Origin of the sequence: Alkalimarinus coralli (assembly GCF_023650515.1) — a bacterium.
GTDB classification, from domain to species: Bacteria; Pseudomonadota; Gammaproteobacteria; order Pseudomonadales; family Oleiphilaceae; genus Alkalimarinus; species Alkalimarinus coralli.
The window spans coordinates 4,727,844-4,785,514 of the sequence record NZ_CP096016.1 but is presented as its reverse complement, the minus strand read 5'-3'; the positions used below and the strand labels follow the sequence as shown (position 1 = coordinate 4,785,514).

At 46.3% G+C, this 57,671-nt stretch carries 56 protein-coding genes and 1 riboswitch (2 of these 57 cut by a window edge); of the genes, 23 read left to right on the top strand and 33 right to left on the bottom strand.

The window, feature by feature from the left end; genetic code table 11:
* Positions 1 to 467 carry the 5' portion of a thiol:disulfide interchange protein DsbA/DsbL gene (locus tag MY523_RS21610; protein ID WP_250656736.1) on the bottom strand. Its footprint begins 193 nt before the window's first position, so only the first 467 of its 660 coding nucleotides appear in the window; the start codon lies at positions 465 to 467; the stop codon falls past the left edge of the window.
* Positions 468 to 629: 162 nt separating this feature from the next.
* The gene (locus tag MY523_RS21605) at positions 630 to 1,235 is read right to left on the bottom strand and encodes a c-type cytochrome (protein WP_250656735.1); all 606 of its coding nucleotides are present in this window, start codon (positions 1,233 to 1,235) and stop codon (positions 630 to 632) included.
* Between the two features lie 425 nt (positions 1,236 to 1,660).
* Between MY523_RS21605 and yihA the strand changes: the two genes are divergently transcribed.
* On the top strand, positions 1,661 to 2,317 hold the full coding sequence (gene yihA, locus MY523_RS21600) for a ribosome biogenesis GTP-binding protein YihA/YsxC (protein ID WP_250656734.1): 657 nt from the start codon (positions 1,661 to 1,663) through the stop codon (positions 2,315 to 2,317).
* A 208-nt stretch (positions 2,318 to 2,525) separates the two neighbouring features.
* Here the strand turns inward: yihA and MY523_RS21595 are convergent, their stop codons facing one another.
* Positions 2,526 to 3,182, bottom strand: a complete 657-nt coding sequence (locus tag MY523_RS21595; RefSeq protein ID WP_250656733.1) for a TetR/AcrR family transcriptional regulator — start codon at positions 3,180 to 3,182, stop codon at positions 2,526 to 2,528.
* A gap of 338 nt (positions 3,183 to 3,520) precedes the next feature.
* Between MY523_RS21595 and MY523_RS21590 the strand changes: the two genes are divergently transcribed.
* The 5 genes from MY523_RS21590 (at position 3,521) to MY523_RS21570 (ending at position 8,160) form a co-directional block, all read left to right on the top strand.
* A complete protein-coding gene (locus tag MY523_RS21590; RefSeq protein WP_250656732.1) occupies positions 3,521 to 4,966 on the top strand; it encodes a coniferyl aldehyde dehydrogenase in 1,446 nt (481 codons plus the stop codon).
* A 164-nt stretch (positions 4,967 to 5,130) separates the two neighbouring features.
* Entirely contained in the window at positions 5,131 to 5,610 is a 480-nt protein-coding gene (coaD, locus tag MY523_RS21585; protein ID WP_250656731.1) for a pantetheine-phosphate adenylyltransferase, read from the top strand.
* Positions 5,611 to 5,695: 85 nt separating this feature from the next.
* Positions 5,696 to 5,941 (top strand): YfhL family 4Fe-4S dicluster ferredoxin, encoded by a 246-nt coding sequence (locus MY523_RS21580; protein ID WP_250656730.1) that lies wholly within the window; start codon positions 5,696 to 5,698, stop codon positions 5,939 to 5,941.
* Between the two features lie 38 nt (positions 5,942 to 5,979).
* Positions 5,980 to 7,446, top strand: coding sequence for a gamma-glutamyltransferase (locus MY523_RS21575; protein WP_250656729.1), 1,467 nt, complete (start codon positions 5,980 to 5,982; stop codon positions 7,444 to 7,446).
* Between the two features lie 165 nt (positions 7,447 to 7,611).
* The gene (locus tag MY523_RS21570) at positions 7,612 to 8,160 is read left to right on the top strand and encodes a hypothetical protein (RefSeq protein ID WP_250656728.1); all 549 of its coding nucleotides are present in this window, start codon (positions 7,612 to 7,614) and stop codon (positions 8,158 to 8,160) included.
* 108 nt (positions 8,161 to 8,268) lie between these two features.
* On the opposite strand, the gene MY523_RS21565 is transcribed toward MY523_RS21570, so the two are convergent.
* From MY523_RS21565 to MY523_RS21500, 14 genes are all read right to left on the bottom strand, one after another.
* Positions 8,269 to 9,564: a DUF945 family protein gene (locus tag MY523_RS21565; protein ID WP_250656727.1), complete on the bottom strand. Its 1,296-nt coding sequence runs from the start codon at positions 9,562 to 9,564 to the stop codon at positions 8,269 to 8,271.
* 107 nt (positions 9,565 to 9,671) lie between these two features.
* Positions 9,672 to 10,028 carry a hypothetical protein gene (locus tag MY523_RS21560; protein WP_250656726.1) on the bottom strand — a complete coding sequence of 119 codons (357 nt, stop codon included), beginning with the start codon at positions 10,026 to 10,028 and terminating at the stop codon, positions 9,672 to 9,674.
* Between the two features lie 24 nt (positions 10,029 to 10,052).
* The gene (locus tag MY523_RS21555; protein WP_250656725.1) at positions 10,053 to 11,117 is read right to left on the bottom strand and encodes an AI-2E family transporter; all 1,065 of its coding nucleotides are present in this window, start codon (positions 11,115 to 11,117) and stop codon (positions 10,053 to 10,055) included.
* Between the two features lie 54 nt (positions 11,118 to 11,171).
* Positions 11,172 to 13,319, bottom strand: a complete 2,148-nt coding sequence (ppk1, locus tag MY523_RS21550; RefSeq protein ID WP_250656724.1) for a polyphosphate kinase 1 — start codon at positions 13,317 to 13,319, stop codon at positions 11,172 to 11,174.
* A 72-nt stretch (positions 13,320 to 13,391) separates the two neighbouring features.
* Positions 13,392 to 14,366 carry a porphobilinogen synthase gene (gene hemB, locus MY523_RS21545; RefSeq protein ID WP_250658863.1) on the bottom strand — a complete coding sequence of 325 codons (975 nt, stop codon included), beginning with the start codon at positions 14,364 to 14,366 and terminating at the stop codon, positions 13,392 to 13,394.
* Between the two features lie 254 nt (positions 14,367 to 14,620).
* The gene (locus MY523_RS21540; RefSeq protein WP_250656723.1) at positions 14,621 to 15,430 is read right to left on the bottom strand and encodes a DUF3592 domain-containing protein; all 810 of its coding nucleotides are present in this window, start codon (positions 15,428 to 15,430) and stop codon (positions 14,621 to 14,623) included.
* A gap of 139 nt (positions 15,431 to 15,569) precedes the next feature.
* Positions 15,570 to 16,652: a lipase secretion chaperone gene (locus MY523_RS21535; RefSeq protein ID WP_250656722.1), complete on the bottom strand. Its 1,083-nt coding sequence runs from the start codon at positions 16,650 to 16,652 to the stop codon at positions 15,570 to 15,572.
* Between the two features lie 208 nt (positions 16,653 to 16,860).
* Positions 16,861 to 17,076: a hypothetical protein gene (locus MY523_RS21530; protein ID WP_250656721.1), complete on the bottom strand. Its 216-nt coding sequence runs from the start codon at positions 17,074 to 17,076 to the stop codon at positions 16,861 to 16,863.
* A gap of 308 nt (positions 17,077 to 17,384) precedes the next feature.
* Positions 17,385 to 17,882, bottom strand: a complete 498-nt coding sequence (locus MY523_RS21525; RefSeq protein WP_250656720.1) for a DUF2059 domain-containing protein — start codon at positions 17,880 to 17,882, stop codon at positions 17,385 to 17,387.
* 219 nt (positions 17,883 to 18,101) lie between these two features.
* Positions 18,102 to 18,704 carry a DUF1415 domain-containing protein gene (locus tag MY523_RS21520; protein WP_250656719.1) on the bottom strand — a complete coding sequence of 201 codons (603 nt, stop codon included), beginning with the start codon at positions 18,702 to 18,704 and terminating at the stop codon, positions 18,102 to 18,104.
* A gap of 27 nt (positions 18,705 to 18,731) precedes the next feature.
* On the bottom strand, positions 18,732 to 19,049 hold the full coding sequence (locus MY523_RS21515) for a hypothetical protein (protein ID WP_250656718.1): 318 nt from the start codon (positions 19,047 to 19,049) through the stop codon (positions 18,732 to 18,734).
* Between the two features lie 128 nt (positions 19,050 to 19,177).
* Positions 19,178 to 21,379, bottom strand: coding sequence for a tRNA(Met) cytidine acetyltransferase TmcA (locus tag MY523_RS21510; protein ID WP_250656717.1), 2,202 nt, complete (start codon positions 21,377 to 21,379; stop codon positions 19,178 to 19,180).
* 84 nt (positions 21,380 to 21,463) lie between these two features.
* Positions 21,464 to 22,324, bottom strand: a complete 861-nt coding sequence (locus MY523_RS21505; RefSeq protein WP_250656716.1) for a peroxiredoxin family protein — start codon at positions 22,322 to 22,324, stop codon at positions 21,464 to 21,466.
* Positions 22,325 to 22,361: 37 nt separating this feature from the next.
* Positions 22,362 to 22,937, bottom strand: coding sequence for a TetR/AcrR family transcriptional regulator (locus tag MY523_RS21500; RefSeq protein ID WP_250656715.1), 576 nt, complete (start codon positions 22,935 to 22,937; stop codon positions 22,362 to 22,364).
* Positions 22,938 to 23,080: 143 nt separating this feature from the next.
* On the opposite strand from MY523_RS21500, the gene MY523_RS21495 reads away from it, so the two are divergent.
* The 3 genes from MY523_RS21495 (at position 23,081) to MY523_RS21485 (ending at position 26,762) form a co-directional block, all read left to right on the top strand.
* Positions 23,081 to 23,833: a TetR/AcrR family transcriptional regulator gene (locus MY523_RS21495; RefSeq protein ID WP_250656714.1), complete on the top strand. Its 753-nt coding sequence runs from the start codon at positions 23,081 to 23,083 to the stop codon at positions 23,831 to 23,833.
* A complete protein-coding gene (locus MY523_RS21490) occupies positions 23,830 to 25,509 on the top strand; it encodes an acyl-CoA dehydrogenase family protein (protein ID WP_250656713.1) in 1,680 nt (559 codons plus the stop codon). Before MY523_RS21495 ends, MY523_RS21490 begins: the two co-directional genes overlap by 4 nt.
* Before the next feature lie 212 nt (positions 25,510 to 25,721).
* On the top strand, positions 25,722 to 26,762 hold the full coding sequence (locus MY523_RS21485; protein ID WP_250656712.1) for a DsbA family protein: 1,041 nt from the start codon (positions 25,722 to 25,724) through the stop codon (positions 26,760 to 26,762).
* Positions 26,763 to 26,893: 131 nt separating this feature from the next.
* Here MY523_RS21485 and MY523_RS21480 read toward each other — a convergent pair whose 3' ends face one another.
* The 5 genes from MY523_RS21480 to MY523_RS21460 form a co-directional block, all read right to left on the bottom strand.
* Entirely contained in the window at positions 26,894 to 28,144 is a 1,251-nt protein-coding gene (locus tag MY523_RS21480; RefSeq protein WP_250656711.1) for a CsgG/HfaB family protein, read from the bottom strand.
* A gap of 1 nt (position 28,145) precedes the next feature.
* Positions 28,146 to 29,609: a DUF6844 domain-containing protein gene (locus tag MY523_RS21475; RefSeq protein WP_250656710.1), complete on the bottom strand. Its 1,464-nt coding sequence runs from the start codon at positions 29,607 to 29,609 to the stop codon at positions 28,146 to 28,148.
* Between the two features lie 144 nt (positions 29,610 to 29,753).
* Complete coding sequence (gene lpoB / locus MY523_RS21470) at positions 29,754 to 30,353, bottom strand: penicillin-binding protein activator LpoB (RefSeq protein ID WP_250656709.1); 600 nt, start codon at positions 30,351 to 30,353, stop codon at positions 29,754 to 29,756.
* 27 nt (positions 30,354 to 30,380) lie between these two features.
* On the bottom strand, positions 30,381 to 30,782 hold the full coding sequence (locus MY523_RS21465; protein ID WP_250656708.1) for a YcfL family putative periplasmic lipoprotein: 402 nt from the start codon (positions 30,780 to 30,782) through the stop codon (positions 30,381 to 30,383).
* Between the two features lie 38 nt (positions 30,783 to 30,820).
* Positions 30,821 to 32,218 (bottom strand): COG3014 family protein, encoded by a 1,398-nt coding sequence (locus MY523_RS21460; RefSeq protein WP_250656707.1) that lies wholly within the window; start codon positions 32,216 to 32,218, stop codon positions 30,821 to 30,823.
* 391 nt (positions 32,219 to 32,609) lie between these two features.
* On the opposite strand from MY523_RS21460, the gene panP reads away from it, so the two are divergent.
* Together panP and MY523_RS21450 are read left to right on the top strand one after the other, a co-directional pair.
* Positions 32,610 to 34,274: a pyridoxal-dependent aspartate 1-decarboxylase PanP gene (panP, locus tag MY523_RS21455; protein WP_250656706.1), complete on the top strand. Its 1,665-nt coding sequence runs from the start codon at positions 32,610 to 32,612 to the stop codon at positions 34,272 to 34,274.
* Between the two features lie 5 nt (positions 34,275 to 34,279).
* Positions 34,280 to 34,771, top strand: coding sequence for a cupin domain-containing protein (locus MY523_RS21450; RefSeq protein WP_250656705.1), 492 nt, complete (start codon positions 34,280 to 34,282; stop codon positions 34,769 to 34,771).
* 11 nt (positions 34,772 to 34,782) lie between these two features.
* On the opposite strand, the gene MY523_RS21445 is transcribed toward MY523_RS21450, so the two are convergent.
* The 3 genes from MY523_RS21445 to MY523_RS21435 all read right to left on the bottom strand — a co-directional run bounded on the left by MY523_RS21445 (position 34,783) and on the right by MY523_RS21435 (position 37,816).
* Positions 34,783 to 35,049 carry a hypothetical protein gene (locus tag MY523_RS21445; RefSeq protein ID WP_250656704.1) on the bottom strand — a complete coding sequence of 89 codons (267 nt, stop codon included), beginning with the start codon at positions 35,047 to 35,049 and terminating at the stop codon, positions 34,783 to 34,785.
* A gap of 125 nt (positions 35,050 to 35,174) precedes the next feature.
* A complete protein-coding gene (locus tag MY523_RS21440; RefSeq protein WP_250656703.1) occupies positions 35,175 to 36,080 on the bottom strand; it encodes a GGDEF domain-containing response regulator in 906 nt (301 codons plus the stop codon).
* A gap of 167 nt (positions 36,081 to 36,247) precedes the next feature.
* Entirely contained in the window at positions 36,248 to 37,816 is a 1,569-nt protein-coding gene (locus tag MY523_RS21435) for an inorganic phosphate transporter (RefSeq protein WP_250656702.1), read from the bottom strand.
* 282 nt (positions 37,817 to 38,098) lie between these two features.
* Positions 38,099 to 38,231: riboswitch (SAM-I-IV-variant riboswitch) on the top strand.
* 49 nt (positions 38,232 to 38,280) lie between these two features.
* Between MY523_RS21435 and MY523_RS21430 the strand changes: the two genes are divergently transcribed.
* From MY523_RS21430 to MY523_RS21420, 3 genes are all read left to right on the top strand, one after another.
* Entirely contained in the window at positions 38,281 to 38,631 is a 351-nt protein-coding gene (locus tag MY523_RS21430) for a hypothetical protein (RefSeq protein WP_250656701.1), read from the top strand.
* A 229-nt stretch (positions 38,632 to 38,860) separates the two neighbouring features.
* Positions 38,861 to 39,985 carry a GGDEF domain-containing protein gene (locus MY523_RS21425; RefSeq protein ID WP_250656700.1) on the top strand — a complete coding sequence of 375 codons (1,125 nt, stop codon included), beginning with the start codon at positions 38,861 to 38,863 and terminating at the stop codon, positions 39,983 to 39,985.
* Positions 39,986 to 40,352: 367 nt separating this feature from the next.
* Positions 40,353 to 42,893, top strand: coding sequence for an EAL domain-containing protein (locus tag MY523_RS21420; RefSeq protein ID WP_250656699.1), 2,541 nt, complete (start codon positions 40,353 to 40,355; stop codon positions 42,891 to 42,893).
* Here the strand turns inward: MY523_RS21420 and MY523_RS21415 are convergent.
* Positions 42,890 to 43,900, bottom strand: a complete 1,011-nt coding sequence (locus MY523_RS21415; protein WP_250656698.1) for an MBL fold metallo-hydrolase — start codon at positions 43,898 to 43,900, stop codon at positions 42,890 to 42,892. The genes MY523_RS21420 and MY523_RS21415 overlap by 4 nt on opposite strands.
* A gap of 59 nt (positions 43,901 to 43,959) precedes the next feature.
* Complete coding sequence (locus MY523_RS21410; RefSeq protein ID WP_250656697.1) at positions 43,960 to 44,817, bottom strand: acyl-CoA thioesterase; 858 nt, start codon at positions 44,815 to 44,817, stop codon at positions 43,960 to 43,962.
* 161 nt (positions 44,818 to 44,978) lie between these two features.
* On the opposite strand from MY523_RS21410, the gene MY523_RS21405 reads away from it, so the two are divergent.
* Entirely contained in the window at positions 44,979 to 45,416 is a 438-nt protein-coding gene (locus MY523_RS21405) for a hypothetical protein (RefSeq protein ID WP_250656696.1), read from the top strand.
* Positions 45,417 to 45,507: 91 nt separating this feature from the next.
* Here MY523_RS21405 and MY523_RS21400 read toward each other — a convergent pair whose 3' ends face one another.
* The 4 genes from MY523_RS21400 to MY523_RS21385 all read right to left on the bottom strand — a co-directional run bounded on the left by MY523_RS21400 (position 45,508) and on the right by MY523_RS21385 (position 47,653).
* Positions 45,508 to 45,672: a hypothetical protein gene (locus MY523_RS21400; RefSeq protein ID WP_250656695.1), complete on the bottom strand. Its 165-nt coding sequence runs from the start codon at positions 45,670 to 45,672 to the stop codon at positions 45,508 to 45,510.
* A gap of 141 nt (positions 45,673 to 45,813) precedes the next feature.
* On the bottom strand, positions 45,814 to 46,146 hold the full coding sequence (locus MY523_RS21395) for a TraR/DksA family transcriptional regulator (protein WP_250656694.1): 333 nt from the start codon (positions 46,144 to 46,146) through the stop codon (positions 45,814 to 45,816).
* A 108-nt stretch (positions 46,147 to 46,254) separates the two neighbouring features.
* Positions 46,255 to 47,460, bottom strand: coding sequence for an NAD(P)/FAD-dependent oxidoreductase (locus MY523_RS21390; RefSeq protein WP_250656693.1), 1,206 nt, complete (start codon positions 47,458 to 47,460; stop codon positions 46,255 to 46,257).
* Between the two features lie 28 nt (positions 47,461 to 47,488).
* Positions 47,489 to 47,653, bottom strand: a complete 165-nt coding sequence (locus tag MY523_RS21385; protein WP_250656692.1) for a rubredoxin — start codon at positions 47,651 to 47,653, stop codon at positions 47,489 to 47,491.
* Positions 47,654 to 47,914: 261 nt separating this feature from the next.
* On the opposite strand from MY523_RS21385, the gene MY523_RS21380 reads away from it, so the two are divergent.
* From MY523_RS21380 to phoR, 4 genes are all read left to right on the top strand, one after another.
* Positions 47,915 to 48,460, top strand: coding sequence for a chorismate--pyruvate lyase family protein (locus MY523_RS21380; protein ID WP_250656691.1), 546 nt, complete (start codon positions 47,915 to 47,917; stop codon positions 48,458 to 48,460).
* 319 nt (positions 48,461 to 48,779) lie between these two features.
* Positions 48,780 to 49,661, top strand: coding sequence for a 4-hydroxybenzoate octaprenyltransferase (gene ubiA / locus MY523_RS21375; RefSeq protein WP_250656690.1), 882 nt, complete (start codon positions 48,780 to 48,782; stop codon positions 49,659 to 49,661).
* A gap of 105 nt (positions 49,662 to 49,766) precedes the next feature.
* Positions 49,767 to 50,459: a phosphate regulon transcriptional regulator PhoB gene (phoB, locus tag MY523_RS21370; RefSeq protein ID WP_250656689.1), complete on the top strand. Its 693-nt coding sequence runs from the start codon at positions 49,767 to 49,769 to the stop codon at positions 50,457 to 50,459.
* Positions 50,460 to 50,487: 28 nt separating this feature from the next.
* Entirely contained in the window at positions 50,488 to 51,825 is a 1,338-nt protein-coding gene (phoR, locus tag MY523_RS21365) for a phosphate regulon sensor histidine kinase PhoR (RefSeq protein WP_250656688.1), read from the top strand.
* Here phoR and MY523_RS21360 read toward each other — a convergent pair.
* Positions 51,816 to 51,971: a hypothetical protein gene (locus MY523_RS21360; protein ID WP_250656687.1), complete on the bottom strand. Its 156-nt coding sequence runs from the start codon at positions 51,969 to 51,971 to the stop codon at positions 51,816 to 51,818. The genes phoR and MY523_RS21360 overlap by 10 nt on opposite strands.
* An 84-nt stretch (positions 51,972 to 52,055) precedes the next feature.
* Here MY523_RS21360 and MY523_RS21355 point away from each other — a divergent pair, with 84 nt between their 5' ends.
* The 4 genes from MY523_RS21355 (at position 52,056) to MY523_RS21340 (ending at position 56,362) form a co-directional block, all read left to right on the top strand.
* Positions 52,056 to 52,913: a formylglycine-generating enzyme family protein gene (locus MY523_RS21355; RefSeq protein ID WP_250656686.1), complete on the top strand. Its 858-nt coding sequence runs from the start codon at positions 52,056 to 52,058 to the stop codon at positions 52,911 to 52,913.
* Between the two features lie 276 nt (positions 52,914 to 53,189).
* Positions 53,190 to 54,047 carry a formylglycine-generating enzyme family protein gene (locus MY523_RS21350; protein WP_250656685.1) on the top strand — a complete coding sequence of 286 codons (858 nt, stop codon included), beginning with the start codon at positions 53,190 to 53,192 and terminating at the stop codon, positions 54,045 to 54,047.
* A 275-nt stretch (positions 54,048 to 54,322) separates the two neighbouring features.
* Positions 54,323 to 55,180, top strand: a complete 858-nt coding sequence (locus MY523_RS21345; protein ID WP_250656684.1) for a formylglycine-generating enzyme family protein — start codon at positions 54,323 to 54,325, stop codon at positions 55,178 to 55,180.
* Between the two features lie 276 nt (positions 55,181 to 55,456).
* Complete coding sequence (locus MY523_RS21340) at positions 55,457 to 56,362, top strand: formylglycine-generating enzyme family protein (RefSeq protein ID WP_250656683.1); 906 nt, start codon at positions 55,457 to 55,459, stop codon at positions 56,360 to 56,362.
* Here the strand turns inward: MY523_RS21340 and MY523_RS21335 are convergent.
* Positions 56,322 to 57,671, bottom strand: the 3' portion of a protein-coding gene (locus MY523_RS21335; protein WP_250656682.1) for a hypothetical protein. 1,191 nt of this gene lie beyond the right edge of the window; the window shows 1,350 of its 2,541 coding nt (coding positions 1,192–2,541); its start codon lies off the right edge, out of view — the gene reads right to left on this strand; the stop codon is at positions 56,322 to 56,324. The two genes, MY523_RS21340 and MY523_RS21335, sit on opposite strands and share 41 nt — an antisense overlap.

The window sequence follows — 57,671 nt, the reverse complement described above, 5'->3', positions numbered from 1 at the left end:
AAGGCCTTTTTAAAGTCTTTCTCTTCAACACCAAAATTGGCAAAGAATCGAGCTAGCTCACTTTCGCTATTCAGCGGTTTTCTATCTCGCACAATCGCATCAAACAGCGGCTGATGCATTTTCTCCTGAACACCTAATACTTGTGCTGCATAAAAGGCCTGTGCATGTATTTTCCAAGCAGCCCCAAACGTAGCCGGGGACAACCAGAAGTCTACATCATCAGCCAAGCCATCCGCCCAGTGATGCACAATAGGGTTGAACTTATAGCAATGAGGGCAACCGTACCAAAACAGTTCTACCACCTCTATTTTGCTTTCATCTCTGGTTCGAACCGCATAAGGCAGCACCTTATAGTGCTTGCCCGCAACCCATTCCTCGCCTCCCGAATTCGCACTAACGGCAGTAGACATCAAGGAAACAGGCATAAGAACCATTAACAGAAAAAACTTAACCAACAATCGCGTCATTATTTCTCACCATATGCAGTACAAGAACAGTAATCGTTATTATTTCATACACTAATCAGTATATTAGCATTATCACTGTTCACCATAGTTAAAATTTCGCAATATTTAGCCATAAAAAAACCCCTTAACAAGGGGTTTTTTAAGCAAGCTACGAGATCAAGCTTAGTGTAAGCCGCTCACATAACTTGAAACAGCGTCTATTTCAGCATCGCTTAATTTCGCCGCAATGTCTCGCATCATTCTTGCGTCACCATCATTGGTTCGCTCTCCAGAGCGGAACTTCTTCAGCTGCGCGGCAATATAACCTGAGAATTGACCAGAAAGGGCAGGGAATGCCGCAGGGCCATTACCTTCTCCGCGAGGACCGTGACATGCTGTACAGGCAGCCAAACCAGTCGCCATATTACCAGCACGATATATCGATTGTCCTTTCTCTACCAAATCAGCTTTAGCTTGGCCTATAGAGGTCTTCTGATCGGCAAAGTACGCCGCAATGTCCTGAAGGTCTTGCTCAGTCAAATTATCAAGCAAACCAGTCATCTCAGGAACAGGCCGGCTACCCGACTTAATATCATTCATTTGCTTAACAAGGTACTTTTCGCCCTGCCCTGCCAGCTTTGGAAATGTAGGCACCATGCTATTTCCATCTGCACCATGGCAGCCAGCACAAACTGCTGTTTTTTGCTGACCAGCAGTCGCATCCCCTTCAGCTTGAGCCACACCAGTAAAACCGATGGCCAAAACAAGACCTGCTACAAATTTTTTCATGTCAGCCCACACTCTCTCATCATTTCTTAAATTTAATACACTTAAACTTGCCCTAGGCAAATACTCAGCAATAGTACCTGCGCTAGGACGCTATTAATTGATCTGCCGCAAAGTTATTAGTGCTTTTTGAGTTATTGATCGGCCAACGGCAAAGCATTTTTAGCGTTTTACCCGGCACGAGTCAGCAAAAACGACTCGGCATTATACACTATGAAAAAACTGATTAAACCCTCTACATACTTTTCCCGAAATATTCACATCAAATAGGGTTAGCGGGAAAACCGCATTATTAATCACTCGCCCTCGAAGCAACTAATAAACATCGCTATAATGCACCACATACCAAAACGATTCGCGATACAGGCAAGGTTCTGTTAGTCAGTTCCCTTCTTTAAACGCATTACCCACAAGAGTTGGCTATATCAATGAGCGAAAAACAGCCCAGAATCTCGTACAATAGCGCCAGGTTTTTACTTAGCGCACCCACTATAACTCAGTGCCCGACAGATAGCGGTAGCGAAGTCGCATTCGCCGGCAGATCCAATGCCGGGAAATCATCAGCCATCAATACCATTACCAATAACTCCAAGCTCGCCCGCACAAGTAAAACACCCGGGCGAACGCAACTTATCAACTTCTTCACACTGAACGTTCCAGGTTGCCGTTTAGTCGACCTGCCAGGTTACGGGTATGCCAAGGTATCCAAAGAGGTCAAGACAGAATGGCAGGAGCATATGGATGAATACCTTCACGCCAGAGAAAGCCTTAAGGGCTTGGTGTTGGTAATGGATATCCGTAAGCCGCTATCCGATTTTGATACCATGATGCTTGAGTGGGCAGAGGCAAGCCAACTGCCCATATCAATATTACTTACGAAAGCCGACAAACTTCGTTCGGGAGCCGCCAAAAACCTGCTTGCGAAAATAAAGTCGGAACTGAAAAGTTTTGAATATCTGGCTTCCGTGATCCTGTTTTCCAGCCTCAAGAAAACAGGTGTAGAACATGCTCAAAACCAGCTGGACAAGTGGTTAATGGAAGACATCAACAGCGAGAACGAAACACCTGTTGAAAGTGAAACGTAGTCACAAAAAAGCCCTGATCAATATACTAAACCATCAGGGCAATGACGCTAGGGTTTTAGTTGCGACGTGCTCATAAAGTAAGCACGAGAGGCCGTAAGGAGAGGCGATCTCCTTTGCTACACGCCTCTAATACATGGGACATTTAACGTGAAAAGAAGTTCAATTAATAAGTAACCAAACAAATCTAACGATTCTTAGCCACCCGTTATTAAACAGCAGGGTTTGGCCTGTACTTTTCCTGTAACTTTCGTATTTCCTCAACATAAGGCAGCGTCAGATAAGGCACAGTAAACGACAGTACCTGATAGATCCCCTGCTTAAGCATATCTTTATTTATCGCCACAGTACCTTCACCTGCATGCGCCGTTTTTAGATAGGCCATCCAATTGGTCACCACCAGCCAAACATTTAACGCCATTGACTCAATGTGCTCATCATCCAAATCCTTTAAAACGCCGTCGAGCCCCTTCTGCAAACCCTTCAGAATTTTCTTAATACTATCTAAACAGCGGACGGTAAAGGCGCGGTAATCCTTTCTGAGCCGCTCATCGCTATCCAGCAAAAACTCTAAATCCCTATGGAAAAAGCGGTAGCTCCACAACCCGTCAAAAACCGACTCCAAATAGTACACCAGATCATTGAGGTTGAGGGGCCTGTCTTCGGGAATCTGCAAGTAATGGTCGACCAGCAACTCATACTGAATAAATATCTCATAAATAATGTCGGACTTATTCCGAAAGTGATAGTACAGATTACCGGGTGACATGCTTAAATCGGCAGCAATATGGTTAGTCGTAACATTACGCTCCCCTTTGTCATTAAAGAGCTCAAGACTCGCTAAGATTATTTTATCTCTTGTTTTCATAAACGATTAACCAAGTATCCCATCCTTTAACTAACATTCAACTCCATGACCGCATACCAAATCGGGCTTAAACTTCCAACCGTGCTTAAACTTCCCAGTGTATGCGGCAAAAAAGCTAGCGGGCAATGATACATCATAAAAGACTCGACCTAAAAACATATCAACAGAAACATTTTCATGCCTTGCCTGCCCATAATCTCATGAGCAAAAAGAATGGCGAGAATAAAAAGAGTTGACTATTTAGAGTATATGCTCTAATAATATAAATACAAACTACCCAAACCGGCAAAATGGTTTGAAATCGCACCCAGTCAGCATCTGGAATTTGGAGGCTCATAATGGTCACTAACGTTGTTCAACTTACTGAAAGCAAAAAACACATACAGCATTTGAATAGAGTGTTTGATGATCAGCAAAATGCATTTCGAAAAAACCCGATGCCGACACTGGAGCAACGTAAGGATCATCTAAAAACATTGAAAAGCGTTCTGTTAAAAAATCAGGATCGCTTCATTGCAGCAATTAATAAAGACTTCAGCAGCCGCTCGGAAGATGAGACGCTGTTGGCAGAAATGATGCCAGCAATTCAAGGCATCAACTATGCGCTTAAAAACCTTTCAAAATGGATGAAACCATCAAAGCGACACGTTAGCCTGCTCTTTCAGCCAGCAACCAACAAAGTGCACTACCAACCTCTGGGTGTGGTAGGCGTGATCGTGCCATGGAACTATCCATTGTTTTTAGCAGTTGGACCTCTTACTGGCGCCCTGGCTGCAGGCAACCGGGTAATGATTAAAATGTCAGAGTACACCCCTGAGACCTCACAGTTGTTCAAAGAAGTGATCGAAGGTATATTTCCTGAAAACCTCGTCAGCGTAACGACAGGCGACGCGGATGTTGCTGTTGAGTTCTCAAAAAAGCCGTGGGGACACTTGTTATTCACCGGCTCAACCGCTGTTGGGCGACATGTAATGAGAGCCGCAGCAGAAAACCTGACCCCCGTAACACTTGAGCTGGGTGGAAAATCTCCTGCCATTATATCAGCGGATGTACCGATGAACGATGCAGCAGAGCGTATTGCATTTGGTAAGTCGTTCAACGTGGGGCAAACATGTGTTGCACCAGACTACGTACTCTGCCCTTCTGATCGCATTGAGCAGTTTGTTGAGTCATTTAAGAGCCGTTTCGAGGCGATGTATCCAACGCTGAAAGAAAACAATGATTTCACCAGTATTATCGATGAGCGCCAGCGCGAGCGCCTGAAACACTACCTTGATGACGCCGTAAGCAAAGGGGCGACGATTATTGAAGTCAACCCGGCTAATGAAGACTTTAAGCAAGGCACCCGAAAACTCCCCATTCACCTGGTATTAAATGCAAATGACAAGATGCTGGTGATGCAAGAAGAGATATTCGGCCCCATTTTACCAATTATTTCGTATAACCAAATCGATGAGGCGATAGGTTTCATCAATGAGCGTCCTCACCCGTTAGCACTTTATTACTTTGGTTATGACAAAAATGCCCAGCAGCACGTACTTGATCATACCCACTCTGGCGGCGTTTGTATTAACGACACCTTAATGCATGTCGCCCAAGATGACATGCCATTTGGTGGCGTAGGAACATCTGGAATGGGCCATTACCATGGGGAAGAGGGCTTCCGCACCTTCTCAAACGCGAAGGGTGTGTTTGCCAAGCAGCGCATCAATAGCGGAAAGGTGATACACCCTCCACACGGTTCTGTTCTTCACAAGGCAGTCTACTCGCTGTTCATTCGCTAACTACTGGTTTGCTGACTGTTCGGCTAACCAAAGAACCAACAACCCCCTCCTTAAACGGCTGTCATCGTGACAGCCGTTTATATTTTACCCTTAGAATTTGTACTGCCGCCTTAATTTGGTTAAGATTCCGCCCAATTTCGGAATAACTCTCTGGCCATAGTTTCATGAATATTGTTGTTTATCCTGGCACATTCGACCCCATAACCAATGGTCACTCAGATCTCGTTGAACGAGCGTCAAAAATGTTCGACAAGATAATACTGGCAGTGGCAGAAAGCCCCAAAAAAAGCCCTCTGTTACCGCTTGAAAAACGAGTTAAGCTGGCTCAAGACAGCCTAAGCCACCTCAACAATATTGAAGTGCTCGGCTTTAATAACCTCTTAGCTGAATTTGCCCAGCAACATGGTGCAAATATTATTTTACGGGGGATCAGGGCTGTATCCGACTTCGAATACGAATTTCAGCTTGCAGATATGAACCGTAAGCTGGCGCCAGGTGTCGAAAGTGTGTTCTTAACACCCGCCAACCACCTTTCGTATATTTCGTCCACACTTATTCGTGAGATTTCAGCCCTGGGTGGAGATGTATCAGAGTTTGTTAACCCTGCGGTGGTTAAGGCTTTAAACGAGCACTTTAAACACTAGTTAAATTATTTTTGCGCTTTCTATATACTATTAAGGCCGATATCAACCACGCTGTCGTTGGTTGGCTGTAAAAGAGGTACCCAAAATGGCATTAATTATTACCGATGACTGCATTAACTGCGACGTTTGTGAGCCAGAATGTCCGAATGAGGCAATCACACCAGGGGAAGAGATATATGAAATTGACCCCAACAAGTGCACTGAATGCGTGGGCCACTACGATGAGCCCCAGTGCCAGCAGGTTTGCCCTGTAGATTGCATTCCTGTTGACCCGGACATGATAGAAACTGAAGAAGAGTTAATGGAAAAGTATCACAAACTTACCGGTTAACATTGAACGACCAATAATGCTGTCAGCCAGGGATTGGAATGATGAAGGCTAGATTATTACTAACAATAACCACCCTTGTTACATCCCTGCTAATGGTTGGTTGTGCAAGCAACCAACCCACCTTCGGCAAAGCCGCCATTGCAACATCTCACCCCCTCGCAACACAGGCAGGCTTCCGAGCACTTGACCAAGGAGGAAATGCGTTTGATGCGGCCGTAGCCGCAGCGGCAGTACTTTCAGTTGTTACCCCCTACGGCGCAGGACTCGGAGGAGGCAGTTTTTGGCTCTTACAGGACAAAAACGGTAACACTACATTTGTTGATGCGAGAGAGCGTTCTCCAAGCCACTTCATACCGGCCCAGAATTTTAATCACCCACCCAACAAAAACACCTCCCTTTTATCCGCTGCAATCCCGGGACAACCGGCTGCACTGGCACACATTTCCAATGAGTATGGCCTTCGCCCCTTGGCGGCCAATCTTTCCGATGCGATACGGGTTGCAGAGCGGGGCTTCCGAGCAGACAAACGCTATCGAGACGCTGCGTCAAAGCGTTTGAGTGCGCTCAAGCAACAACCATCATCTCCACTCTTATTCAACGGTGGAGCACCAAGCAGAGGCGATGTCATTAAGCAGCCCGAGCTGGCTCAGACCCTAACCCAGCTAGGTAGAAAAGGTCACAAAGGTTTCTACTCAGGAGAGGTCGCAAAAAATATGGTTGCTGACATTAGCCAAGCTGGCGGGGTCTGGACATTGCAGGACCTGTTAGATTACTCCATCGTTGAACGCGCTCCTCTCTCTTTCCAATACAAAGACATTACCGTTACCACTGCTCCACCGCCATCCAGCGAAGGCATATCATTACAGAGAAAGCTGGGCGCTATTGAGCTCATTGATCGTAGCGACTTAGGAGAGGAGGAGCAAAAAAGTGCGCTAATGCGCGTTATTAGCCAGCCAAATAACCAAACTGAGCTTAAAACCAGCTCGAAAATCATACCCGAGGCAGGGCAGAGTGAAGCATTTACACCTCAAATTTCGGTCTTGGATAAGCGCGGAAATAGAGTATCCGCCTCTCTAACCGTGAACATGCCTTTTGGTTCGGCCTTCATATCATCGTCCACCGGCGTGCTTCTCAACAATAGCATGGCTAGCTTTGCAGATAACCCCAATACATCGGCAAATAACAGCAATAAACCAGAGCTGAATGAAAGGCCGATGTCATATATGACGCCAACCCTTATAGAAGCACCAGGCTCACTCGCTATTATTAGCACATCAAGCGGAAAACACACCGCAGCCAGCCTGTTGTTAACTATTTTGGACTTCGTAGACAATAGACCTGTAGAAGAGTGGCCCTCTGGCCAAATTAAGTCAGGCGCGACTGATAGCGCGCAGTTACAAGAACAGTATCATAGCGACATGCAGGTTATTTATTTAGACAAAACAAAAGGGATCATCAAAGCCATTTCTGATTCGGCAGGCATTGGTCAGGCTATTGTTCGTTAACTCAAGCGCCGTTGTTCTTTGAATTAAACAGTAAGCCTGACTTCTTAAGAACATCCCAAACTACACCTCCTATCCCTTTATTTTTAAAACCCTTTATTCTTGTCTACACTGTAACCAAGACAATAAAGTTAACGTAGACTGAATCAAAACCGGAGCGAGAGTTAGATGATGGAAAAAGATAGAGCCGACGAGCATGAAGAGCTATCGGAAGAGCAGCGGATTTCAATGCTAGAAAAAAGCGTTACTGCCAACAAGGTAGTGCTGCTGATATTAGCGCTCACGCTCATCGTCGCGATTTCAGTCACGCTTACCACCATGATTATCTCCAGCATGGGCGAAGATAGTTCATTGGTAGAACAAGAAGCATTTATAAAAGTTCAACAGGAGCTAACAGCACTTAAAGAGCAAGTCGCAGCACAGCAAAACCTTATTGACAGTACGGAAGAAGCTTATGAGGATTTGAAAGGCCTACTTAACAATAGTAGTGCCCCCACGTTTCAGCGTATTTTGTTGCAGCAAGAAAAGAGTTATCAAGAGTACATAAAGTCAATGAAATCAGGGATGTATGATTTAGCCCATATGGTGCCCGGGTCACGAACCTGGCTGGAACTCTATACCGAACAGATGAATAAGGCCATTTCAATGAGCCAACAAAGAGAGCGGGAACTAAAACGGTTGCAAACGGGTGAAGTTTTGATGGAACCGGACTTTTAACGGCCATAACCAAGCCATATAAAAGCCATTAGAAGCAATAACTTATAAAAAAGCGGAGTCGCTAACACAAACTCCGCTTTTTTTTTGTTCTATGCTCCTACCTATTGCCTACATTAGAGGGGGCAAGGGCATTTCAGTACCATTTATATTCATCATCATATTCTCAAGCGTTGCTTCGGTTTTATAGCGCTCACCATCTTTTACAATGAGGTTTTGACTAAGCAATGCTTGTAACTGCTGCTGCATTTCAGGTCCGCCTTGCTCTAATAACTGAGCAGGAATAGACAACGACAAGTTCCCCTTAGTTGTCTTCAACAGGGCCCCCGGACCTGCATTACTGACTTCTTTTGACTCTGGCTGTTCAATATGAAGCAGGCCTTTCACATCACCTTTAGGTGTATTAACAAAGAGTTCAGAGACATCAATCTCCAGGCCTTTGTTAAGCAGCGCGGTAACATCCTGACCCACTCGTGCAAACTGCTCCATTTGCGCCATCGCCTGTTGCTGAGGGTCGCCAATCTGTGAAGTTTCTTCAAGTTTGTCGAATGTCTCCATTAATGCGTCGAACTCAATCATTGCCAGATTTTTCAAACTAAAGACCAGTTTATGATTCTTAAATTCATCTTCATTTAACTTAACGCTATCAATAGACATTTCAAACCCAGAGTCAACCCGGCCTTCCGAAGACTGCTCCGTCACAGAGCTCATCTCTAGTTTTTTGAGATCAAACCGCTGACCACTCTCCAGCCCTGTAATCGAATCCAAGGTCATGGTCATATCGCTTGCCCAGAGATAGTCAGTCAGCTGACTCCCTGTCTGCGTCATTGAGAATTGGCCGACTTTTATTTCTTCACCGCTCTCTCCTGACAGATTCATGCCTGGCCAATCAATACTTGCCGTTACCTGTTCGAGGCTGGATGGAATGTCTACGATCATTTCAAGTGCTGAAATAGAAACCTTATCACCGCTTTCGTCGTCGCTATAATCCACTTCAGGCGTCTTGGCGACCACTGAGGCATCACCAAATAAATTGACAGTTGTAATGACTTCAACCGGGGGCTTATCACCTAATAATTTTTCAAGTTCTGCGGTAGTTTCTTCGTCAAAAATTAGATGAGAGACCGCATTAACTGAATATACACCATGGGAATAGTGAGTTTTGAAACGGATTTCCTTAGGTAGCTCCTCATCAAACTCAGTTCGATCAAGCTGTATCAGGGTAATGGAGTCAGCAGCAAAGTATCCTCTATCATACTCTTCACTGATAACCGTAACACCCGCCTGATTGTTAAGCGCCTGGATTGCTTGATGATACTGACTCTCAGCCTGAGTACCACTCACATATGGCCCACCTAACGCAACCACTCCCAGACCCGCAAGCCCAACACCAACCAATTTATTCATCTATATACTCCATCGTTTAATCGTGCGCTCAAGTATACGTAACCTGACACGCCATAAATACAGCTAAGGCATTTATCCTTGTTGTTTAAAGGTAAGTAACCGCTTACTTATTTATTGCATTCAACATCAATTGTTAGCTTAACAATTGTACGTTTCATCGCTGCTTCAAAAACCTTTTTCACTCCCGGCTTAATTGTTTCTCGCCTTTTTACAGGCAGTTCTGGCCCATTCCTAAATGTCACAGTGCATTGAATTGCCTGCGCTTCACCATTCTCAACAAACGCCATGGCTTGCTGGCCTACCAGGCTCGACTCGGCAGAAACATCCAAACCATTAAAGTGCTCATTAATATATACGGGCGTCGCAAAAACACCTGGCGCGACGCTCAGCATAGCAACCAGTGTAATGAGTAGATGGCCTGCTCGACTCCGCGCTGTTTCTTTTCTCACCAATTTGAATCGCATTGCTCTTCCCTCCCAATAAACGTGCTATTTAGGTTCATAGTGCTGTTTGATTTCAGAGTCTTTGATATCAGGCCCCATAATAATTGCCAGCCACTTTGTCTCTTCACTGCTTTCAAATGCAATTTTCATCAACATCGTTAAAGGCACTGACAGCAGCATCCCAACAGGCCCCATTATCCACCCCCAGAATACCAGAGACAAAAATACAATAAGCGTTGATAGACCGAGCCCTTTGCCCATATAACGAGGTTCGATAACATTCCCCATAATTATATTTGCAAATAAAAACCCTGCGCCTGCTAGCGCTGCGGAGAGAGGCCCCAGCTGGATTAATGCAAGCAGCACAGCGGGAACAGCCGCAATAATTGAGCCAATATTCGGCACGAAGTTGAACAGAAAGGCCACAACGCCCCATAGCAAGGCATAATCGACGCCAACCACCAACAGCCATATGTAAATAACGAGCCCTGTCATCAAGCTAATGATTGATTTAATCGTCATATAGCTTTTTACATCATTAAGAAAGCGAGAGATATGCGCCATATGCATGCTGTCCTCACCAAAAGCGGCATGCAATTTATTCGGCAAACTGGAGCCTTCAAACAGCATGAAAATAACTGTAAGGATGATCATAAAGGAATTAGACAGCACACCACCGAGACTTCCCAGCGTATTTGCAGCAATTTTCAGAATAACACCGGGGTCAAAATGTTGCTTTATGACGCTCTCTGGCACATCGACCCCCCACCCTTCCAGTGTCCCGGTGAAATTAATAAACAATTGATGCAGCCGTTCCTGATACAAAGGAAGCTCTCTTGAGAAGTCTGAAACAGAGGATGCAATAATGGTAATAAATAGAAACTGCATCGCTGTAATGCCAACAACAACAATAAACAACGATATCCAGTCTGGCACGCCCTTGCGTAGCATAAACATAAAGGGGGGGGCACAGATAATGGCAAAAAAGCCTGAGAGTAAAAACGTGACCATCAAGGATTCAGCGGTTTTTATCCCTGCCACGACAATGACAAAAGCCGCTAATATGATGATTGTGCGCGATGCGCCTGAGAACCCTGTGTGATCCTGCATAGTATTTCCGTCCCTAGTTAACAGGGTTATGGCGAATATTGAAGCGCTACTATATTAAACCGCAGAAAGCGTTTCTAGTAATTTTTGTTGCACGCTAAAGCGCTCTTCCCCTTCAGCCGGATGGTTCAAGATATATTCCCCATCAGCCTGCAATAGCCAGCTGAGGCAATTATCCTGAAGGTAGTAGCCCAACTCTTCCTTAACTCGCTCCGCCAGCTTTTTGTCTTCTACCGGAAAGCAGGTTTCCACACGGTGCACCAGGTTTCTTACCATCCAGTCAGCACTGGAGCCATACACAACGGGTCGACCGTTATTTTCAAAGTAATGAACCCGTGTATGCTCTAGAAAACGCCCAATCACCGAGCGAACCGTGATGTTTTCTGAAACACCAGGAATTCCTGGCCGCAAGCAGCAGGTTCCACGAACGATCAAATCAATCTTTACTCCCGCCTGAGAAGCCTTAAAAAGCGCCTTCATCACTTTCGGGTCGGTCAACGAATTAATTTTTATAAGGATGTAGGCACTTTTCCCTTCTGCAGCATGCTGCGCTTCTCGCTCAATTAACTCAATCATCTTGCTGTGCAGAGTAAAGGGAGCATGGAAAAGCTTCTTTATTTTTAGCGCTTTACCCATTCCGGTTAACTGCTGGAAAATCTTATGCACATCTTTAACCAGCGCTTCATCAGCACTCATAAAACTATAGTCGGTATAAAGCCTCGCATTTCCAGCGTGGTAGTTCCCGGTGCCCAGATGAACATAACGCTTAAAACCACCTTCTTCTCGCCGTACGATTAAGATCATCTTCGCATGAGTCTTATAGCCAACCACACCATAAACCACGACAACACCGGCCTCTTGCAGTCGGCTGGCAAGCTCCAGGTTTTCTGCTTCATCGAAGCGTGCGCGTAACTCAATCACCGCAGTTACTTCCTTGCCACGACGGGCTGCATCAACAAGCGCCGCAACAATCTCTGACTCAGCTCCGGTTCTATACAGCGTCTGCTTAATCGCCACCACGCTAGGGTCTTTGGCTGACTGTCGCAGCAAATCAACCACCGGAGTAAAACTCTGATAAGGGTGTAACAATAGAATATCTTTTTGGCGGATGGCAGCGAAAATATCCTGTTTGCTGTTAAGAGGTTTCGGAAGCCCCGGTGTAAAACGAGGGTATGACAGGTCATTGCGGCTGATCAACTTCTCTAGATTCATCATCCGTATAAGGTTTACCGGGCCGCGAACCCGGTATAGCTCTCGCTCCGACAACCCAAACTCATCCAACAAAAACTGCACCAGCTCTTGAGGGCAGTTATCTGCAACCTCTAGCCGTACCGCATCACCAAACCGGCGGCTCAGCAACTCACCTCGAAGGGCAGAAGCCAAGTCTTCCATATCGTCATGAGCTAAAACCAAGTCGGCATTTCGTGTAAGACGAAACTGGTAACAGCCTTTAACATCCATTCCTGGAAACAGCTTATCGGCATGCTCGTGAATCATCGAAGACAAAAACACCAGGTTGTCCCCACCATCACACACATCATCGGGGAATCGCACCAGGCGCGGCAACGAGCGCGGCGCGGGCACTATCGCCATCCCGGTTTCCCGCCCAAAGGCATCTTGGCCATCAAGTTGCACAATAAAGTTCAGACTCTTGTTAACCAAACGAGGAAAGGGGTGCGAAGGGTCAAGCCCGATAGGGTTGATAACAGGCAGAATCTCGGCTTCAAAGTAATTTGCCACCCACTCAGCTTGTCGGTCATTCCACTCGCTACGGCGCAAAAAGCGAATGTTTTGCTCTTGAAGTTCTGGAATTAGCACTTCATTCAGTATTCGGTACTGCTCTTCAACCACCTCATGAGCAATCGTATCTATTTCAGTTAGTATCTGCTCTGGCGTTAATCCATCAGGGCCAACGGTTTCCCTTCCATACTTAATTTGATGCTTAAGGCCCGCCACTCGGATTTCAAAAAACTCATCCATGTTGCTGCTGAAGATGCAGCAGAACATCATCCTGTTGAGTAGGGGGTGGTTGTTATCAATCGCCTGTTTTAGCACTCGATAGTTAAACTGGAGATGACTGAGCTCCCTATTAATATAATAATCATGCGAGTTTAGATCTATTTCTGCTGATGCATCTGCTGCATTAACAATCGCAGGCATCTGCTTACTATTATCAGATTTTTTATTCGCTTTAGCGTCAGTCATGTCCGTTCAAGTCCTTTCCAGAGAGTGCTTGTTCTAGCTTAATGATTCTAGCTAACAGATACAGCGCATACTTTACGCGTCTGCTTTTAGCTTCTGCGCAGCTCGTTTAGCAAAATAAGTTAGGATGCCATCAGCGCCCGCACGCTTAATACACAATAGCGACTCCATCATTACCGCATCAAGATCCAGCCAGCCATTTTCAGCAGCAGCCACATGCATTGCATATTCACCACTCACCTGATAAACAAACGTGGGCACCTGCAGCTCAGATTTGACTCTGCGAACAATATCCAAATAAGGCATGCCCGGCTTGACCATCACCATGTCAGCCCCTTCCTTTAGATCAAGCGCAACCTCATGAATTGCTTCATCAGTATTGGCAGGATCCATCTGATAGCTGTTTTTGTTACCTTTACCGAGATTTGCAGAAGAACCGACTGCATCCCTGAACGGCCCATAGTAGGCCGACGCGTATTTGGCAGCATAGGACAGAATTCGCGTGTTGATGTGCTGATTTTCTTCCAAAACAGCTCTGATTTCGCCTATCCTGCCATCCATCATGTCAGAAGGCGCAACGATGTCAGCCCCTGCCTCGGCATGGGATAGCGCCTGTTTTTTCAGTGCCTCTACCGTTTCATCATTCAAAACATAGCCGCTATCATCAATAATGCCGTCTTGCCCATGGGTCGTAAAGGGGTCAAGCGCCACATCTGTTATCACGCCTAATTCAGGAAACTGTGCTTTCAATGCCCGTACGGCTCGCTGTGCAATACCCTGAGGATTCCACGCCTCCTTTGCATCAAGAGACTTGGCCTCAAGCGGCGTCACAGGAAACAACGCAACGGCCGGGATACCCAACGCCACAAGCTCCTCTGCCTCTTTTAACAGCAGGTCTATGCTCAGCCGCTCAACTCCAGGCATTGAAGGAACAGCTTCGCGCTGGTTCTCGCCATCAAGCACAAAAACCGGGTAGATTAGATCATCTACACTGAGTTTATTTTCTTGCATCAGACGGCGAGAAAAACCGTCAAAACGCATTCGGCGCATACGCGTTGCAGGAAACTGTCGTTGATTACCTTGAGACACTGATTTCTCCAGAATTCTAATTAATCACTATGTGAGAGGATAATATGTGAGCATAGCAAACGAGCGAACAAGCCATCATTGATATGCGGCAAGCAAGCCTTTATCGAAGGTTATCCGAAGCATACGTGATAGGAAAAAATAAATCACTATTGCGGCCAATAATGCTCAGCGGCTAACAAACAGAATTGGCCCAGCCCGATACTACCAGCCCGATACTAATAGTTGATTGCCAGGCTTTCGGGCTGGCTATTCGTCAGTTGTAAGTGCTGCCCATAGCTGGCATAAGTGATGTCAAAAAGGAATGCAGCCACCACCACAACCAAACCGCATACAAAACAGCCTACACCGCATAACTGAAAACCTAATATTCGGCGTCGCTGGCGCACATCATCGACCATTGATGACCAGTGACTAAAAGACGATGGCTCAGAGATTAGCAATCTGGCTCTGCCATTACGGCCCCTTTTGTCCTGCTCTTGGCAGCAGTCATCCTGACAGCGATAGTACGCGCCAATAATAAACAAACAAAACGTAAGTATCAGCGAAGCGAAGCAGATATGGGCAAACGACAGCCCAACCTCCGAGAACATTGCTCCAGCCATCAGCCCGGAAATAAGTGCAGTCAGCATCAGAATCAACATCATAGTCGGGCGTCCAACCCGGTTGTGGTGTCGTCTTGAGCGGCTAAACCTCAACTCAAGGGTTTCACCAACATGATATTGCCCTGGCTTTTCACAGTCGATCATAGTGAAACGAACAGGCTCACCATTAGAAAAGTATTGAACAACCGGATAAATGCCATACTGGCTGCTTCTGTGAGCGCTCAATTGTGAGGCATAGAGATTAAGACTTGGTGAAGCTAAACGTTGTTGCAGACCAGAATAGCGATGCAGAAACGCATGCTGCATCGAAACGACAGCCCCTCTAACCGTGTAGCCACTAGACAGAAACCGCACATAGTCCCTGGTGAGAAACCACCCTGCAGCCAGCAGGGTTAAGCCCATAGCAAGTATAAAAACGTCCATTGTTTCATCCTTGTTGCTGATGCTGCCAGGCAGCATTGACTTCATATTGTTATGGGCCAAGAGTATAAATAAGGTCTTCGACTCATACAACATTCTGTGACGAAACACTCAGCAAAAGTGTCAACCAGAACGCACTATTTTAGCTATCCGCAATACGATCCAGCGCTTTAACTCGACGAATTTCAACCTCTGAAAAGTGACGAGCACGCAGCTCGTTAATCTGCGGCCCCAAATCCTGTTCACTGAGACCTGATTTTTCCAGCTGCTGCTTCTCCGCACGATATTGCTGTAAACGTTGGTCCCAAGCCGCACGTTTTTCGTCCAGCGCCGCAAGCCTTGCAGCCCCCTCTTCTCCAAACTCTTGAGCCCTCAGCTGATGAATTTCAGCGGGCGATGCGTTGTTATTTTTAAGCCTGGCTTCTTCGGCTGCATAACGTTGATACTGAGTTGCCTCAGCCCGTTGTTCTCTAACGTGCTCCGGCAACATCTGTTCCAACTGTGCCATTTTATTCGCTTTTTCTGCCTCCGAAAGCCCACTATTATGCATTACAGTAAGCCTTTCCAGGGTATAACGATCAATCGCCTCTTCCTCTGCAAAAAATGCCTCTACAACACTGTCACTCATATGTGCTCGACGAGCATTAAACATCGCATCCAACCGTTCCGTTAACTGGGGGATTTGAGACTCGCTGAATGACATCGGGTTGAACTCCCCATACTGTTGTTCGAGTTCATACAGCGCAGTTTTGTAGGAGAGGTAATCCTGCAGGATGGCAAGTGCCTGCGATCTTGCAGGCTCTTGTAGCTGGGTCGAGATCGAACGGTGGATCCGGGCAGTGATTTCAGCGAGAGATTCTTCGCCAACTGTTGCCATAAAATAATCGAAATACCGTTTAATGCCGATCTCAACAATAAGGTTCCCCTCGTCATCAACTCTAAACCCGCCGTCAACCTCTGTTCCCCGCAACGAGCTTGGCAAGTCGGTATTCGATACGTCTATTTTGTTGGCTTCCTGTAGCAGCCTCTCTGCCACCATAGAGGCATTCCCTGCATTCTCTTTCACTTTCGCAGCAGAAAATTTCCTAGCCGAAGAGTTAGAGGGAGATTGGTCAAGGCTGTTAGGCATTGCCGCAACGTCAGACGCCGGATCACCACCCTGCCACAAATAGGCAGCAATAGAAGCAATAATCAGAACAGGAAGAGTCCATTTCAAGTAGTTCATGAGTAACCTATTTTTTATTTTTATCCATCAAACATATATAAAGAAAACGACGCCAATATGAACGTTCGTACCAGGATAATGACTATAAAGAATATTTCAGAACTAAAAAAGGGTGCATGTCGCACCCTGAGGAGTCAATTCTATGGGAATAGAAAGACAAAAGAACGAAAGCAGAACAATACCTGCTTTAGAATTTTTTCATTGCTTGCTAGATAGGCGCAGAGCCATAACTCATTGATGGCTTGCGCGGAGGATCAGCGCGCACATTGTTATCTACTTGGGTTACCTGACCGCCGCTATTTAAGAACGCTTCAACATCGCTCATTAACTGAGAGCGAACCTGAGCACGATCTGCTAAAGACAACGCCTCTGCATCATCTTTCTTTTTTGTTTTAGTATTAGTTTCTACTTCTGTTTCAAACATATGCATACCCCAACTATCGATCTTATTATTAAACCACTACTAAACATAGCTGCCATATAAAGACGTTTTAGCTATAAAATTTATTGTATTTATAGCTCACCTTAACGCCTGCGCCACAAAAAACGGACAACTTGTTTGTATTTTTTTGTATCTTTTTGTGTCAAATTTATGATACTTAACAGCCTGTTGGGGGCATTATATAAAGTGGGCGGCGAACTATTCAATATAAAACACTGTAATAGCTGACTTTTTTGTCATTTATTTTTAAACAACTGTTTGATTTTGACGCTCTGCCCACATGTTCACTGTTAGCCTTGGGGTTGCTGGTATAGCTCAGCCTGCATTTCTTGAGAAAGCGCCTTGATTTTCGGAATGATGGTTTGCATCTGCTGCTGAGCGAGCCCCATTGACTTTTGCATAAGCCGAGGCATCTTTGAGATTAGCTTTTTGCCGACAGGAGAATTGTAAAAATCAACCAGCTCCTTCAACTCTTCTTCTGAGAAAACATCTACGTAAACATCAATAAACTGGCCCTTTAGCTTGTTCCACGACATCTCTTCTTCCAGTATTTTATTCAGCCGCTGCTGATACTTTTCAGCCTCTGCCTGCCTCTCTTCCGGTACATTCATTTGCTTAACCGTCTGAGCAAACATTGCATTAACCTGTTTTGACATATTCTCTAATACTGCATCTGCTTGTGACGCTTTAAGCATCTCTTCAGCCAAAGCTCTCTGTTTCGCTTCATCTGCGCTTGCCACTGAGGCAACCAGTAGTAACGCGATCATTGCCAGTTTTTTGTACATCATGTACTCCCATATGAGTGTTGGATTACGCCGAAATAGCTCATTTGTATGATTCCACAATTCAAACTCATTTATCCAGAGAGATTAACGAATATTAATTTCGGACGCACATTGGCAACGCATGATGACTCTATCGATCACTCAATCTGAACTGCAAGCCTGCTCACTAAGTTGTGAAAAATATCGAATGAACTAAAAAAGGGCCGTGGTGATAGCGAAAACTTAAGGCGCAGGCTGCTGGATCGAGCATGCAAGCAGCTTTTCTCGCATTCGCTGCAAACCTTTTTCTCGTGCATAACGCACATTTCGCTCTGGGATGCGCTCGGGGTTACTGATACCCTCAAGCGCTCGCTCAATGCTCTCTTCACGAATCAGGTGAAGCGCCGGGTAGGGAGATCGGTTGGTATAATTGGCAGGGTCGTCGCCTATTGAATCAGCAAAGCAGTACTCAGGGTGAAAACTGGCAAGTTGATAGATGCCTTCATATCCATTTGCAGCCAATAGACTATTCGCTATTTCAGTGAGCGAGAGAAAGCCCTGAAAATCAGAGAAGCCGGAGGGATAAATCACAATCGTGGTTTCGATTTCCGCGTCATCATCCAACTTTATGCACTCAGCTATCAGTGCCATCAGCCCGTTTTCCAGCGCTGACTCTTCCTGCCCGACAGATCCCTCGTTCATGCAACGAGCCACGCAATAACGAACAGTATCGTTGTCCACTTCCTTTCTGGCAAACGGGCAGAAGTTGTCACCCACAACCACAGATGAGACCCAAGCTTTTGTATGCTCAATAACTTGCTCATCAGAGAGCATAGCGGCTGTCATTCCGAGTTACCAAAAGAGTTATGATATTTATGCAAGAAACAGGTAAAGGCCTGCTATCACTGCGTATGCGACTATACACCAGTTGAGCCGGGCAATGTTTTTGACCATTTGGGTTTTGTGGTCGGTTTTTAAATAAGCCAACAAACCAAACGCAGTAATAACCAAGGTAATTTCGGCAAAAAATACACCGAGAACAGTTGACGCCTGGGTACTTCCGCCCCAGAGCTGAATGTAGGATGTAAAGGTAATCAGTGTGCCGAAAACCATAAAAAATGCGGGGACAATCGACGCAACCAGCCACACCGTCTGTTTCTGGGGTTTATCAACGATATTTTCTTGAATCATTTAATCTACTACCTTAATAAAGACCACTCTGGAGCATTATACGAAGCGGTGGCCAACTTACCTTGACTCAGGTTATGAAACATGAAAAGAAGAAGAGGTGGTAGTTTTTATTTGTTATCTTCTGTTAATTAGCATTTTTGCTTATACCAGAGTAACAATGCCCGAACAGCCCTCCGAAGCCGTTCACCCAGCTCTTTTTTCCCCGTTAGCGAGCACTCGGATACTATCTCATCGGGGTTATTTTTCTGAACCACTCGCCGGACAAGAATAGGTGCTTCTTCAGCATCAAGAACGCCAGCAGAACCATGTATAAGCGCGTTCATTACAAGCTTAAACACCGCAAAACTGCAACTTTCATACATCCGCTGATGCTCAGAAAACACCGTCAAGTCATCAATATCTCTTTTACTCAGGGTGTATTCTAACTGAAAATTGGAATGCAACAGCCGCTGTATAATGCCGACGTCAAGCCCTCTAAAGCTGCCACTCAAGTCATAAATAAACTGCTCGGTAAAACGCTGCTGTGCCTCTTTGCGTAGCGCCTCAGCCGCACTGGAAACGGGGTTCATCACAATCACCGAATGCGTTCCACTGGCCGCATCTCGCTGAAACCCGAGCCGCAATACTGAAAAGCCAGCACTCAACCAGAAATCCAGCAGATCAGAAGTGGCACCAAAACTGGCTCCGATATAGTCCGCCTCATCATTACGGGCATACTTGAATACTTCATGAAGCAGTCGCCGCCCCAGACCAAAGCGGTGCAGTTTGGGGTGAACCGCTATACGCATCACCCGGTGGCCTATAAGGTTTGTCGCCTCATGAAAGCCGCTAAAGCTCGATAGTGATTGAGGTATTAAATGCCCTCTTGGCCGGCGACGCCCCTGCCAAATCATATCCCCCGTCGCCCTGTCCAGGCCACCTTCGCGAGCCACCAGCACCACAGCCACAACACAGGCACCATCAAACAGGGCCGCAATACGCAGTGAAGGGCCGTCTAGCAGCATTCTTAAGTCTTCAGGACTTGTGCGATAATGCGCCAAAACCAGCAGACCAAAGATTTGGTTAAGCAGCGCTTCATCCTGCGCCAGCGCCTCCTGTTCAAGCCACCGGCAAACAACAGAATCAGGCTCAAGAGATTTTCCCTCTTCAGGCTCTGAGGGCGAGGCATTTAATAGCAGGGAGTGAAAAACAAGCTGCTCAAGAGGGTCACCTTCCGCCCAACGGATAGGCGACTTAAGATGCAGAGACTGCCATTGAGGCGTTAGCTGATCCAGCACTTTGATGAAACGAACAGCAAACCCTCTTCCAGTCCCCTCGTAGCCATGAATAGTCGACGCGTAGACAATCCTGGAATAACGCTTCAACAACGCCTCTAACATTGGAGCAGGAATCGCAGCAGCCTCATCAACCAACACCAAATCTGCATCAGGCGACGCCGATATCAACTCATCAGGTGCGACAAAAGTAACCTCATTAACAGCATCCCCTTTGCTGGAGAATTTGGATCCATGACGCTTACCCGCCGGAAATTGCTTCTGCAGCATCAAGAAAGCGCTTTCTACAGAGTCAATAAAGGGCGCTGTCAGGATAATACGGGTCAGCCCTTGCCCTATCAGTTTAGCCGCTGCTATCCCTAGCGCTGCGCTTTTGCCCCTTCCTCGGTCAGAAGTTATCACCAATGGCCTTCGGCGATGCCCCGTCACCACCTTGCAAACAGCAGTGACCGCATGCTTTTGGTCTAACGTCAAACAGCCATCAAACTGCAAACGTTCAGAGCGCGGTTCAGCCTGAGCAATAGTCACAGAATCACAGGTGACAGGCTGCCCTTGATTCACGGTCAGAGCATGCTCTGAGGCGCAGATCGCATTCGCAACACGGGCAATAAATCGATGGTCTAGTTCGGAGCGACAAAAAGGCGGAGAGGTAACACGATCATAGTCTGGGTCATCATAGGCAGACCATTGGTTCAAGTTTGGTGCTAATAGAATAAACAACCCTCCTGACTGCAACGTGCCACTGATGGCACCAAAACCGTCAGGGTGAAAACCCGCATAGGCGTCCATAACAATGAGTTTTCGCTCGCTACCTAAGTGGCGTATGGCTTTTTTAGCGGGGGTAACATCGATATCAAGCGCTTGAGTATCATGACCGGACTTCAGCTCATCAGTCAGCCAGAGGGCAGAACCACCCCCTAATTGTTTGATAATCAACAGAGCCAAGTCTACCGCCCAAGCCCTGTCACCGGATAGAACCAGCAACCGTCTTTGTCTCGCAAGCTCCGCTTGCTGTTTTAACGCGATGACCGCAGCCAGGTAGTGCTCGTTATCCAAAGTTTTTACTCGATGTTATTACTTCAAGGGGCTGGTCTCCCCTCTCCATGCAACGCTTTTTGGGGTTGGCTGTAGAGCCCACCTTCACGACGCAATACCGTGCGCTTTCAGCACATTTATAAACGTTTCCGGCTCGGGGCGAACACGGTAGTTATCGGTCAAATCTGCGAATATTATAGTGCCTTTCTTGTCGGTAATCAGCACCGTGGGCATAACCGTATCACTGTCATATCCCAGCACCTCCATCCCTTTAGGGGTACCATTTTCAGCGCTAATACCCAGTATTTTTGCAGCATGATTATTTTTATCAACTAAAAACTTAAAAGGTACATTGAATTTCTCGGCTAACCCTCGGGTATTTTCATGGGGCTGAGGGCTAATCAACGCGACAGTGGCTCCCAATTCAGCCAGCGCCTGATACTGACCCGCGACTTCTTTAATCTGTGCCATACACAAAGGACACCAATTGCCACGATAAAAAATTAATAGTGCAGGTTGGCCCAGCAAGGACTCTGATAAAACCGTGTTTCCCGATTCGTCTTCCAGCTGAAATCCGGGCAACGCTTCTCCCGGTTTTAGAAATTCAGCCTCACTGCGCTGGAAGCGCGAATACCAGTAAACATAAACGCCGATACCCATTACCCCCACACCCAATGCATACACTAGCTGCCAAATAAAGGACGCCCCTCCCCAGCCTAAAACAACAGCAAGCAGCGCACCAACGCCGCTCAAGGCCTGAAACGCAATTAGATTTGGGCTGGTACGAACAACATCAGCCAGAAAAAGTCTGACAAAAAAGAACATCATCGGCCAAACAGCAACCGCCACGCCAGTCCATCCACTATTGATGCCCAACTCCCACAAGCCCACTACTGAGTGAATGGTCGCCACGACCAGCAAAGTAACATAGCTGGAAATAAACACAGATTTAAGCAAGTTATTCATAGTTTGTTATCCTGATGACTAAAAGTGATTGTTTTTGCTAACCCAAAACAGCCAGTGACAGTTTGATCATTTGATGCATCTCGGCTTCATCGCGCCCTTCCCTCGCAGCAACGCGTAACCCTTTCGTCAGCGTCATAAAAAATGCCGCCAGCGCTTTAGTGTCTGATTCAGGCCCCAGATAACCACTGGCTTTTGCAGACTCGAAACAGGTTTGAAACGCCAACTCTATCTCCTGCAGTTTATTTGCAGCGGCAGATGCCAGTTCGTCATCCAGCCCGGACTGCTCCAGTACTGTATTAACCAACATGCACCCTCTTCGCCGCTGCTCATCTGACAGCGAAAACAAAACCAGCTGATAAAACTGAGTTATCGCAATCTTGGGGTCTGCTATCTGCAACAAAGGCTGGCACGCCATGCGCCCCAGTTCCGAGAACTGCTCCAGCGCCAGCAAAAAAAGCGTCCGTTTGTCGCCATATGCCGAATACATGCTGCTCCTGTTTAACCCCATACAATCGAGTATTTGTTGGACTGATGTTCCTTCGTAACCTTGCTGCCAGAACAACTGGGTCACATCGGCCAGCGCTTTCTGTTTGTTAAATGTTCGAGGTCGCATATTCACCTGCTCGTGTTAGCCAGCATCCAAATAAAGTAACGGATATTTTGGAACAATCATTCCAATACCTGCAATTAGATCATAAGGGAACGATCATTCCAATACTAAAATACATCTAGCACCTTGACTCAATAGTGTGAACAATGATTCACTTATTAAATTATGAATATAAATTCAAACTATTGATAACGGCGAATGAGACAGAACGAATGGCTTACCGTGAAACAGTTAAAACAAAAACAAAAAAAGCGGAAATCAGAAACAAAATTTTATTATCAACCCGCAACCTTGTTTTGAAGGGCGGTTTTCGCGAAGCCACGGTCAGTGCAATTGCACAAGATGCAAACGTAGCAACAGGCACGGTTTACCGGCACTTCCCATCCAAGTCCGAACTGTTTTCCGAAGTGTTTCGCACCGCAACAGACATTGAAGTAAGCAAAGTTGCTGAAGCAATCAATTTGGATGACACCGTCAGCAAACGCCTTATAGCGGCGGTTAACTGTTTTTCAAAACGGGCCTTGAAAGCCCCCCAGCTTGCATGGGCACTCATTGCCGAGCCCGTTGACCCGGTTGTTGACGCTGATCGGCTAACCTATCGGCAAGCCTACGCAGAGCTGTTTGAGCAGTTAATCGACGAAGGTATTCAATCAGGTGAACTCCCCAAACAAAACCCATCCATAACAGCAGCGGCATTGGTTGGTGTGATGGCAGAGTCGTTGGTCGGGCCTCTCTCTCCGCCCGGCAGAATAAAACTGCATAACTCCCAACAACACGCGCCAGCGTGCGCACACTCACAAACAACCAATAAAGATGTCGTTATCGACAAAGATGCCCTAATCAATTCAATTTCACGATTCTGCGTTCAAGCAGTGACAGGCCAGGAATACTCCTCATGAAAACACATTCAACAGATCCAAATCGCTACTTCGCCAACACTCACACCGTCGAAAACCAGCCGCCTGAACTTGAGAATATAAACCTTTTCGAGCAGGACATCGCGCTAAAAGAAGCGGTGGAGAGAGAAGGTGCGGGCTGGGCCATAGATGAAATATCGGCATTCGGGCAAAAAGTGGGTGAGGCAAAATATATCGAGCTCGGGTTCCAGGCAAACGAGAACAAACCGGTGCTTCACACCCATAACCGCTTTGGACACAGGGTTGACGAGGTAAAATTTCACCCGGCTTATCATCAGCTAATGAAAAGCTCAATTGAAAACGGCCTCCACTCATCCCCCTGGACAAACCCTAAGCCGGGCGCGCATGTTGCCAGAAGCGCAAAATGCTACCTCCAATCACAAATAGAGGCTGCCCACGGCTGTCCAATTACCATGACCTTTGCGTCGATCCCATCACTCAGGCGACAACCTGACTTAGCCAAAATTTGGGAGCCACTCATCACTTCTCGCCAGTATGATGAGTCAAACCAGCCAGTCTCTCTTAAACAGGGCGTCACGATAGGTATGGCGATGACAGAGAAACAGGGAGGCTCTGACGTAAGAGCCAACTCGACCAAAGCTTACCCGGTTGGCCAGCCAGGGGGTGGTCAGCTCTACGAACTGGTCGGGCATAAGTACTTTGTGTCTGCCCCTATGTGCGATGCATTTCTGGTTCTTGCTCAGGCCCCAAACGGGCTGTCTTGTTTTTTAGTTCCCCGCTGGAACGAAGATGGCAGTAAAAACCCGCTTCAAGTACTGCGATTGAAAGATAAAATGGGTAATGTCGCCAACGCATCCAGTGAAACCGAACTGCGTGGCGCATTAGGCTGGATGGTCGGAGAAGAAGGACAAGGCGTCAGAACCATTATCGAAATGGTGTCACTGACCCGTTTTGATTGCATGATGGGGTCATCGTCTGGCCAGCGACTTGCCGTTGCTCACGCTACCCATCACTGTCATTACCGTAGCGCATTCGGGGCCAAACTGGACCAGCAGCCGCTAATGCAAAATGTACTCGCCGACTTAGCGCTTGAGCAGGAAGGGTCACTTGCGTTTACCATGCGCATGGCGCGTGCACTGGATAATCAGCATGATGAGTCTGAACAACTGCTCATGCGCCTGGGCACAGCGGTTGGCAAATACTGGATCTGCAAGCGCACCCCTAACCATGCCTATGAAGCAATGGAGTGTATCGGGGGCAGCGGTGTGATGGAAAACAGTATCTTCCCCAGAATGTTTCGAGAGTCCCCCGTCAATGCCATTTGGGAAGGGAGTGGAAACGTGCAGTGCCTGGACGTACTGCGCGTGATGTCAAAAGCGCCCGCTGCAGTTGAAGCATTTTTTGATGAAATAGACCGGTCAAAAGGAGCCAACAGTACCCTTGATAATTACGTGCTGAATCTTAAACAAGCGTTTACCGACCTGAGTAATATAGAGTACCGCGCTCGAAACATTGTTGATCGTTTAGCCCTAGCCATACAAGGTTCATTACTGGTGCGTAACGCCCCCTCAGCGGTTAGCGATCTTTTTTGCGCATCCCGCCTGACCAGCAACGGCGGCCACAACATTGGTACGATGCCATTAAGCGGAGATTGCGCCGCGATCATTGACAGAGCAAGACCCAATGTTGGCTGCTAAACAAACGGCACGACATTAGTATAAATCGACCGCGATACAAGAGCGCCTTCGGGCGCTTAATCTGTGACTTTTTACGCCAGCCCCCAATCTAACGTTTATTTAACTTGAAAGCATTGCACTGATCATTAGGATGCTCTTATACGAATACGGTTGAGCTTCTCCTGCCCAGATCACAACCAATCAAACGCCAACAAACCAGTAAAAGGCTAACTATGAACGAAAACCAACGCCAGCAAAACCGCAGCAAGTTCACTTTCGCATTTGCGGCTTTTGCACTTGGTATGCTGATTTCTGCCACCATAATGAATGCAGCAAAAACACCCTCAGAAGAGCAGACAGACGCACTTATATCATTTAAAGGGTCAGATTTTACACTCAGTGACCTGCCAACCAGTGTCGCTATGCCGTACTATGAAATGGAACACGAGCATTTTGAGAAACAACGCGCCTTCCTGGAAGAGGCTGCACTTCAGCTAGTCGCTGCTGAACAAGCTAAAAAGGAAAATATTTCAGAAGAGGCGGCGCGAGAAAAACTACTTGCCGTCTCACCGCCATCTGAAGAGGATGTCAACCGCTTCTTTGAAGCCAACAAAGAGCGCATCAGCAAGCCGCTTTACGAGATAAAGGACGATATTACCCAGTACCTGATGCAACAAAAAGTCAGAGAAAAGCGTTTTTCTGTATTGGGCGAGCTAGAGAGCAAAGGGGAATTTGCGCTGCTTATTCGCCCACCTAAGTCACCCGCCGTTACGATTGAGACTGAAGGCTACCCAACCACGGGAGGCGCTAATGCTAAAGTTAAAATTGTCGAGTTTGCAGACTATCAGTGCCCACACTGTAAAGACGCCAGCCATACCCTGCACAAGCTGCTCAAAGAGTATGGAGATCAAATCCAGTTAACGTATATGGACTTCCCTATTAACCGCTCTGGTATTTCAAGAAAAGTAGCCGAAGGGGCGGTGTGCGCAGACCAACAGAACAAGTTTTGGCAATACAATAACCTGGCATTTGAAAAGCAGGCTCAGCTGACAAATAACTCACCGACTGAGCTAGCGGCGGAACTCCAACTCGATAGTGAAAAATTTCAGGCCTGCCTGAGTGATGAAAGCACAGCACAGAAGGTGAAAAAATCTGAACTACAGGCGATCAATTTGGGTATTCGAGGCACACCTGCAATATTTGTTAATGGTCGAAAGCTTGAAGGCCATGAAATTGAGCAAGCGCTAACACGGGCGGTGAAAGAACTACTTTAGATCTGCGCCTAGGTATAAAAAGGACAGCGTATTAAAAAAGGGCAGAGCATTAAAAAAGTCTGATATCAAAAAGGCCAGCAGATTAACTACTGGCCTTTCTAATCAGCAACACAACTCAGCAGCAGAGTGAACTACCACTGAATCGGGGCTTCGCTTGAACCGGCCGTGGGCCTAGCCTCTTTACTGACAGGCGTGTTATTCGCCCCCTCCTCTTGTGTGATTAGCCGAACAACCGCCCCTTTTTGAACCCGCTTTAATTCACCATCGATTAACTCAGCAATAGCATACTTAGGCAACACGGTAAGCACACTTAACTCGCCCAACTTACTACCGTCTACTTTAATGGGCATTCCGGTATCCGGGTCAACTATTTTGCGACCTTTGGTAAACAGTTCAAAACGGTCTCCTACCTTGATCCTATCGCCGCCCTGGTTTAGATAAATTTCTGATTGACTAACCACATCCATCACCTTGACGGGATAGATCACATCCATGACGCCTGAAACCACAATATTGGCAACAGCATCTAGTGTAACCGTATTCTTTTGGTCTTTTTTTCGTGGAAACTCCTGAGACACCGTGTCAGCCCACATAACCTTCTGAGTAGCCACCTCTATGACTTGATAAGACAAGTCTATTCGGTCAACCATTTTCGTGTCAGTCATGCCATAGAACGTTGATATCTCAACTTTAGTGGATAAGTCGAAAATATTTCCCACCACCATAAAGTCTGCTCCCAACACCTGACCTAACCGGCCCGCTTCACTTGCCGGCACATGTTTAGACGATAGCAATCGAGTCTCAGACTCAAACTCTTCGCCATAATCACGATTTAATACCGCAAACTTGCGAGACTGAGTAAACCCAGACTGAATACGATCTTTTAATCGTTTCGACAACTGATATGCATTCGTCGTTTTACCTTGATCGTTAACGGCAAAGGTGGCCGTTGCAAACCGAAACGGCATTATCGCAATACTTTTACGGGTATCGTTTTTGATGTCTGACTGGAATTTAGGAATATTGGCTAAAACAGTCACCTCCCATGACGACTCGCCTGCTTCAGGTTTTACAACCTCAATCACCTCATATGAATCTATCCAGCCTTTTGACCGCGTATAAATATCTTCTTTAACGCCGGCTTTGGCTGTCGTTGTTTCAGAAGACCCCGTTGCTATTTGTTGAAACTCCATCTGCAACTGTTTCTCAGTGCCAATTTCTAATCCGCGAACCTGTCTAACCGCTTCGAGCAACGCAGCGGCCAGTGCTTCTTGGTAACTAGAACCAAACCCCGACGTCTGGCGTGATTCCATAACGGTCTTGGCCATTGAGGTGCTAGTATAGATCACCCCCAGTAGTACATAGCAAAGTATTTTTTTCATTTTAAAAGCTCGCGTCTGATTCAAAATCAGCACTTTGGTGCAGTTTGTTTTGCTGCTTAGCCGGTTTAGGTTGAGTAGATTTGGCCGGCGCCTTATTAAACTTCTGAGTTGCGGCATCTCGTGTAAACGGACTCCACATCAACACCTCCCCGACGATAAGATGACCAGTATCCGGATGGTTAGCGGTCCAGGTTTTTATAGTCGTCATGCCAGTGATTTTGGTACGGCTATTTTGCTTAACATAATTATCAATGAGTTTTCCCACATTGACTTGTTCTTCTTCTGTCAAAATGCCATCTTGAGAAACCTGATTAATCTGAGTGCTGCTCAGCAGCTGGGTTTTGTCCTCGAGTGCGACAGTGGCATTAACAAACTCGGAAAACTGTGCTGAGGCAAAACTTTGGGAGGCACTCTTAGCCGCTTTTATCGCCATATCGACTTTGAATTTTGAATCATTATTAGTGGCGCGAACCCCCGATTGCCCAAACGCCACAAGCGCCGGGTTACCAAATTCATCCGTTAAAATACGCACGCCATGTTGAAAAATATAGTTTTCCTTATCTCCAACACTCGCCTCTATTTGCTGGGGAACACTCGATTTACCGGCAATGCGTTGGCTTTTCGAAGCCCCTTTACCTCTGGAGATCGCTTTTGCCTGTTCCTCAAGTTTTTGAGAATAGACAATCATGACCCCCACCGATTTCTGGTCTTCAAACGATGCTAATGTTCGAACGCCTGCCACGTTAGACAGCGCTTTTACGCTGATCGTCTTTTGAAACGAATCCTCTGCAAGACGTTTTTTCTCTGCAGAGCCAAATTTTGAAGGATCTTCCCCTGCTTCTATTAATAGCTCATCAAGTTTCGTTTCAGCCAAAGTGGCGACTTTGTCTGTCATTCTGTTTAAATAGTCATCGTTGGCTGCTGCTTTCTCAGGATCAAAATCCCGCTCATCCTGAAAGAATCGCTGCATCGACTCAGAGGCAATTTGGCGCCTTTTAGTTTTCACAAACTCGCCTTTCGCTGCTAGTAATGCTGATTCAAAAGCTGCTACACGCGCATCAGCAAACGCTACATCTGTCGGAGAAAGACTGATATTGGCTTGCCCCCAGCCAATATAGTACTGCTTCACCGGCACACCTTGATCATTGTATTTAATGTTCTGACCAAGTTTCATGCCACGCTTAGATAGATAATTATCGCGCTTTATTTCCAAATCATTAGCAGAGAGCTGATCTGCAACCGGGAACATATTTGATGCTTCAACACTCTGTTCTTCGATCGAGGCATTACTCCCTGAGTTTTCTGCCATTACTGCATCTGTCTCTTTGCCCCCCTCATTTTGTAAGGCCAAGTGCTGAGGCGCTACTGGCACATGGGGCGCGGGTGGCGCTTGCGCATCTGCCAGTGAAAAACCGGATGCCGTCATCAATACGGCAGCCAAACCTAATTTTTTTGTTGTCTTCATTATCTCATCCTTAATCATGAATGGTTACTTACCCAACACCTAGTATTTTCAACAATACCTATATCTATCAATTAAAAAAGCCGAAAATGCTTTGTGAGAAAAACAACTTTCGGCTTTATGCTTTAGCTTAGCGTTTAAGCGTGCTTACAGAGACATAAAAGACTTCTCACCGGTCTTACGTATCTCTTTCTCCCCAGCCCACTCCATAATGCCACTCTCAAGATTGACTAACTTGAGCGTGAACTTGTAGTAAACATCCTGCGCGCCACTATTACGCTTCACAATGCTGGACATATTGCCGTACAACATGAATTCTGCACCAGTCTGCTTGCCAAATGCCGCTGCTTTGCCTGGGTCAACCATGCCGCTCTCGGTCTGGAACTTCATCTGTTCCTGTATTGCTTTTACCGCCGTCATATCAACAAAGCGAAACTTCCCTGATTGAAGCAGTTTAGTCTGAACGGTATCAGTAATGGATTCAGTATCGATATGTTCCGTTGTTTTGTTCTTTATTTTATCAACAAATACAACAGGACGGCGGGAGCTTGTCATTTGCACAATGGGTGGAAAGCTAATTAAGTCATCCACCAGCTTCGCAGCAATAGACTGCAGATCAGTTGAACCAAACCCTATGGTGGTGGTTTCAACAGCCGTCGCATCACCATACTGTATTTTTGGGCCACTGGAACAGGATGCCAATATAAGCGCAGCCATAATGACTGCAAAAAACTGTACTAATTTCATCGATTTCTCCATGGTTGGTTTTTATATTCAGTCCTGAACTAGGATCTTAAAAGCATTCACCGTAGGGTTTGGCGCGACGCCCTGAACGGTTTTGGTTTCGTAGGGAGTGATACTAATCGGTATCCACGGACGGCCATCAACCGCGACTTCAAAACCATTTTTATCTAGCCATTTAAATTTATATTGGAAGTTGAGATCACTTCTGGAGTCATTTTTAATCGACACCTGCGCCTTTAGCAAATCCCCCACAAAACCTGTTTTGCTGTCGGCTATGGACAAGCTGTCAGATAATAGCCCACTATTTGATTCGATAATCTGAGTCGTGCCATCATCATTAACCGTCACCGTCGCCGTTTCATTAACGGCACACCCTGCCATTGCAGATATTCCACCTGCAATAATTACGGCTTTCAATATCGCATTTCGCATTTTCATGCTCCTTATGAAGATATAAATTATTGTATTAGTTAAAGCTCATATACCTGAGTTATCAAGTTATTATTTGCGTTAACCACCCTGACAAACGTTGTTTTTTTAGGTTTAACATTCAGAGCGAGCGAGGTCTGAGCTATTGGCGTGGAAAAGTTAAGCTCTCTTACCCCTTCATCAAGGTTAAAGCGCATAATTTGCGCGGTATGCGGGAGGGTCAACCAACTTCGCCGGTCAGCGCTCTCGGAAACAATATTGTATAGGCTGGCCATCAGCTGGCCCGCCGCCCCGCCATTTTTTTCAGCCTGCTTCTGCATTTCATACTTGGCGAACGCTCTTAACGTTTGCCGCACAATCAAGCCGGGGATGCGCTCCTTAAGATCTTTAACCGCCAACGCGCCGACATCAACCACAATCTCCGTTCTTCCCAATTCATTAAAACGGTCATCCATTACTTTTAATGACTGACTGACCGGCCACTGGTTCACATCATAATAGGGGAACGCCAACGAAAAAAAACCGCCATCAAAAGTAGGTATAGGTAGCTTAATTTCGCTTTTTGCCGGTACAAAACCATCTTCAAAAAACACCACGATGGTGCCTTGGTTGTCTTTGGCGATATTAACGTTGTCACCGGAGCTACCGCCCTGTTTAAATGCAACCCTTTCAATATCCTGCTTAATGAACGAATTATCGGGGTTTATTTCATAGGCTTTTTTGTAATCCACTAACGCCGAATTAAGCTCACCTGTTGCCTCCCAGAATGCGGCCGATGCGTAGAAGGTATAGGCATTCTGGAATGAACTCTTCACGCTGCCAGCGACTGAATCAAGCCCTGAGAAAGCCTCCGAGAGCGTGCTCATATCAATATCATTTTCTGCTGCTTCGTCATATGCCTCAGCAACTTCCTGCTCATGTTTCTCCAGAAGAATTCTCTGTTCAAGCGCTACCTTTCTAAACTCGACTGATGCACCCTCCAGATCTTTCTCTCCCAAATAATTAAACGCCTGATGGTGATGAGTAAATATGCGCTCATAGCCTGCCCCCTTATACGGGATCGCATTGTCGTTAACTAAAAGAGAGGAGCCTTGAGCGGCAGAATCTGAAAGTTTAACCGTCGATTCAAGATCTTGTTCATCAAATCGGGATATAACTAATTGGAAGTCTTGTTTGCTATCAGCAAAGCGAGAGTGCAGTTGAGCGACGCGCCCTCGCTCCATCATATAGAGCATGGCATCTGCACTGTCTCTTTCTTCACTCAGGTCAGACAAAACCTTATCGGCCATCACATCAGTTTGAGCCGGGCCTATCGCCTTCTTAAAAACTACCGCCTGATTAGGATACGCATTGAAGAGAGATGAGGTTGCACAGCCCTGAAGCACCGCAAACAGAATGACCGGCGCAACGCTTCGGCAGATACAAATAAACCACGCCATAGAACAAAACTCCTTATTTCTCGCAGGCAGTGTATATTCAAACCGCTCATAATGCATTAAGCCGAAGTGTAAAGGCAACGTAATTTTATGCTCCCAGGTTGACTCTTAACATACATATTCATACTAATTAAACGTACATAGCGATACTAATTAAGCATACATAGCGATACTAACTATAGGTGCATAACTGTATGGCTGGAAGCCGTGTTACTGCGCTCTATCGCACCTCTGGTTATCTTATTCCCGACAGTCTATACTACGCCCCATTATTTACGAATTCATTGTCCCTTTATTCCTACATACAGGGGCTTGCGATACTGTTTTTACACTGTCAATCAGAACCTATCGAGCCAGTAGCAGAACGTAGTCGTTAACACTCGAAGATAAGCTTATGCCACAACAGAAAAAACTGGCTCTCGCCAGCATAAAGAGTATGTACCGGGTTTTCACTGTACCCGAGGCTCCAGACTCTACCCTCAGCCAGATTGACAAGAATATTTCTCGAAATCTTGCTGGCTTTTTACAAGACCATATTGTGGCAGTGGAAAAAGACCTCTCCGAGGTGGAGAAAGATTTCTCCGACGCAAAAATCCCCGACAAACCAATCTTTGTCTCGGAGCAGACCCAGTTTTTACTTGATAAACTGGTCGCTCAATCGGTACACACAGCATCTCCCAGCTTTGTAGGCCATATGACCTCGGCACTCCCCTATTTTATGCTGCCATTGTCCAAAATTATGATTGCACTCAATCAGAATTTGGTAAAAACCGAGACCTCAAAGGCGTTCACTCCGATGGAGCGTCAAGTAATGGGGATGTTGCACAGGCTTATCTACGATCAGGATAACGAGTTTTACAAGCGCTGGATGCACGATGCCTATCATGCGCTTGGCTCGATGGCATCAGGGGGTACGGTCGCCAACATCACCGCACTCTGGGCGGCCAGAAACCTGGCATTCCCAGCTGAGGGAAACTTTAAAGGTATCAACCAACAGGGGCTGTTCAAAGCCTTAAAGTACTACGGTTACGAAGGCGCAGCAGTCGTTGTATCGAAGCGCGGTCACTACTCCCTCAGTAAAGCCGCTGACGTTCTGGGTATTGGCCGTGAAAACATGGTGGCGATTGAAACCGACGAAAATAACCGAATCAAACTTGATGAGCTACGCAAGAAGTGCATTCAACTTCAGAGTGAAAAAGTCAAGATCATCTCAATTGTCGGTATCGCAGGCACCACCGAAACAGGCAATGTAGACCCGTTAGATGAAATGGCAGAAATAGCCAGAGAGTTCAAAGCACACTTTCACGTTGATGCGGCATGGGGCGGACCGACCCTTTTCTCCAGACATAACAAACACCTACTGAAAGGCATTGAAAAAGCAGACTCTGTTACCATCGATGCCCACAAACAGCTCTACGTCCCGATGGGAGCAGGTTTAGTTCTGTTTAAGGACCCAACCAAGCTGAGTTCAATTGAACACCATGCCCAGTACATAATACGAAAAGGCTCGAAAGACCTGGGTAGCACCACATTGGAAGGCTCTCGCCCGGGTATGGCCATGCTTATACATTCAGGGTTAAGAATCATTGGCCGAGAAGGTTACGAAATCCTGATTAACCAAGGCATCGACAAGGCCCGCTCTTTCGCCAAGTTAATCAAGCAAAACGATCTGTTTGAGCTAATTACCGAGCCTGAACTCAATATACTGACCTACCGTTATTGCCCTGGCAACGTGCAACAAACGCTTAAAACCTCATCCCCAGAACAGATGGAGAGGATTAATACCCACCTGAATAGAGTCACTAAATATATACAGAAGGCGCAGCGGGAACTAGGGCGAGCCTTTGTTTCCAGAACACGGCTGGAACCCATGCAATATCAGGGTAGGCCCTGCGTTGTATTCAGGGTTGTCCTGGCAAACCCCCTGACCACCGTAGAAATCCTTGAAGAGATCCTGAGCGAACAGGCTGAGATTGCCCAGCACGCCAAAATTGCAGGAGAAATGGCGGCGTTGGAAAGGTTGTGTGGTGACCAAAGCGACAAAGCCAACGCTGGCTAACTGAAGTGCTGAATAAACATAGCATCATACAAAGGTTAGGGCTGGAGCCACACATTGAAGGAGGCTACTTTAGACGTACCTTCGAATCGACGCACTCAACGCAGCACAACCAATTGGCGATGAGCGTCATCTATTACCTGCTGACGAACGACTCGCCTATTGGTGCATTTCATCAGAACAAGTCAGACATCATTCATTTCTACCATTCCGGCTTTCCAATTGAGTACACACTAATAAGCCCAGAAGGCCAGCTGACACGTTACATCCTTGGCCCAAACCTGGAAGACGGGCAACAATTTCAACTGTTAGTCGAAGGCGGATACTGGAAAGCAAGCCGTTTATTGGAAGGGGATTACGGGCTGATCAGTGAGTCAGTCTGCCCTGGATTTGAGTACTCAGACATGCAGATTGCATCACAAAAACAGATGCAATCCTTATATCCTGCGCTTTTTGATGAGATAAAGCATCTCATCAAGAAAGATAGCGGTGCTCGTTAGCCGGATACTTATTAGTAGAGAGCCGCCTCATCTTCAAGCACATCTTTAATAATCTCTATAAAAATCCGGTCAGCGTCACTGTGCACCTCGGGAATCCTGACAATGGTTTCGGCACTAATGGCTTCAGCAATTTTTGCATCGGCATCCGGTTCATTCTTAAGATTTCGCGCAATATCCATGCACTTGCTGGCAACCGTTGGATCACTCAAAACCTTTTTGATAAAGACTCGCAACTCTGAAATTATTTTAGCCTGTCGGCTCTCTTCAGCACTACTCATACCCATACTCCCAAATACAAAGAATTAATGCCTTCAATTTTACCTCTATGTAAAACTGGTGCCAGCATACTATGCCTGATTATAACCAGTTGTTATTTAAGGGCGCCAGCAGGCATTATGAAAAGTTACTCACCATAGACCTGATTCCGCCCATTTTCTTTGGCTAGATAAAGGCTTTTGTCTGCCGAGTCGATTAGTTGGTTGGGGGCCTGACCTGCCTTCTTTTCAGCGCACCCGGCGCTAATCGTAATATGCTTGGCCACAGGAGAAAAATCATGAGCAACTTGCTGCTGCGCAACAGATTCCCGCAGCCGATCAGCGACAAGCATCGCGCCTTCAAGCGACGTATTTGGCAACAACACGACAAATTCCTCACCGCCGTAACGAGCAACCATATCCGTGGGCCTGAGAAGGCTGCTAACCAACGTTTTCGCAACCAAACGTAAACAATCATCCCCTGCCAGATGGCCATAGTTATCATTGAAGGTCTTAAATGAGTCAATATCAATCATCACTACAGACAGAGGCTGGTTTTCACGGCTGGACCGCCCCCACTCTCGCCCGTAGTGCAGCACAAACCCTCGTCGATTATTAAGCTCCGTTAGTGCATCAATATGCGCTAACCGAGAGAGCTCTTTGTTGGCGATTTGCAGCTGCTCTTGAATCGCAGCAATTCGCCCCATTGCCTGAACCATTGACTGTAATACCGGGCCGTTTACCGGTTTTGCCAGATAGGCATCACCACCAGCATTAATACCTTCTACAAAGTGCTGATCTGAAGAGTTAGAGCTTAGAAAAACAATAGGGATCCAGTCACCAGAGAGCCTTGCACGAATTCTTTTAGTGACTTCAAACCCATCTATTCCTGGCAGCTCGATATCCATTAGCACCATATCAATCTGGCTCTGATCGAATATCTCCATCGCACTTTCACCACTCTCCACCGATATGACACGATGACCAAACTGCTCGACATAGGCAGTAACGAGCTGACGAATAGCCCGACTATCTTCTACCAACAATACATTCATGTAGTTTTTTACAACCCAACAGCTATTTCTGACAAGAACTACTTATACTATAGCCAAAATTTCATCGTTAATATGGAATAGATCAAAACCAGGGGAGGATGGCGAATTAAAGGTGGGTATTCAGAAGGGAGGCAGCAGCTCACGTTTAAACTGCTGCCTGAAGGCCGTTATGGCATCATGATTCCGCGGATAGTAAAGAACAGCATGGCAGCCAACAATGCGGATGCAGGTACAGTAATAACCCAAGCCGCTGCAATTTTTGCTAAATGAGAGCGCTTAACCAACTCCTCGCGATAAACCAGCTTTAACCGCTTTCGCTCACTTTTAGGCAAGTGAACATCGGCCTGCTTGGCTTTCAGCTTCTTCAGCATCTGATCCATCTCATCAACCGATGCTTTTTTGAAGTCTTCCAGGAACTTCTTAACTTGCTCCCTATCCTTGCCTTCGTGAAGCTCCGCTATGGAGTGCAACTGGCTGGCATAACTCACCTTCAAATACTCTCTTAAAAAGCCCACACCAAAAATACCACCAACCGCGATATGCGTAGAACTCACAGGGAGCCCTAATTGAGAGGCAATGATAACCGTAATTGCCGCGGCCATCGCCACACAGAAGGCGCGAATTTTATTTAGTTCGGTAATTTCAGATCCAACCGTTTTAATCAACTTCGGACCATAAAGCATCAGACCAAGAGAAATACCAATAGCCCCCACCATCATTACCCATATAGGAATATGCGCTTTCGCTGATATACCGGCGTTCACCAGCGAATCGTTTATAGCCGCCAACGGACCAACAGCATTCGCCACATCATTGGCTCCGTGAGCAAAGCTCAACATCGCCGCAGCAAATATTAACGGCACAGTAAAAAGTGCATTCACGCCGTCTCTTGAATTTTCAATGGTATCTGCCAAGCGTGATATCGCAGGCTTAACCAAAAACAGAACCACAATAGCTGCAGCAAGGCCAATACCGCCTGCTGCCAGAATATCAAGTTTCCATATTTTTTTGAGGCCTTTTAGCGCAAGATAGGTAACAAACGCCCATGCCATCAACGCAATCAGCAGAGGAACTATTTTCTTTGCAGCACTGCTAACATCATCACGGTACAACACCGTTCGCTTAATCAAATATAAAAATGCTGCCGCAATAATCCCCCCCAAAACAGGTGAGATAACCCAGCTTGCTGCAATAGCGCCCATTTTTGCCCAGTTCGCAATACCAAAACCACCGGCAGCAATACCTGCGCCCAACACACCACCGACAATAGAGTGAGTAGTGGAAACTGGCGCACCTAACCATGTCGCCAAATTAAGCCAAAGGGCACCCGCCAATAACGCCGCCATCATCAACCATATAAACACATCAGGGTCGGTAATTGAGGTTGGGTCGATAATGCCTTTTTTAATCGTCCCAACAACCTCGCCACCTGCCAGCAACGCACCTGCGGCTTCAAATATCGCTGCAATAAGTATTGCGCCTGTCAGCGTAACAGCATTCGAGCCCACTGCCGGTCCTACATTATTGGCAACATCATTGGCACCAATATTCATCGCCATGTAACCGCCGATCATTGCTGCAATGATTAGCATATAGTTACCGTCAAGACCTTTGGTTGTGGTGGCCACATAAAACATGATGCCAACCATAAAAAACAGGCCAACACCTAAACGCATCATCTCGTTCTGATAGGGCGCAGACGCTTTTTCAATTTGATTAATGTTTGAGAATTCCATCACACTGAAACCCTTTGACTGATGAATAGTTGCTGCCTACCAGCTGCCTAAGCTACCAGCGACACTGTCAAACCCGAGTATAGCGGGTTACTGCCTAGACGATAAGGCCACCCTGAGCATTGCCGGGCACTACTTAAATCGAGGGATATTTAGGCGGGTGCACTATAGGATGAAATGACTAAAAATGAAACCTCTTTACATTAAAAATGGCACTAATTTTCGATAAATGAACCTCTCAGAGTGATTGCGTTTAACCAATTTTATGGTTAATATTTGCTCAGTTATTTTCATCAAGAGCAGGACAGTGTCCTCGCCAACCTGCCCCTGGGGCAAGGTGGTGTTCAGAGCCTCACAACTCTGAAGATGTGGCCTACTTAAGTAAGTATGTTTAAGTTCGGCAACAAACCAGGCAAATCGCAATCTGCTCTCTGATGCCAGCCTAAACAGCTCATTGGAGAAAAAGTATGTTCGAAGAAGCAACCTTATACAGGCAGTCGGAAGTTCCTACCGTATTAACACACCACCCTGATGCGAAAAGCGACAACTGCAAAGGCAGTGATCGTGCACAGAGGTTATCGCAACTTGAAACCGTGCAATATTGGCATGCAGCTCACGCAACATTTGTGCGGCAGTGGGTCGCGCCAGGTTATATCAAGAAACAGCCACCAGCGACTTGCAGAAGATGGTTTCTCTATTCAGAGTATAAAGACGGACAAGGCAACAACTGCTATACCCAAAAGTCCTTCAGGTCGCTAAGCGATGCAGTCCATTATGCAGAGGTGGTCACAACAAAATTGCCCTTACCAGGGTTGTAGCTGTACACCCTTAAACCCGGAAACTCTAGTTTTATTTCGGAGCTATAGCGTCCACAACCTGTTTGCACCGAACAGTAAGTATGTCATTTCGTGATGGCGCTTATATTTTTGAAGAACACAGCAACGCTGACCGTCAGAATACATTTACAATCAGGCCTATCTGAGCTATCACTTAAGAGTGCGACAAACAAAATGGAGAGAACAATCTACTACAATACACAGAGTTCCGATGATTCCGATAAATAATCCTTCAAATTCAATTCAGGAACGCGTCAATTCACGAATCATTGCAGTTAAAGAGCGAGATGACCAACGAGTGACCAATGTCGCCAGATATTTGTCCGTAGGTGCTCTGTTCTTTTTAATTATTATCGGTAGCAAATCGCATATTTCTGGCCACCACTTTCATGGCAATATCCTGTTTCTGTTCGCGGCTATTACATTAGTCAACCTGGTAAATTACCACTTCAGGCAGAACAAGCGATTCTATCAAAATACATTCATATTCATGGTTGGCGTTCTATTCCTGTACTTAACCGCCTCCGGGGGGGAGAGCAACACTGGCCCTCTGTGGTTTTATGTATTTCCACCACTCGGTTTTTACATTCTGGGGATTAGGTACGGCCTTATACTCTCAATCGGGGCGGTCGGTGCGGTACTTGTTATTTTTTTCTTTCCTGAAATTCCGTTCGTCACAACGGAGTATGATTCTGATTTTAAGCTGCGCTTTATAGCCACGCTCTCTTTTGTCACCGCTTGCGCCTATATTCTTGATGATGCAAGAAGAACGGCCAAGAACGAATTGATCGATATGGCAACACTCTATGAGTATGCGGCTCGTACCGACGAGCTCACGTCTCTTTCAAATCGCAGAGATATGAAAGAGTGCCTGGACAAAGAGTTTTACAGACACCAGCGCAGCAATAGCTATTTTTCCATTATTATCATGGATATTGACCATTTTAAGCGCGTCAATGATACCTATGGCCATGATGCCGGTGACGCGGTTTTAAAAGAGTTTTCTTCCCTACTTAAGGGGCTTTCAAGAAAAATAGATGTCGTCTCCCGTTGGGGAGGCGAAGAGTTCCTGATGCTTCTTCCTGACACCTCACTATTGCAAGCATTAACTCTGGCAGAAAGGCTACGTGCAGCAGTCGAAAACCACACATTTAACTACAAATTTGAGACCATCCCTATCACTATGAGCGCGGGCGTGTGCGCAGTCAGCCAATATGAAGATATCAACCGAATATTAAAACAAGCTGATATCAATTTGTATGAAGCCAAAGTAAAAGGCCGAAACCGTATTGAACCTGCGGTAAAAAGCTTCACTAACCCTAAAATGACAACTTGAAAAATGAGTATATGCGATAACAAAAAGAGGTGAGCTACATTAATAAATGTAAGCTAACTATTTATAAGAGACCTTTGCACGACGTTATGAGCGAAGCAAAGACAAGGCAAAAAATGACGAAAAAGCGCAGTATATATGTAATATTTGAGCATTTTGAGTCATTTTTTAACGCTGTATTTGTAAGCGCAGTAGTCGTGCAAAGATCTCTATAACGATAAACAGGCGTGTGCCGCTTTACTTTAGGCCCCCGAAAGCCTATATCTTTAACTGAACGGCAAATTTTATAGTACGTTGTTTTATCGTTAACAATAATAACATTTGATACATAAACTATATGCAGTTAAGAAACCTATTAATATGGGCCCTGATGCTGTTAAGCCATCAGACATTTGCCGCCAGCAATGATATCCGGTCGGGCGTATCTCAGCAGCTTCTCAATATAAGCTATCTGGAAGACACCACAGGATCGCTAAAGGCAAGTGATATCCTTAAAAGCAAAAGCCACAAAGACTGGCATGAAATTTCAGGCGAGATTGCTAATTTCGGATATACCAAGTCTCCATTCTGGTTTAGGTTCACAATAAAAAACCCCTACAACATTGATGCCGACAAATTGCTGGAGATCAGTTACCCCCAGCTGGACTTCATTGACCTATACCGGGTTGAAAAAGGTAAGGTGCTAAGTGTCCATAAGACTGGCGATCACTACCCTTTCTCGCAGCGCCTGATTGACCACCCCTATTTCCTGTTTCCTGCTGCTATACCAGCACATACCAACGTCGAATACTTTGTACGGGTTCAAACAGAAGGCACCATGCAAGTCCCTATTAGCCTGTGGGATAAGCAGACATTTCTAATCAAGATAGGTCAGGAAGACCAAATACATGCAGTCTTTTATGGCATTTTAACGGTTCTGGCGCTGTTTAACTTTTTCGTATACCTGGCGCTACGGGAAAAAACGTACCTTTATTACTCAATGGCCACATTTGGCTATGTGTTCTTTTTTGCCACCATGCGAGGTAAGCCATTTCAGGTGTTATTCCCTGATTTTCCTGCTATTCACAACCAGAGCCTGCTCATTATCATTCCATTCACAACCCTCTTTTCAGCGCTGTTCGCCAGCTCTTTTCTGTCACTCAAGCAATACAGTAAAACGCTAGATAATTGTACAAAAGCCATTGCGATTCTTGCCCTTGGCTGCATCATTGCCTCATTCATTTTCGATTATGCCTACTCTGTTCGGCTATCGGTGCTGCTCGCCATTCCAAGTTATTTAATGCTATTCACGATAGGTCCACTGGTGTGGGTGAAGGGTGCACGCCTGGCACGGTACTACACGCTTGCCTGGGGATTGCTAACAGCAGGAACAGCCATGACGGCGCTCAATAAAGCCGGGGCAATCCCGAGTAACTTTATCAGCGAATACGGTATGCAGATAGGTTCTGCTCTTGAAGCAATCCTGTTAACAATTGCCCTTGCCGAGAGGCTGTATAGAGAAAGAGAGGGGAAGATCGCCGCCCAGGAGTCGACGATAAAAGAGCACAAAGAGCGCTTACAGACCGAAATCAAATTAATGAACCAGGCGCTGCACCACCCAATAACAAAGTTGCCCAATCGAGCGTGCTTTGAGATGCTCATTAATGACAGCGTTCGGCGCAGAAAAGATGGCCGGTTTGCCGTCTGTTTAATAAACCTGACACGCTTCCACGAAATAAATAAAACGCTCGGTCACAACAATGCAGACCTGTTAATTGAAGAAGCTGCAACCCTCATCAATCAGACGGTACAGAAACTCCCTGGCATTCAGATCGCTGAAGATAACGACCCCCAGACATACTATGCGTTCTCCTTTGAGGGTGCGACCTTTGGTGTGTTGATTGATATAGAACACTCCGAACAGGTGAGAGAAGCAGCTGGGGCCGTAATATCAGAGTTGTATCACCCAATCGAATTTAAAGGGATGTTGCTGGAACTAGACCCTGCAATCGGCGTTTCAACGTTTCCTGAAAATGGCCGTGATGCATCCACCTTGATTCGCCACGCCAACGTGGCGCTGGAGACCGCTGAAAAGAGTGACCGAAAACTCGACTACTATCAGCCAGAGCAGGATCGATATAACGCTCGACGTTTAACGTTGATGTCTGAGCTAAAGCAAGCCATTGCCAACAACCAGCTTTCACTCTATTTCCAACCAAAGATAGACCTAAAGTCTAACGCAGTTGTTGGCCTGGAAGCACTGATCCGCTGGCACCACCACCGCTTTGGTTTTGTGCGCCCTGATGAGTTCATTCCGATAGCAGAACAAACAGGCATCATAAAACCGTTAACACGGTGGGTTGTTAAAGAGGCGCTAAGAGTTCAGAAAGAGCTACTGGAAGAACGCTATGATATTGATATCTCAATAAACATCTCAGCTAAAAACCTGAGAGAAGAGGACTTTGTTTCTTTCATCTCTGACGCTCTGGGAAGTAACCCTGAACAGAAAAATAAAATCACTATTGAGCTGACTGAAACATCTATGATGGAAGATCCGCTAAAGGCCTTGCAGGTTCTGGAAGACTTGAGCCAACCGGGTATTAAACTCTCAATAGATGACTTCGGAACCGGTTATTCATCGCTGGCTTATATCAAAAAGCTACCCGCAGATGAGATAAAAATTGATAAATCGCTGGTATTTGATTTAACCAGCAACGCCGATGATCAAGTCATCATCAAAACAACCATTGAAATGTGCCACAGGTTAGGCTTCACGGTGGTAGCAGAAGGTGTAGAGAGCCAACACATAGTAGATATATTAAAACAACTAAACTGCGACCTTATACAGGGTTACTATATATCCCCTCCTCTTCCGCTCAACAAACTCAAGCTCTGGCTCGCTGAAATGGACGACTACGCCGCACTGGCTTAATTTGATAACAGTTCTCTCGTTTCACCCACTCCCATTATAGATTTTGGAACGCTGGAGGGCGCGGCCAGAAACCGTTCCGCGGGTTCCATCATCGGTTCTGATGTTAAACGAATGGTTCCCCAGTGCATACCAATCAGAGACTTGGCCCCGATATCTTCACCAATTTTCACGGCCTCTTCGGGGTCTGCATGGACAGCACCAAAAACCTCCCTTGGGGCATAGGCTCCAATTGGCACCAATGCAATATCATAGGGGCCTGTTAACTGCCCAATTCTTGCGAATTCAGAACCATACCCCGTATCACCCGCAAAGAATATTTTTACCCCGTTGTATTGCATTGAAAAACTGCCCCATAAAGCGCGGTTTTCATCGACAAGGTTTCGCCCTGAGAAGTGGTACGCAGGTAAGCACTGGAATGTTGCATCCTGTTGTTTCAACTCATGGTACCAATCCATCTCAATAATCCGCCTAAAGCCTAATTTGCGCAGTAACTCCCCAGTGTTCAGCGTGGTAATAACCGTACAGTTTGTTTTATCTGATGCTGCTTTCAGCGCATGTACATCAAGGTGATCATAATGATTATGGGAGATAATAATAACATCGGGAGCCAGGTCATCAATTTGTAGCGGGGCCGGTACCAGCCGACGAGGGCCGCTAAACTGAGTTGGCGACGCCCGATTAGACAAGAAGGGATCAGTCAGCACATTAAGGCCATTAAACCGAATGTAAAAGCAGGCCTGCCCCAACCAGCTAATGGATGGCTTATGGGCCAAAGCCGCCAACATCTGCAGCGCCTTCTCTCTTGGCAGGCAGTGCTCATCCGGGTAGTCAAAAGGTTTATTTCCAGAGATCGCTAACTGTGCCAATACAGGTAACATTTTCAGCGAGTGTCGTCGATCAACCCAGGGAGAGCCAGGCGGAGATCTGAAACGGCCAGCCTGATGATGCCAATGATCCGCATAGGGGTTGCCAGGTATTTCCTTTAAGTCTCTCACCAGTTGTTCCATCTATCTGTCTGCTCCCTCTATCCCAAGACCGCTACCCCAAGACCTCTACCCTATTAACGTTACTTTCGCTTGCGTATCAGCGCTTCCTGACAGACTGAGGCAACTAGTACCCCCTCCTGATTATAAATATTCCCGCGATTCAGCCCCCTGCCGCGGGATGCGCTGGGACTATCCATATCATATAACAACCAGTCATCCACCCTGAAGTCACGGTGAAACCATATTGCGTGATCCAGGCTCGCAACCTGCATTCCCTTATCCATAAACGAAACGCCATGTGGGAGCATTGATGTTCCCAACAAACCAAAGTCTGAGGCATAGGCCAGTATGCATTGATGGATTGCCGGGTCATCCGGCAGTGATGCAATCGCCCGAAACCAGTTTTGCTTGTAGGGTTGACGAATATCGGGAGCCAGGTAATTGATTGGGTTTACCGGCCTGATCTCTATCGGCCTGTCTTGCGTGTACTGCTCCCTGACTTTTTCAGGAATCAGCGCTTTAAACTTCCGCCTTGTTTCAAGCTCTGAATAGATACCCTCAGGGCCAGAGGTTTCAGGCATATCAAACTGGTGTTCAAACCCTTCTTCTGGCGACTGAAAAGACGCAATAAGCGTAAAGATTTCCTTATTCTGCTGTCTCGCAATAACTCTTCTGGTAGAGAAGGTTGCTCCATCCCGCACCAGTTGAACTTCGTATTCGATGGGTAAAGAGTGGTCACCTGGGCGCAAAAAATATGCATGCATTGAGTGGGCATTCTTCCCTTCTACCGTTTTGGAGCTGGCCATCAACGCCTGACCTAACACTTGCCCCCCAAATACGTGGCGAAACCCAAGATTTTCACTATTGCCACGGAAATTAAGCTCATCTATTGACTCTAACGCCAATAATTCCACTAATTTTGCAAGCACTTCAGTCATTTATTGCTCTCTTGTTTAAGAATCACCGCCATAGTAAACCGTAGCTCCTCTGACAATTCAATTGCCAAATGTGCCACAATTATGGGGCATTTCGGTAACCCCGCATACACTGTTTTAAATAACCTGATAGAATCTTACAAGGTTTCATTGGAGCATGGCTTATGAAAAACAGGCACTTACAGGCATTATTAGTAGCATCTTTACTCTCTATTTTCGTTGTCTCACCGGCTTTTGCCATAGACCTTAGATACGACCCAGAGCAAGACGCACCGACCTCCAATGAAGAGCCTTCCTCCCTTGCAAGCGAAAAAAGCCCAAAGCAACTGTTACCCGGCGAAAGAGACTCCAGCAATACCATTAATACTACCCCAGGGTTATCGAAAGACGACAAACGGGCTGTAGAGGCGGCCTCACAAACAGGTTGGGTATTTAAAGCACCTTCACTCTCATCAGATAAAGAGCCCAACATAACTGACGAGCGAGAGTCCGTAAGAATGGCAGAGGAGCAGAGGTGGCGAGAAAGCGGAAAAAATTACGACGATAACCTTCTGAACAAAGATAATTACAGGATCAACGTAGAAGCAGAGTATACGTTTTAATAAGGGAAACCCACGAACCCGTTAAGCTGATAAGAGTCCAGCGTTTTAAAGCAGCGATTGCGATAGCTAATTTGAGCGGAATAAATGCAACTTATGGCTTCGTCTCTGATGTTAGAGTATTAACACGCAGTGCGTCTCGAGCACTCATTTCCCAGCCAGCAAAGTTAGATTTCTTGTCTGTTTCTTTGCCTTTTGCAAGCGCACCTTTCTCTGGTGATGGCTTCTTTGTTTTTGTTGCCAGTGTAAACCGTGCCATGATCTCTCTCGAATGATTCAGCGCAGAAAACTATTTCTGCGCTCTTTTGCAGACACACCTATTATTGCAAAACATTACAAGAAGATACATAACATTACATTTATTTTAGTCTTGGTTAACTGCTTTATTAAGAAGCAGGCGTTAATGCATCTCCTCCTTGGTTGCGCAATCAACACAGCGAGACGAGAATGGCCTTACCGCAAGCCTTTCAGCTGGGATACTGGCACCACAATCAACACAGTCGCCGTAACGCCCTTCATCCATACGAACCAAAGCACTGTTAATCTTGTTGATCTCAGCTTCAGCTTCAACGCCTAACGCTTGCAGTACCTCACCATTTTCCAGTTCAACCGCTTGTTCTGCAAAGTCATGATCGAGTGGCTGTGAAATATCTTTTTTGATACTACCAAGCCTGCTCTCCAGCTCAGACCGCCTGCCTAATAGCTGGGCGCGAATTTCTGAATATTCCTTCATAGGGCTACACCTTTTTAAGATTTAATTTCACACATTCCATGTTTCTAAATATAGCACTCTATTTAGGCACTGCGTTGATGCAGCTCAGTTGTTTCAACTTCATACCTGTCAGTGGATACCGGGTACCCGCTTTGATAAAGCCTGTTTCTCAGCAACACAGTCCCCAGTCAACGCGAAACCCAGCAGTACGCCATCAGGGGACGTAAAAAGGGCCTTTACATTATGACCTTCACGCTCAACGTCCCACTCACCAGGCGAGCCTGGCTGGGGCGGCAACACAACAGCGGGGCAAGCAGGCGTTTTTGTCGCTACAGGCATCACGCCGTAGCTGACTTCAGTTGGTAAGCCTGTCAGTGTTTTTGCCAGCGCGCGAGCACATGCCATCAGCGGCAGCACATAAAGCATCACACGGCCATCAACTTCAGCGCAATCTCCCAGGGCAAACACATCTTTTTCAGAGGTTTCCAAAAGTCGGTCAACCACAATCCCCTTGTTAACCTGCAAGCCCGCATTTTTGGCCAACGCCGTTCGAGGGTTTAGCCCTACCGCAGAGATAACAATATCTGCTTGAATAACCGTGCAATCATCCAATGTCGCTACAACACCGTTGTCTTGAGCATCAACCTGATTAACCGTTTTGCCAAAGTGAAAGCGCACCCCCGCTTCGCTCAACCCGTCTGCGACAGCACTCCCGGCTTCATGCGGCAGTAGTCCGGTAAGCGCCGTTTCCGAAGGCGCAACGACGTCAACGTCATAACCGCCAATTTTAAGATCATTCGCAAATTCGCAGCCAATCAGCCCGGCCCCCATGATCAAAATTCGCTGTTTACCATTCAAAGATTCCCTAAAGCGCCGATAGTCCGCCAGATCATTGATAGAAAATATTTTATCGGTGCCTGAACCTGGTATATTCAGCTGGACAATATCTGCCCCCCAGGCAATAACCAGCTTGCTGTACTTAAGCTCTTCATCTCCAATTCTAACAACATGCTGATCCGCATCGATCCCTGTCACCGTGGTAAACGTTCGAACACCTAACGACAACTGCTCAGCCATTTTCCCTGGATCAGCCATCGACAGCTGGTCTGCTGTTTTGGCTTTTGTAAAACCGGTTGATAGCATCGGTTTGGAGTACGAGTGCCCATCATCTGCAGTAATAAGCAACAGTGGAGTCTCTTTATCCAACTTGCGAATCTCTCGAGCTAATGAGTACCCGGACAAACCTGTCCCTATAATCACAATAGGCGCCTGATCATCACTGGAATCTGAAAGCCTGGAGCCCGCAAACGTTGGGCCTGAGTCGCTAGTCGTCATATTTAAGTCTCTATTTTTTAGTGGTTTACTAGATTTCGATCATCTCAAAGTCTTCTTTTCCGACACCACAGTCAGGGCACAACCAGTCTTCCGGTACATCATCCCAGGCAGTACCAGGCTCAATGCCATCCTCCGGCCAACCTTCTGCCTCATCATAAATCAGACCACATACAACGCATTGCCACTTCTTCATTCTATATCCCCAGCCGTTAATGTATTTCGCAGCCCCAACAATCAAGCTGCTAGCTAACTACCACCGCTGTAAATTAAATCAAAGGTCAGGCTGAACTTCCACTTTATTGACAAGCGTTACCTTTATTCTGGCAACCTAATGCCCAGCAAAGCACTTCAACATCTAAATGGCCATAGCAGACTGGCGACGCTCTGCGCTATAATGCCCGCCTTCACAGCGCTCAGGTTAACGCCCTGAAGCTACCGCAACAGGATCTAATTGATGTCACTAAATGGCCGTTGGCATACATTCCGTCGAGTTCCCTCTTTCTATTTGCCGAACGAATGGCGTGACTGGATACTTGATCGGGGTTCATTGACCCAACGCTTAATCGAAGCCAGTAATGGCAATTTTTCTGTCAGAGTCGTGCGCCAAGCCTGGTTACAACCTAACAGAGATGAAGCGCTCATGCTGGGCTGCCCCATGACCACGCGGGCCTTGATTCGCGAGGTTGAACTCTTATGCTTCGGCGAAACCTGGGTCGTCGCGCGCAGTGTCATCCCCAGCAGCACGCTGCATGGAGAAGAGCGTCAGCTAAAAGCCTTGGGAAACCGTTCGCTAGGCACATTTCTATTCAAGTCTAGAGCAATGAGACGAGGGCCATTGCAGATCACTCAGGCATCTCCCGAACACCTTTCGATGCAAGTGGGTTACTCACTGCACGACCCTCTCTGGGGCAGGCGTTCAATTTTTTATCTTCACGAAAAACCACTACTGGTCAGCGAGCTGTTTTTGCCTGCAGTGCTCAGAAGTCAAGCAAAGCGTTAATAGTTCAGCGCAACCAACCGGTTGCAGGGCCATGCTATAGCGGTAGTATTCTTTATAAGAGAGAGCTTTGCACGATGTTATGAGCGAAGCAAAGACAAGGCAAAAAATGACGAAAAAGCGCAGTTTATGTGTAATAAGTCCCGGTCGACCCAGGAGAGTGCACCATTTTGAGTCATTTTTTAACGATGAATTTGTAAGCGCAGTAGTCGTGCAAAGCTCTCTAAGAATCTGTAAGATAATGGCAACTTTAATACGCCTTGAGAGTAGCTAATGGCTCACCGGCGTTATTCTCAACTACAATCATAACGCCCAAAATATCATGCGCAGCGCTTCTGGTCGAAGATACAACTTTAGAACTCAGCTTCCTTACTACATTCAACTAACGCGCCTTGATCGCCCAATAGGGGTGTATTTGTTGCTATGGCCAACACTCTGGGCACTATGGTTTGCAGCATCTGGCGTTCCATCACTCAAAATACTGTTTATTTTTATTGCAGGGGTCATACTGATGCGGTCTGCTGGCTGCGTCATCAATGATTTTGCAGACCGCAATATTGATGGTCATGTTAAGCGAACCAAAGACCGGCCTTTACCCTCAGGCAAAGTGACCGTCAAAGAAACCTTGATTCTATTTGCCGTACTCTGCATCACCTCGTTTATATTGGTTTTGCTGACCAATACACTCACGATTTATTTGTCATTTGGAGGGCTGGCACTCGCTGCGACCTACCCCTTTATGAAACGCCACACCTACCTGCCTCAGGTCGTACTGGGGGCCGCTTTTGCCTGGGCTGTACCTATGGCCTACGCTGCCGAAACGGGAGAGCTGCACAAGCAGGCATGGTTACTTTATGTGATAACAGTGCTCTGGACTGTCGCCTATGACACCATGTACGCCATGGTTGACCGTGATGATGATATTAAAATTGGCGTTAAATCTACCGCTATTCTGTTTGGTAATGCTGACCGAATGGTCGTTGCCATTTTGCAAACACTGGTCATTCTGGTTCTTTGTATTGTGGGCAACCAAGCAGAGTTAGGGTCGCTGTATTATCTATCGGTTGTGGTCGCTGCGACGCTATTTGTCTATCAGCAACACCTGATCCGTAACCGGGAGCGAGAAGGCTGTTTCAAAGCATTTCTCAACAACCATTGGGTCGGACTGGCGATATTTGTTGGTATTGTTGCAGAGCTTGTATAAGCCTATTTGCCCGTAGCTGGACGAAAAAAGTCACTCTGTCATATATTTGTAACATGTTACCGTTGTAATGGTGAGCCATCGATTCACTCAAATAGGTCAGAGGGTATGACAGGAAAAACCGTACTCATTGTAGACGACGAAGCGCCAATCAGAGAAATGATTGCCGTCGCACTCGAAATGGCAGACTATCATTGCCTGGAAGCAAGTGACGCACGCCAAGCCCACTCATTAGTCATTGATCATTCACCAGACTTAATTCTACTGGACTGGATGTTACCAGGCACCAGCGGTATAGAGCTGGCTCGCCGCTTAAAAAAAGATGAAGGAACCTCTGAAATCCCAATCATCATGCTGACCGCCAAGACTGAAGAAGACAACAAAATTCAGGGCTTGGAAATTGGTGCTGATGACTATATTACAAAGCCGTTCTCTCCTCGCGAGCTGGTAGCACGCTTAAAAGCAGTATTAAGACGGGCAACCCCTCAGGGAAAAGAGTCTCCCATTGATATTGATGGCTTAATTCTCGATCCGGTCGGGCACAGAGTGACCTCTGACAACCAGCCGCTAACCATGGGGCCAACCGAGTACCGGTTGCTACAGTTTTTTATGACCCACCAAGACAGAGTTTATACTCGAACTCAATTGCTCGACCACGTTTGGGGTGGTAATGTCTACGTTGAAGAAAGAACGGTTGACGTACACATCCGGCGCCTTAGAAAAGCACTGGGCAGCAGGCATGAGCACCTCATCCAAACGGTAAGGGGCGCGGGATACCGGTTTTCAACAAAAGCGGCCTAAGAGCCCTTGAGCACGGTTACCAATAACGATGAAAAAGAACTGGCAAAGCTATATTCACCGTATTTTTTTCGCCCTGGTTGCGCTAATCATCATCGGGTTACTGGTCGGGTCTGTTAGCTGGGTACTGGTGTTCGGCCTCGGTGCTTATCTAGCCTGGACATTGGTGCAAGCAATCAAGTTGCATCAATGGTTGTACTCTCCTTCCAGTGAAAACGCTGAACAGGGCAGTAAAAGCACACCTCCTGAAAGCCATGGCTTATGGGGAGACCTGTTCGATGGCATCCACAGTCTTCAAAAAGGTCACACGGTCGCTCAAAATCGCCTAAGAACGATGATTAACAGAGTGCAGGAGTCTGCCAACGCGCTGAATGATGCAGTGATCATGACGGATGCCCGTGGCGCTATGGAGTGGTGGAACAAATCTGCGACCAACTATCTTGGATTCATCCAGCGCTCCGATCATGGCCAACCCATCTATAACCTTATTCGGACACCCGCGTTTAAGACTTATTTTGAACAAAAAGAGTATGATGAGCCCATCGAGCTATCCTCGCCAGCCAAGCCACATATTGTATTACGGTTCAGGATAACGCTATTTGGTGAAGATGATCGCTTGATTATTGCTCAGGATATTACCCGTATTCATAACCTTGAGCAGATGCGGAAAGACTTTGTTAGTAACGTGTCTCATGAGCTGCGCACACCCTTAACGGTTATTAGTGGCTATCTCGAAACACTATCTGGCAACAGTGACTCCCTGCCGCCGATATGGAAAAGAGCACTCAATACCATGTCCCAACAGGCGGGAAGAATGGAGCAGTTGATCAGCGACCTGTTACTGCTGGCCAAGTTTGAAACGGTTGACCAAAGCCAGGCCCAGCAAGAGACCTCCATCCATCACCTTTTAGAGAGTATTCGCAGTGACGCATTAGCCCTCAGTGGCGATCAGGGACATAATATCAAGTTGAAAAACAGCGCCGACGGCTCATTTATTGGCGATGAAAGTCAACTCAGAAGTGCCTTCTCGAATATTATTTTTAATGCCGTAAAGTACACCCCCTCCGAAGGTGATGTTGATATTCACTGGTGGTCTGACGATGAAGGGGTTCACCTTTCGGTCAAAGATAGCGGCGTTGGAATTGACCCTATTCATATCCCTCGCCTGACGGAGCGTTTTTATCGTGCAGACCCTAGCCGTCATAAAGACACCGGCGGATCGGGTTTGGGGTTAGCCATTGTTAAACACGTTTTACGCAACCACGATGGCGAACTGGAAGTAAAAAGCAGCCAGGGCCTAGGCAGCGAGTTTATATGTCACTTCCCTAAAACACGGCATATTGAAAATACCGGGAGCCCTCACGCATAGGCGAAGCCAGTATATTTTGCGGTGGGCTTGGGTGTAATGAGAGCAGGATTAACAAACTGCTCGACACTTAACGCTGCCGCTAAGCCTGATTCACTCATCAACGGAGCACTGAGCTCAACCACCCGCTTACCCATCAAATAGCCCATAGCTGTCACCCGAGCGGCATTTACTGCTATAATCACAGCTCTCAAAAATTGAAAACGGATTTCAATTATTCAAGGAATACATGGATGAAACCCTCCCTCAAAGCCATCGCATTATTATCAACAGCCCTCCTGACCGCCTGTACCTCAACCGAAGACAAAGTGAATGACCTGTTACAGCGTCATATGGATGCCTTTGTGTTTGTAGAAGGCGGGTCATTTATGATGGGGAACCCTGGAGGGTGGAGTGTCCGTCGTGATAGCCTCCCAGCCCACAAGGTTACGTTGGATAGCTTTTCTATTCAGAAGTATGAGGTGACGCAGGGGGATATGGATCTGTTTATGGAGGTGACGGGGTATACTTATATTGATGACTTCTATGCAAAAGACAAAAGTAAATATCAAAATAGATTTTCCGCTGAATTACCTGCACCAACCGCATGGGCTGACGCTAGAGCATTTTGCCAATGGATAGGTAAACTCAGCAATAAAACTATTGATTTACCAACAGAAGCACAATGGGAGTATGCTGCACGTTCGCGAGGTAAAATGTATCGTTTTGCCACCGATACAGGGAAAGCAGTTGCAGGCGTCAATATGGCTCAAGAAGCTAAAAAGGGCGTTTTCGACCACAACGCCCTTCCAAAAGCGCCAGGAAGCTTTCCTCCTAATCCTTTGGGGTTATATGACATGTCTGGTAACGCCGCTGAATGGGTCCTAGATAATTACCAGCCAGACTATTACGAAAACTCACCAGAACTTAACCCACAAGGCCCCGAAAAAGCAAAAACAAGCGGTCTTAAAAGCGGTCCTATAGACCACCATAAAGTTGCTCGCGGCGGGCGTTTTTATGACTTTTGGGGTAATACAACCGTTTCCCGTTTAGATAAACCTCAGGAGCTAATGGGGTTAGATACAGGGTTTAGGTGCGTCATGCAAAACTAGTTGACTGTCATTCAAGATCAGGGACAAAAGAACCAGCTCTACTGTTAAGCCAATTTCGAGCTCTACTACTTTGCCTGGACTGATAAAGTAAATGATCAAAAATTCTTCTATAGTTATTCAATAATGTCGTTGAGTTGCCTTTTTGACCTTCCCGCCCCATTAAGCGTAACACTTCTATAAACTCACACACTGCCCACAACGCCCCCTTATCTGTTATTATTAGCCATAGATTGAAAACGGACTTCAATTAACGGCATGTTATCAAGGAATATATAGATGAAACCCTCCCTCAAAACCATCGCATTATTATCAACAGCACTCCTGACCGCCTGCACCTCAACCGAAGATAAAGTGAATGACCTGTTACAGCGCCATATGAATGCCTTTGTGTTTGTAGAAGGCGGGTCATTTATGATGGGGAACCCGGGAGGGTGGAGTGTTCGTAAAGATACACTACCTGCTCACAAGGTGACTTTGGATAGTTTTTCTATTCAGAAATATGAAGTCACTCAAGGGGATATGGATTTGTTTATGGAGGTGACGGGGTACACATCGACCTACGTTAATTACGATCGGTTAAGAACCAATAACCCAAACCGCTTTGTTGATAAATTACCTGCTGCGGTAACATGGGGTGATGCAAGAGCCTTCTGCCAATGGTTGGGCAAGCTAAGCAACCAGCTGATCGACTTGCCCACCGAAGCTCAGTGGGAGTATGCAGCTCGCTCTAGGGGGCAAATGTATCGTTTCGCTACCGATACAGGTGAAGCAGTGGAAAATGTTAATATGGCCGCAAGATCAAAAGGCGGGTTTTCAAACCCAAAAGCTCTTCCTCACCCCCCAAGTAAATTTTCCCCAAACCCTCTTGGGCTTTATGATATGTCTGGTAACGTAGTTGAATTAGTACTAGATAATTATCAACCCGACTACTATCAGCACTCACCTGAACACAACCCTAAAGGCCCGAAAACAGCCAAAACAAGCGGACTTGATGGAGGCACAACATACCATCTAACAGTTGCTAGGGGAGGGCGTTTTTATGATTACTGGGGCAACACAACGGTCACCCGCTTAGAGGTACCAAAAACATTAATGGGCCTGGATACTGGGTTTAGGTGTGTCATGCAGAACTAACTACCTTCATTCAAGGCTAAGGTAGAAAGATCCGGCTCTATTTTTAAGCCAATTTCTAGCTCGACTACTTTGCTTAGACTGATAAAGTAAATGGTCAAATATTCTTCTAAAATTAGCAAGTAAAGTACTTGAGCTACCTTTTTGGCCTTCACTACCCATTAAGCGTAGCACTTCTATAAACTCACACACTGCCCACAATGCCCCCTTATCTGTTATTATTAGCCATAGATTGAAAACGGACTTCAATTAACGGCATGTTATCAAGGAATATATAGATGAAACCCTCCCTCAAAACCATCGCATTATTATCAACAGCACTCCTGACCGCCTACACCTCAACCGAAGATAAAGTGAATGACCTGTTACAGCGCCATATGAATGCCTTTGTGTTTGTAGAAGGCGGGTCGTTTATGATGGGAAACCCTGGGTTAGGTTGGGCTTTAGGGGCTGACTCTTACCCAGCCCACAAGGTCACGCTGGACAGTTTTTCTATTCAGAAGTATGAGGTGACTCAGGGAGATATGGATTTGTTTATGGAAGTCACGGGGTATGTTTCTGCTTACAAAAACTATGACAAAGATAGGGAAAGATACCCCAGTCGTTTTGTCGCCAAACTCCCAGCCGTTGCTGCTTGGAGTGATGCCATGGCTTTCTGTAATTGGGTAGGTAACAGCACAAAAAAGACTATTGGGCTTCCTACAGAAGCTCAATGGGAATATGCGGCTCGCTCAAGAGGAAAAATGTATCGCTTTGCCACTGATACAGGTGAAGCTATCGCTTCAGTCAATATGGCTTCGCGATCAACAAAAGTTTATACAGACCCAACCGCTCTGCCTCTTCCCCCCGGCAGTTTCCCTGCCAACCCGCTAGGCTTATATGATATGTCTGGTAATGCAATAGAGTGGGTACAAGACAACTACCAACCGGATTACTACGCATATTCTCTAGAGCATAATCCCAAAGGCCCAAAGAGTGGACAAATTCATGATTCTGACTCCACCATGGATCAACAAAAAGTCGCCAGAGGCGGCAGTTTTTCGGACTTTTGGGGCAACACAACTGTTACTCGTATGAATATTCCACAATCTTTAATAGGTCTAGAAACAGGATTTAGATGCGTCAAGCAAAACTAATTGAGTATCACTCAAGGTCAGAATAAAAAGAACCAGCCCTATTATTAAGCCAATGTCGTGCTCTACTACTTTGACTGGACTGGTAAAGCAAATGATCAAATATTCTTCTAAAATTAGCAAGTAAAGTACTTGAGCCACCTTTTTGGTCTTCCCTCCCCATTAAGCGTAACACTTCTATAAACTCACACACTGCCCACAACGCACCCTTATCTGTTATTATTACCCATAGATTGAAAACGGACTTCAATTAACGGCATGTTATCAAGGAATATATAGATGAAACCCTCCCTCAAAACCATCGCACTGCTATCTACAGCCCTCCTTAGCGCCTGTACCTCAACCGAAGACAAAGTGAATGATCTGTTACAGCGCCATATGGACGCCTTTGTGTTTGTAGAAGGCGGGTCATTTATGATGGGCAACCCTGGAGGGTGGAGTGTTCGTCGAGATAGTCTCCCAGCCCATAAAGTCATGCTGGATAGTTTTTCTATTCAGAAGTATGAAGTGACTCAGGGGGACATGGATCTATTTATGGAAGTGACAGGGTATGCGTCTTCTGATGAATCTTATGACAGAACAAAAGAGCAATATCCAAATAGATTTATGAGCAAGCTACCTGCCGTTGGTTCTTGGATAGATGCACAAGCATTTTGCCAATGGCTCGGAAAAATTAGCAATAGACCAATAGACCTACCAACAGAAGCGCAGTGGGAGTATGCTGCGCGCTCTCGTGGACAGGTGCTTCGTTATGCTACCGACACTGGAGAGGCTATTGAAGGCGTCAATATGGCAGCCGCATCAAAAGGAGGTTTTACAGACCCTACTGCTCTCCCCCTCCCTCCAGGAAGCTTTCCTCCCAACCCCTTAGGCTTGTATGATATGTCTGGCAACGCATCTGAGTGGGTGCTAGACAATTACCAGCCAGACTATTACGAAAACTCACCAGAACTTAACCCACAAGGCCCCGAAAAAGCCAAAACAAGCGGTCTTAAAAGCGGTCCTATAGACCACCATAAAGTTGCTCGCGGCGGGCGTTTTTATGACTTTTGGGGTAATACAACCGTTTCTCGTTTAGACCACCCAAAAAGATTGATGTGGTTGGATGCAGGGTTTAGATGCCTACTGCACACAAAAAACGCAGCTATTCAAGCTCAGGATAAAAAGAAGCAGCCCTATTATTAAGCCAATTCCGTGCTCTACTGCTTTGACTGGATTGGTAAAGCAAATGATCAAATATTCTTCTAAAGTTATTCAATAATGTCGTTGAGTTTCCTTTGCGACCTTTTCCACCCATTAAGCGTAATACCTCTATAAATTCACGTTCTGACCTCATGCTCTCCAATAACTTCATACAAGCTGCAGCTTGTAGCTCATCATCATCGAGCTGGTAGCTGTATGGTTTAAACACATATGTTCTGCATATCCTATCCAAGCTCTCTGCTTTAGCGAATGGAGTCAACGGCTTTAAGTTACGAGGAGATAACAATATGTTCCTGCATTCATCTTTCGCATAATTTTGATCGAAAGATAATCGACTAAAGTTCTTTACAATCTGTCGCTCAGCCATACCTGCGAGTGCGTATATCGACTCCCCCACAGCAATATGCAAACGGGTAATCTTCGATATCATGTCAAACGCAGTCTCAGACACCCACTCCAAAAACCGAAAGTCCGATTCCTCCAGCGCATGCCGTACAAACTGAATCAGCTCGACGACTTGCTCTACACTTAACTCTGCTGCCACACCTCCCGCCCCGCCAGGGCCGCACACCAGCTGAGCGCTCAGCTCAGCAACAAACTTACCTTCTGAATATCCAACATTAAAATCCAACCCTAACCCAACACCAAACGCTACAGAAACACTGGGTGAAACTTTGACCAACTCATTGAAACTGGCTAGCGTTGGCTGAGCGACTCTGCCAGATTGCTGCCTGCTTTGGCTCACAGGTTTCGCCCATTCAACTTTTAGCTCTGCTTCATTCTTTAGCATGCCCCCGGCAAATACGTTGCCGTTCATCTCGCCGCCAACGCTCAGATCCCTAGGCTTTGTTTCTACGCGCAACTTAGTCGAGAGCATAGCGCACGCCCCCACAGAGCCTTGTACCTTTAATTCAAACGTGGTTCTGAAAACCCCACAATGAAGCTGTTTTAGCTCACCATGGTCGCCTTGATAGCTTAGCTTAAGCTCATGACCCGCTTCACTTGGAAGGTGTAAGGTGCAGGATGCACTGGCTTTTAGCAGGCTGAAATCCGCACTGGTTTCGCCCCCAAGGTGAACTCTTCCCTTTTTGGGATCATATTCTCCAGCAAACTGGGCTCCCGCTGAGAACCTCATCAATTGCGCTTCTGCACTGGCGGTAAATTGTCGCTCTTCTGGTACTGACTCCCCATCTAAGTTGACTTTAAATAACTCTTTGTTGAGCTGGTTGAAGAAGTTATCTTCTTTGCTTTGCCACGAATTAAACACCAGGTTGGCACTGAAATTTTCTTT

Bases quoted from the DNA above. Each gene is read 5' to 3' on its own strand.
- MY523_RS21580 (WP_250656730.1), top strand. From the start codon at position 5,696: ATGGCATTAATTATTACCGATGACTGCATTAACTGCGACGTTTGTGAG.
- MY523_RS21500 (WP_250656715.1), bottom strand. From the start codon at position 22,937: ATGCGACCTCGAACATTTAACAAACAGAAAGCGCTGGCCGATGTGACC.
- MY523_RS21355 (WP_250656686.1), top strand. From the start codon at position 52,056: ATGAAACCCTCCCTCAAAGCCATCGCATTATTATCAACAGCCCTCCTG.
- MY523_RS21530 (WP_250656721.1), bottom strand. From the start codon at position 17,076: ATGTTTGAAACAGAAGTAGAAACTAATACTAAAACAAAAAAGAAAGAT.
- MY523_RS21345 (WP_250656684.1), top strand. From the start codon at position 54,323: ATGAAACCCTCCCTCAAAACCATCGCATTATTATCAACAGCACTCCTG.
- phoB (WP_250656689.1), top strand. From the start codon at position 49,767: ATGACAGGAAAAACCGTACTCATTGTAGACGACGAAGCGCCAATCAGA.
- MY523_RS21415 (WP_250656698.1), bottom strand. From the start codon at position 43,900: ATGGAACAACTGGTGAGAGACTTAAAGGAAATACCTGGCAACCCCTAT.
- MY523_RS21460 (WP_250656707.1), bottom strand. From the start codon at position 32,218: ATGGCGTGGTTTATTTGTATCTGCCGAAGCGTTGCGCCGGTCATTCTG.
- MY523_RS21395 (WP_250656694.1), bottom strand. From the start codon at position 46,146: ATGAAGGAATATTCAGAAATTCGCGCCCAGCTATTAGGCAGGCGGTCT.
- MY523_RS21465 (WP_250656708.1), bottom strand. From the start codon at position 30,782: ATGCGAAATGCGATATTGAAAGCCGTAATTATTGCAGGTGGAATATCT.
- MY523_RS21445 (WP_250656704.1), bottom strand. From the start codon at position 35,049: ATGAGTAGTGCTGAAGAGAGCCGACAGGCTAAAATAATTTCAGAGTTG.
- MY523_RS21540 (WP_250656723.1), bottom strand. From the start codon at position 15,430: ATGGACGTTTTTATACTTGCTATGGGCTTAACCCTGCTGGCTGCAGGG.
- MY523_RS21595 (WP_250656733.1), bottom strand. From the start codon at position 3,182: ATGAAAACAAGAGATAAAATAATCTTAGCGAGTCTTGAGCTCTTTAAT.
- lpoB (WP_250656709.1), bottom strand. From the start codon at position 30,353: ATGAAATTAGTACAGTTTTTTGCAGTCATTATGGCTGCGCTTATATTG.
- MY523_RS21475 (WP_250656710.1), bottom strand. From the start codon at position 29,609: ATGAAGACAACAAAAAAATTAGGTTTGGCTGCCGTATTGATGACGGCA.
- MY523_RS21590 (WP_250656732.1), top strand. From the start codon at position 3,521: ATGGTCACTAACGTTGTTCAACTTACTGAAAGCAAAAAACACATACAG.
- MY523_RS21340 (WP_250656683.1), top strand. From the start codon at position 55,457: ATGAAACCCTCCCTCAAAACCATCGCACTGCTATCTACAGCCCTCCTT.
- MY523_RS21520 (WP_250656719.1), bottom strand. From the start codon at position 18,704: ATGACAGCCGCTATGCTCTCTGATGAGCAAGTTATTGAGCATACAAAA.
- MY523_RS21565 (WP_250656727.1), bottom strand. From the start codon at position 9,564: ATGAATAAATTGGTTGGTGTTGGGCTTGCGGGTCTGGGAGTGGTTGCG.
- MY523_RS21440 (WP_250656703.1), bottom strand. From the start codon at position 36,080: ATGAATGTATTGTTGGTAGAAGATAGTCGGGCTATTCGTCAGCTCGTT.
- MY523_RS21480 (WP_250656711.1), bottom strand. From the start codon at position 28,144: ATGAAAAAAATACTTTGCTATGTACTACTGGGGGTGATCTATACTAGC.
- MY523_RS21385 (WP_250656692.1), bottom strand. From the start codon at position 47,653: ATGAAGAAGTGGCAATGCGTTGTATGTGGTCTGATTTATGATGAGGCA.
- yihA (WP_250656734.1), top strand. From the start codon at position 1,661: ATGAGCGAAAAACAGCCCAGAATCTCGTACAATAGCGCCAGGTTTTTA.
- MY523_RS21515 (WP_250656718.1), bottom strand. From the start codon at position 19,049: ATGATTCAAGAAAATATCGTTGATAAACCCCAGAAACAGACGGTGTGG.
- MY523_RS21485 (WP_250656712.1), top strand. From the start codon at position 25,722: ATGAACGAAAACCAACGCCAGCAAAACCGCAGCAAGTTCACTTTCGCA.
- hemB (WP_250658863.1), bottom strand. From the start codon at position 14,366: ATGCGCCGAATGCGTTTTGACGGTTTTTCTCGCCGTCTGATGCAAGAA.
- MY523_RS21505 (WP_250656716.1), bottom strand. From the start codon at position 22,324: ATGAATAACTTGCTTAAATCTGTGTTTATTTCCAGCTATGTTACTTTG.
- ppk1 (WP_250656724.1), bottom strand. From the start codon at position 13,319: ATGACTGACGCTAAAGCGAATAAAAAATCTGATAATAGTAAGCAGATG.
- MY523_RS21575 (WP_250656729.1), top strand. From the start codon at position 5,980: ATGATGAAGGCTAGATTATTACTAACAATAACCACCCTTGTTACATCC.
- panP (WP_250656706.1), top strand. From the start codon at position 32,610: ATGCCACAACAGAAAAAACTGGCTCTCGCCAGCATAAAGAGTATGTAC.
- MY523_RS21380 (WP_250656691.1), top strand. From the start codon at position 47,915: ATGTCACTAAATGGCCGTTGGCATACATTCCGTCGAGTTCCCTCTTTC.
- MY523_RS21525 (WP_250656720.1), bottom strand. From the start codon at position 17,882: ATGATGTACAAAAAACTGGCAATGATCGCGTTACTACTGGTTGCCTCA.
- MY523_RS21350 (WP_250656685.1), top strand. From the start codon at position 53,190: ATGAAACCCTCCCTCAAAACCATCGCATTATTATCAACAGCACTCCTG.
- coaD (WP_250656731.1), top strand. From the start codon at position 5,131: ATGAATATTGTTGTTTATCCTGGCACATTCGACCCCATAACCAATGGT.
- MY523_RS21605 (WP_250656735.1), bottom strand. From the start codon at position 1,235: ATGAAAAAATTTGTAGCAGGTCTTGTTTTGGCCATCGGTTTTACTGGT.
- MY523_RS21570 (WP_250656728.1), top strand. From the start codon at position 7,612: ATGATGGAAAAAGATAGAGCCGACGAGCATGAAGAGCTATCGGAAGAG.
- MY523_RS21495 (WP_250656714.1), top strand. From the start codon at position 23,081: ATGATTCACTTATTAAATTATGAATATAAATTCAAACTATTGATAACG.
- MY523_RS21560 (WP_250656726.1), bottom strand. From the start codon at position 10,028: ATGCGATTCAAATTGGTGAGAAAAGAAACAGCGCGGAGTCGAGCAGGC.
- MY523_RS21435 (WP_250656702.1), bottom strand. From the start codon at position 37,816: ATGGAATTCTCAAACATTAATCAAATTGAAAAAGCGTCTGCGCCCTAT.
- MY523_RS21400 (WP_250656695.1), bottom strand. From the start codon at position 45,672: ATGGCACGGTTTACACTGGCAACAAAAACAAAGAAGCCATCACCAGAG.
- ubiA (WP_250656690.1), top strand. From the start codon at position 48,780: ATGCGCAGCGCTTCTGGTCGAAGATACAACTTTAGAACTCAGCTTCCT.
- MY523_RS21535 (WP_250656722.1), bottom strand. From the start codon at position 16,652: ATGAACTACTTGAAATGGACTCTTCCTGTTCTGATTATTGCTTCTATT.
- MY523_RS21425 (WP_250656700.1), top strand. From the start codon at position 38,861: ATGATTCCGATAAATAATCCTTCAAATTCAATTCAGGAACGCGTCAAT.
- MY523_RS21490 (WP_250656713.1), top strand. From the start codon at position 23,830: ATGAAAACACATTCAACAGATCCAAATCGCTACTTCGCCAACACTCAC.
- MY523_RS21430 (WP_250656701.1), top strand. From the start codon at position 38,281: ATGTTCGAAGAAGCAACCTTATACAGGCAGTCGGAAGTTCCTACCGTA.
- MY523_RS21420 (WP_250656699.1), top strand. From the start codon at position 40,353: ATGCTGTTAAGCCATCAGACATTTGCCGCCAGCAATGATATCCGGTCG.
- MY523_RS21405 (WP_250656696.1), top strand. From the start codon at position 44,979: ATGAAAAACAGGCACTTACAGGCATTATTAGTAGCATCTTTACTCTCT.
- MY523_RS21360 (WP_250656687.1), bottom strand. From the start codon at position 51,971: ATGGGCTATTTGATGGGTAAGCGGGTGGTTGAGCTCAGTGCTCCGTTG.
- MY523_RS21555 (WP_250656725.1), bottom strand. From the start codon at position 11,117: ATGCAGGATCACACAGGGTTCTCAGGCGCATCGCGCACAATCATCATA.
- MY523_RS21390 (WP_250656693.1), bottom strand. From the start codon at position 47,460: ATGACGACTAGCGACTCAGGCCCAACGTTTGCGGGCTCCAGGCTTTCA.
- phoR (WP_250656688.1), top strand. From the start codon at position 50,488: ATGAAAAAGAACTGGCAAAGCTATATTCACCGTATTTTTTTCGCCCTG.
- MY523_RS21410 (WP_250656697.1), bottom strand. From the start codon at position 44,817: ATGACTGAAGTGCTTGCAAAATTAGTGGAATTATTGGCGTTAGAGTCA.